60 protein-coding genes and 1 pseudogene (1 of these 61 running past the window's edge) are annotated in these 53,192 nt (G+C 64.4%); 27 read left to right on the forward strand and 34 right to left on the reverse strand.

Annotation, left to right across the window (positions count from 1 at the left end; all coding sequences use genetic code 11):
- Positions 1-260 (reverse strand): annotated as a pseudogene (locus KHP60_RS00005) (porin family protein); the annotation flags it as partial.
- Positions 261-554: 294 nt separating this feature from the next.
- Here KHP60_RS00005 and KHP60_RS00010 point away from each other — a divergent pair.
- On the forward strand, positions 555-1,310 hold the full coding sequence (locus tag KHP60_RS00010) for an SDR family oxidoreductase (protein WP_213561496.1): 756 nt from the start codon (positions 555-557) through the stop codon (positions 1,308-1,310).
- On the opposite strand, the gene pgeF is transcribed toward KHP60_RS00010, so the two are convergent.
- Genes pgeF through lgt form a run of 3 tightly spaced genes read right to left on the reverse strand, consistent with a single transcriptional unit; the run spans position 1,300 to position 4,007 of the window.
- Complete coding sequence (gene pgeF / locus KHP60_RS00015) at positions 1,300-2,067, reverse strand: peptidoglycan editing factor PgeF (RefSeq protein ID WP_213561497.1); 768 nt, start codon at positions 2,065-2,067, stop codon at positions 1,300-1,302. The genes KHP60_RS00010 and pgeF overlap by 11 nt on opposite strands.
- Positions 2,068-2,076: 9 nt before the next feature.
- Positions 2,077-3,153 carry an SAM-dependent methyltransferase gene (locus KHP60_RS00020; RefSeq protein ID WP_311924476.1) on the reverse strand — a complete coding sequence of 359 codons (1,077 nt, stop codon included), beginning with the start codon at positions 3,151-3,153 and terminating at the stop codon, positions 2,077-2,079.
- Positions 3,150-4,007, reverse strand: coding sequence for a prolipoprotein diacylglyceryl transferase (lgt, locus tag KHP60_RS00025; RefSeq protein WP_213561498.1), 858 nt, complete (start codon positions 4,005-4,007; stop codon positions 3,150-3,152). The genes KHP60_RS00020 and lgt overlap by 4 nt, the downstream gene beginning before the upstream one ends.
- Positions 4,008-4,145: 138 nt before the next feature.
- On the opposite strand from lgt, the gene KHP60_RS00030 reads away from it, so the two are divergent.
- From KHP60_RS00030 to KHP60_RS00050, 5 genes are all read left to right on the forward strand, one after another.
- Positions 4,146-4,424, forward strand: coding sequence for an accessory factor UbiK family protein (locus KHP60_RS00030; RefSeq protein ID WP_213561499.1), 279 nt, complete (start codon positions 4,146-4,148; stop codon positions 4,422-4,424).
- A gap of 243 nt (positions 4,425-4,667) precedes the next feature.
- Positions 4,668-5,168 carry a YbjN domain-containing protein gene (locus tag KHP60_RS00035; protein WP_009494597.1) on the forward strand — a complete coding sequence of 167 codons (501 nt, stop codon included), beginning with the start codon at positions 4,668-4,670 and terminating at the stop codon, positions 5,166-5,168.
- Between the two features lie 176 nt (positions 5,169-5,344).
- Positions 5,345-6,172: a pyrroline-5-carboxylate reductase gene (proC, locus tag KHP60_RS00040; RefSeq protein ID WP_213561500.1), complete on the forward strand. Its 828-nt coding sequence runs from the start codon at positions 5,345-5,347 to the stop codon at positions 6,170-6,172.
- Between the two features lie 115 nt (positions 6,173-6,287).
- Positions 6,288-6,944: a TetR/AcrR family transcriptional regulator gene (locus KHP60_RS00045; protein ID WP_249688399.1), complete on the forward strand. Its 657-nt coding sequence runs from the start codon at positions 6,288-6,290 to the stop codon at positions 6,942-6,944.
- 18 nt (positions 6,945-6,962) lie between these two features.
- On the forward strand, positions 6,963-7,322 hold the full coding sequence (locus tag KHP60_RS00050; RefSeq protein WP_213561502.1) for a tRNA-binding protein: 360 nt from the start codon (positions 6,963-6,965) through the stop codon (positions 7,320-7,322).
- 64 nt (positions 7,323-7,386) lie between these two features.
- Here KHP60_RS00050 and KHP60_RS00055 read toward each other — a convergent pair whose 3' ends face one another.
- From KHP60_RS00055 to KHP60_RS00065, 3 genes are read right to left on the reverse strand one after another with little or no spacing between them, the layout of a single operon-like run.
- Complete coding sequence (locus tag KHP60_RS00055) at positions 7,387-8,754, reverse strand: ATP-binding protein (protein ID WP_213561503.1); 1,368 nt, start codon at positions 8,752-8,754, stop codon at positions 7,387-7,389.
- Positions 8,751-9,467 (reverse strand): response regulator, encoded by a 717-nt coding sequence (locus KHP60_RS00060; RefSeq protein WP_213561504.1) that lies wholly within the window; start codon positions 9,465-9,467, stop codon positions 8,751-8,753. Before KHP60_RS00060 ends, KHP60_RS00055 begins: the two co-directional genes overlap by 4 nt.
- 33 nt (positions 9,468-9,500) lie before the next feature.
- The gene (locus KHP60_RS00065) at positions 9,501-10,034 is read right to left on the reverse strand and encodes a MarR family winged helix-turn-helix transcriptional regulator (RefSeq protein WP_213561505.1); all 534 of its coding nucleotides are present in this window, start codon (positions 10,032-10,034) and stop codon (positions 9,501-9,503) included.
- Positions 10,035-10,194: 160 nt separating this feature from the next.
- Here KHP60_RS00065 and KHP60_RS00070 point away from each other — a divergent pair, with 160 nt between their 5' ends.
- Positions 10,195-11,082, forward strand: coding sequence for a branched-chain amino acid aminotransferase (locus KHP60_RS00070; RefSeq protein ID WP_213561506.1), 888 nt, complete (start codon positions 10,195-10,197; stop codon positions 11,080-11,082).
- 121 nt (positions 11,083-11,203) lie between these two features.
- On the opposite strand, the gene KHP60_RS00075 is transcribed toward KHP60_RS00070, so the two are convergent.
- Positions 11,204-12,448, reverse strand: coding sequence for a type VI secretion protein ImpB (locus KHP60_RS00075; protein ID WP_213561507.1), 1,245 nt, complete (start codon positions 12,446-12,448; stop codon positions 11,204-11,206).
- A gap of 182 nt (positions 12,449-12,630) precedes the next feature.
- Between KHP60_RS00075 and KHP60_RS00080 the strand changes: the two genes are divergently transcribed.
- Both KHP60_RS00080 and KHP60_RS00085 read left to right on the forward strand, forming a co-directional pair.
- Positions 12,631-12,906 carry a DUF3072 domain-containing protein gene (locus KHP60_RS00080; protein ID WP_213561508.1) on the forward strand — a complete coding sequence of 92 codons (276 nt, stop codon included), beginning with the start codon at positions 12,631-12,633 and terminating at the stop codon, positions 12,904-12,906.
- A 226-nt stretch (positions 12,907-13,132) separates the two neighbouring features.
- Entirely contained in the window at positions 13,133-14,182 is a 1,050-nt protein-coding gene (locus KHP60_RS00085) for a Tim44 domain-containing protein (protein WP_213561509.1), read from the forward strand.
- A gap of 70 nt (positions 14,183-14,252) precedes the next feature.
- On the opposite strand, the gene KHP60_RS00090 is transcribed toward KHP60_RS00085, so the two are convergent.
- Complete coding sequence (locus tag KHP60_RS00090) at positions 14,253-14,834, reverse strand: type 1 glutamine amidotransferase domain-containing protein (protein WP_213561510.1); 582 nt, start codon at positions 14,832-14,834, stop codon at positions 14,253-14,255.
- Positions 14,835-14,972: 138 nt separating this feature from the next.
- On the opposite strand from KHP60_RS00090, the gene KHP60_RS00095 reads away from it, so the two are divergent.
- Positions 14,973-15,194, forward strand: coding sequence for a hypothetical protein (locus KHP60_RS00095; RefSeq protein ID WP_213561511.1), 222 nt, complete (start codon positions 14,973-14,975; stop codon positions 15,192-15,194).
- A 49-nt stretch (positions 15,195-15,243) separates the two neighbouring features.
- Here KHP60_RS00095 and KHP60_RS00100 read toward each other — a convergent pair whose 3' ends face one another.
- The 4 genes from KHP60_RS00100 to KHP60_RS00115 all read right to left on the reverse strand — a co-directional run bounded on the left by KHP60_RS00100 (position 15,244) and on the right by KHP60_RS00115 (position 18,367).
- Positions 15,244-15,969, reverse strand: coding sequence for a metallophosphoesterase (locus KHP60_RS00100; RefSeq protein ID WP_213561512.1), 726 nt, complete (start codon positions 15,967-15,969; stop codon positions 15,244-15,246).
- Positions 15,962-16,777 carry a nucleotidyltransferase family protein gene (locus KHP60_RS00105; protein WP_249688370.1) on the reverse strand — a complete coding sequence of 272 codons (816 nt, stop codon included), beginning with the start codon at positions 16,775-16,777 and terminating at the stop codon, positions 15,962-15,964. Before KHP60_RS00105 ends, KHP60_RS00100 begins: the two co-directional genes overlap by 8 nt.
- 212 nt (positions 16,778-16,989) lie before the next feature.
- Entirely contained in the window at positions 16,990-17,364 is a 375-nt protein-coding gene (locus KHP60_RS00110) for a hypothetical protein (RefSeq protein ID WP_213561513.1), read from the reverse strand.
- Positions 17,365-17,506: 142 nt separating this feature from the next.
- Positions 17,507-18,367 (reverse strand): BON domain-containing protein, encoded by an 861-nt coding sequence (locus KHP60_RS00115; protein ID WP_249688371.1) that lies wholly within the window; start codon positions 18,365-18,367, stop codon positions 17,507-17,509.
- A 190-nt stretch (positions 18,368-18,557) separates the two neighbouring features.
- On the opposite strand from KHP60_RS00115, the gene KHP60_RS00120 reads away from it, so the two are divergent.
- From KHP60_RS00120 to infA, 3 genes are all read left to right on the forward strand, one after another.
- Complete coding sequence (locus tag KHP60_RS00120; RefSeq protein WP_213561514.1) at positions 18,558-18,818, forward strand: hypothetical protein; 261 nt, start codon at positions 18,558-18,560, stop codon at positions 18,816-18,818.
- A gap of 214 nt (positions 18,819-19,032) precedes the next feature.
- Entirely contained in the window at positions 19,033-19,242 is a 210-nt protein-coding gene (locus KHP60_RS00125; RefSeq protein WP_091138623.1) for a cold-shock protein, read from the forward strand.
- A gap of 90 nt (positions 19,243-19,332) precedes the next feature.
- On the forward strand, positions 19,333-19,614 hold the full coding sequence (gene infA, locus KHP60_RS00130; protein WP_009494617.1) for a translation initiation factor IF-1: 282 nt from the start codon (positions 19,333-19,335) through the stop codon (positions 19,612-19,614).
- A gap of 63 nt (positions 19,615-19,677) precedes the next feature.
- Here the strand turns inward: infA and KHP60_RS00135 are convergent, their stop codons facing one another.
- Together KHP60_RS00135 and KHP60_RS00140 are read right to left on the reverse strand one after the other, a co-directional pair.
- Entirely contained in the window at positions 19,678-20,226 is a 549-nt protein-coding gene (locus tag KHP60_RS00135; protein ID WP_173946169.1) for a sigma-70 family RNA polymerase sigma factor, read from the reverse strand.
- Positions 20,223-20,450 carry a NepR family anti-sigma factor gene (locus tag KHP60_RS00140; RefSeq protein ID WP_213561515.1) on the reverse strand — a complete coding sequence of 76 codons (228 nt, stop codon included), beginning with the start codon at positions 20,448-20,450 and terminating at the stop codon, positions 20,223-20,225. Before KHP60_RS00140 ends, KHP60_RS00135 begins: the two co-directional genes overlap by 4 nt.
- 230 nt (positions 20,451-20,680) lie before the next feature.
- Between KHP60_RS00140 and KHP60_RS00145 the strand changes: the two genes are divergently transcribed.
- Positions 20,681-20,839 (forward strand): DUF3309 family protein, encoded by a 159-nt coding sequence (locus KHP60_RS00145; protein WP_152710527.1) that lies wholly within the window; start codon positions 20,681-20,683, stop codon positions 20,837-20,839.
- A gap of 236 nt (positions 20,840-21,075) precedes the next feature.
- Here KHP60_RS00145 and KHP60_RS00150 read toward each other — a convergent pair whose 3' ends face one another.
- Positions 21,076-21,372 (reverse strand): hypothetical protein, encoded by a 297-nt coding sequence (locus tag KHP60_RS00150; RefSeq protein ID WP_213561516.1) that lies wholly within the window; start codon positions 21,370-21,372, stop codon positions 21,076-21,078.
- A gap of 359 nt (positions 21,373-21,731) precedes the next feature.
- Between KHP60_RS00150 and KHP60_RS00155 the strand changes: the two genes are divergently transcribed.
- A complete protein-coding gene (locus KHP60_RS00155; RefSeq protein ID WP_213561517.1) occupies positions 21,732-21,992 on the forward strand; it encodes a hypothetical protein in 261 nt (86 codons plus the stop codon).
- 94 nt (positions 21,993-22,086) lie between these two features.
- Here the strand turns inward: KHP60_RS00155 and KHP60_RS00160 are convergent, their stop codons facing one another.
- A complete protein-coding gene (locus KHP60_RS00160; protein ID WP_213561518.1) occupies positions 22,087-22,317 on the reverse strand; it encodes a hypothetical protein in 231 nt (76 codons plus the stop codon).
- A gap of 98 nt (positions 22,318-22,415) precedes the next feature.
- Here KHP60_RS00160 and KHP60_RS00165 point away from each other — a divergent pair, with 98 nt between their 5' ends.
- Positions 22,416-22,652: a helix-turn-helix domain-containing protein gene (locus KHP60_RS00165; RefSeq protein WP_213561519.1), complete on the forward strand. Its 237-nt coding sequence runs from the start codon at positions 22,416-22,418 to the stop codon at positions 22,650-22,652.
- A 520-nt stretch (positions 22,653-23,172) separates the two neighbouring features.
- Here KHP60_RS00165 and KHP60_RS00170 read toward each other — a convergent pair.
- Positions 23,173-23,517: a hypothetical protein gene (locus tag KHP60_RS00170; protein WP_213561520.1), complete on the reverse strand. Its 345-nt coding sequence runs from the start codon at positions 23,515-23,517 to the stop codon at positions 23,173-23,175.
- Positions 23,518-23,879: 362 nt separating this feature from the next.
- Positions 23,880-24,038, reverse strand: a complete 159-nt coding sequence (locus KHP60_RS24900; RefSeq protein WP_249688372.1) for a hypothetical protein — start codon at positions 24,036-24,038, stop codon at positions 23,880-23,882.
- A gap of 166 nt (positions 24,039-24,204) precedes the next feature.
- Here KHP60_RS24900 and KHP60_RS00180 point away from each other — a divergent pair, with 166 nt between their 5' ends.
- Positions 24,205-24,459 carry a DUF6894 family protein gene (locus KHP60_RS00180; RefSeq protein ID WP_213561521.1) on the forward strand — a complete coding sequence of 85 codons (255 nt, stop codon included), beginning with the start codon at positions 24,205-24,207 and terminating at the stop codon, positions 24,457-24,459.
- Positions 24,460-24,553: 94 nt separating this feature from the next.
- Entirely contained in the window at positions 24,554-24,781 is a 228-nt protein-coding gene (locus KHP60_RS00185) for a DUF3147 family protein (protein ID WP_249688373.1), read from the forward strand.
- A gap of 321 nt (positions 24,782-25,102) precedes the next feature.
- On the opposite strand, the gene KHP60_RS00190 is transcribed toward KHP60_RS00185, so the two are convergent.
- Both KHP60_RS00190 and KHP60_RS00195 read right to left on the reverse strand, forming a co-directional pair.
- Entirely contained in the window at positions 25,103-25,672 is a 570-nt protein-coding gene (locus KHP60_RS00190) for an SRPBCC family protein (RefSeq protein ID WP_213561522.1), read from the reverse strand.
- Positions 25,669-26,034, reverse strand: coding sequence for a helix-turn-helix transcriptional regulator (locus tag KHP60_RS00195; RefSeq protein ID WP_213561523.1), 366 nt, complete (start codon positions 26,032-26,034; stop codon positions 25,669-25,671). The genes KHP60_RS00190 and KHP60_RS00195 overlap by 4 nt, the downstream gene beginning before the upstream one ends.
- Positions 26,035-26,370: 336 nt before the next feature.
- Between KHP60_RS00195 and KHP60_RS00200 the strand changes: the two genes are divergently transcribed.
- Complete coding sequence (locus tag KHP60_RS00200; RefSeq protein ID WP_213561524.1) at positions 26,371-27,183, forward strand: nickel-binding protein; 813 nt, start codon at positions 26,371-26,373, stop codon at positions 27,181-27,183.
- A 125-nt stretch (positions 27,184-27,308) separates the two neighbouring features.
- Here KHP60_RS00200 and uvrB read toward each other — a convergent pair whose 3' ends face one another.
- From uvrB to KHP60_RS00225, 5 genes are all read right to left on the reverse strand, one after another.
- Complete coding sequence (uvrB, locus tag KHP60_RS00205; RefSeq protein WP_213561525.1) at positions 27,309-30,014, reverse strand: excinuclease ABC subunit UvrB; 2,706 nt, start codon at positions 30,012-30,014, stop codon at positions 27,309-27,311.
- A 47-nt stretch (positions 30,015-30,061) separates the two neighbouring features.
- A complete protein-coding gene (locus KHP60_RS00210; protein ID WP_213561526.1) occupies positions 30,062-31,120 on the reverse strand; it encodes a DUF808 domain-containing protein in 1,059 nt (352 codons plus the stop codon).
- Positions 31,121-31,558: 438 nt separating this feature from the next.
- The gene (locus KHP60_RS00215; RefSeq protein ID WP_213561880.1) at positions 31,559-35,134 is read right to left on the reverse strand and encodes a DNA methyltransferase; all 3,576 of its coding nucleotides are present in this window, start codon (positions 35,132-35,134) and stop codon (positions 31,559-31,561) included.
- Between the two features lie 247 nt (positions 35,135-35,381).
- Positions 35,382-35,612: a hypothetical protein gene (locus KHP60_RS00220; RefSeq protein WP_213561527.1), complete on the reverse strand. Its 231-nt coding sequence runs from the start codon at positions 35,610-35,612 to the stop codon at positions 35,382-35,384.
- Positions 35,613-35,954: 342 nt separating this feature from the next.
- Positions 35,955-36,344 carry a DUF3775 domain-containing protein gene (locus KHP60_RS00225; protein ID WP_213561528.1) on the reverse strand — a complete coding sequence of 130 codons (390 nt, stop codon included), beginning with the start codon at positions 36,342-36,344 and terminating at the stop codon, positions 35,955-35,957.
- Positions 36,345-36,592: 248 nt separating this feature from the next.
- Here KHP60_RS00225 and KHP60_RS00230 point away from each other — a divergent pair, with 248 nt between their 5' ends.
- The 3 genes from KHP60_RS00230 (at position 36,593) to KHP60_RS00240 (ending at position 38,240) form a co-directional block, all read left to right on the forward strand.
- Positions 36,593-37,360 (forward strand): C13 family peptidase, encoded by a 768-nt coding sequence (locus tag KHP60_RS00230; protein ID WP_213561529.1) that lies wholly within the window; start codon positions 36,593-36,595, stop codon positions 37,358-37,360.
- A gap of 207 nt (positions 37,361-37,567) precedes the next feature.
- Positions 37,568-37,909: a DMT family protein gene (locus KHP60_RS00235; RefSeq protein WP_213561530.1), complete on the forward strand. Its 342-nt coding sequence runs from the start codon at positions 37,568-37,570 to the stop codon at positions 37,907-37,909.
- A 10-nt stretch (positions 37,910-37,919) separates the two neighbouring features.
- Positions 37,920-38,240, forward strand: coding sequence for a YnfA family protein (locus KHP60_RS00240; protein WP_213561531.1), 321 nt, complete (start codon positions 37,920-37,922; stop codon positions 38,238-38,240).
- A gap of 126 nt (positions 38,241-38,366) precedes the next feature.
- Here the strand turns inward: KHP60_RS00240 and KHP60_RS00245 are convergent, their stop codons facing one another.
- The 4 genes from KHP60_RS00245 to KHP60_RS00260 form a co-directional block, all read right to left on the reverse strand.
- The gene (locus KHP60_RS00245) at positions 38,367-39,506 is read right to left on the reverse strand and encodes a PQQ-dependent sugar dehydrogenase (RefSeq protein WP_213561532.1); all 1,140 of its coding nucleotides are present in this window, start codon (positions 39,504-39,506) and stop codon (positions 38,367-38,369) included.
- Between the two features lie 82 nt (positions 39,507-39,588).
- On the reverse strand, positions 39,589-39,780 hold the full coding sequence (locus tag KHP60_RS00250) for a hypothetical protein (RefSeq protein WP_213561533.1): 192 nt from the start codon (positions 39,778-39,780) through the stop codon (positions 39,589-39,591).
- Between the two features lie 147 nt (positions 39,781-39,927).
- Complete coding sequence (locus tag KHP60_RS00255; RefSeq protein WP_213561534.1) at positions 39,928-40,335, reverse strand: VOC family protein; 408 nt, start codon at positions 40,333-40,335, stop codon at positions 39,928-39,930.
- Between the two features lie 173 nt (positions 40,336-40,508).
- On the reverse strand, positions 40,509-41,489 hold the full coding sequence (locus tag KHP60_RS00260; protein WP_213561535.1) for a tripartite tricarboxylate transporter substrate binding protein: 981 nt from the start codon (positions 41,487-41,489) through the stop codon (positions 40,509-40,511).
- Positions 41,490-41,613: 124 nt separating this feature from the next.
- On the opposite strand from KHP60_RS00260, the gene KHP60_RS00265 reads away from it, so the two are divergent.
- Positions 41,614-42,816, forward strand: coding sequence for a pyridoxal phosphate-dependent aminotransferase (locus KHP60_RS00265; protein WP_213561536.1), 1,203 nt, complete (start codon positions 41,614-41,616; stop codon positions 42,814-42,816).
- Positions 42,816-43,091, forward strand: coding sequence for a hypothetical protein (locus KHP60_RS00270; RefSeq protein ID WP_213561537.1), 276 nt, complete (start codon positions 42,816-42,818; stop codon positions 43,089-43,091). The genes KHP60_RS00265 and KHP60_RS00270 overlap by 1 nt, the downstream gene beginning before the upstream one ends.
- A 211-nt stretch (positions 43,092-43,302) precedes the next feature.
- On the opposite strand, the gene KHP60_RS25405 is transcribed toward KHP60_RS00270, so the two are convergent.
- A complete protein-coding gene (locus KHP60_RS25405; RefSeq protein ID WP_213561538.1) occupies positions 43,303-45,144 on the reverse strand; it encodes a PD40 domain-containing protein in 1,842 nt (613 codons plus the stop codon).
- Positions 45,144-45,800 carry a PD40 domain-containing protein gene (locus tag KHP60_RS00280; protein ID WP_213561539.1) on the reverse strand — a complete coding sequence of 219 codons (657 nt, stop codon included), beginning with the start codon at positions 45,798-45,800 and terminating at the stop codon, positions 45,144-45,146. The genes KHP60_RS25405 and KHP60_RS00280 overlap by 1 nt, the downstream gene beginning before the upstream one ends.
- Before the next feature lie 739 nt (positions 45,801-46,539).
- On the opposite strand from KHP60_RS00280, the gene KHP60_RS00285 reads away from it, so the two are divergent.
- From KHP60_RS00285 to KHP60_RS00295, 3 genes are all read left to right on the forward strand, one after another.
- Positions 46,540-47,013: a DUF992 domain-containing protein gene (locus tag KHP60_RS00285; RefSeq protein WP_213561540.1), complete on the forward strand. Its 474-nt coding sequence runs from the start codon at positions 46,540-46,542 to the stop codon at positions 47,011-47,013.
- 328 nt (positions 47,014-47,341) lie between these two features.
- Complete coding sequence (locus KHP60_RS00290) at positions 47,342-49,381, forward strand: elongation factor G (RefSeq protein ID WP_213561541.1); 2,040 nt, start codon at positions 47,342-47,344, stop codon at positions 49,379-49,381.
- A gap of 545 nt (positions 49,382-49,926) precedes the next feature.
- Complete coding sequence (locus KHP60_RS00295) at positions 49,927-51,657, forward strand: AMP-binding protein (RefSeq protein ID WP_213561542.1); 1,731 nt, start codon at positions 49,927-49,929, stop codon at positions 51,655-51,657.
- A gap of 335 nt (positions 51,658-51,992) precedes the next feature.
- Here KHP60_RS00295 and KHP60_RS00300 read toward each other — a convergent pair whose 3' ends face one another.
- Together KHP60_RS00300 and trxB are read right to left on the reverse strand one after the other, a co-directional pair.
- Positions 51,993-52,883, reverse strand: a complete 891-nt coding sequence (locus KHP60_RS00300; protein ID WP_213561543.1) for a LysR family transcriptional regulator — start codon at positions 52,881-52,883, stop codon at positions 51,993-51,995.
- A 229-nt stretch (positions 52,884-53,112) separates the two neighbouring features.
- Positions 53,113-53,192: the 3' end of a thioredoxin-disulfide reductase gene (trxB, locus tag KHP60_RS00305; protein WP_213561544.1), read on the reverse strand. 883 nt of this gene lie beyond the right edge of the window; the window shows 80 of its 963 coding nt (coding positions 884-963); its start codon lies beyond the right edge, outside the window; it ends in the stop codon at positions 53,113-53,115.

Here is a 53,192-nt window from a genome sequence, read left to right on the forward strand (position 1 = left end):
TAGTTGTAGCCGATCTGGCCACCACCGACGAAGCCGCCTTCGTCATCACCGCCGGTGAAGCCGAAAACCGGATCGACGATGCGGTCATCCGAAACCCAGCCGTAGCCGGCGTTCACACCGACGTAGAAGCCCGTCCAGGTGAAGACCGGAACAGCAGCAACGATCGGAGCCGGAGGAGCGGAGCGGATCGGGAGGTCCGCAGCGGAAGCAGCTCCGGCAAAGCCGAAGAGAGCGACGCTGGCGAGAAGAATTTTCTTCATGGTTTCTCTTTCCTAATCGATGTCATGCGAACTCGACCCGGTTTCCCGTTGGGTCAAGCCAAGCACTGTCCGTTTATAGAGCGACAACCGGCCGAGGGCTGTGACCTGACAACCACAGCGCGGAAGACCACCGTGGCAGGATTGTGGCGGCAATGTGCGAGTTTTCCCCTTAAGCATTGCTGGACTCCTAAACGCACAGCTTGGCCGTTGGTTCGACGTCAGAGCGAAAAAATGTCATTTTCTTGTCCGACACGCTGAATTGCTGTGATGTGCTTACATTTCAAGGGGTTGATCATGAACAAAGGTGCCCTCGTGACCGGCGGCGCGCAGCGCATCGGGCGGCGAATCGTCGAGCGGCTCGCGACCGAGGGTTATGCGGTGGCGATTCACTGTCGCCGCTCGACCGACGAGGCGGAGACTATCGCAACCCGCATCAGGGAACAGGGCGGCCAAGCCTCCGTCGTCCAGGCCGATCTCGCGGACGGGAGGGCCGTCGAGCGTTTGGTGCCGGAGGCCGTCCGGGCGCTCGGCCCCCTGACCCTCCTCGTCAACAACGCGTCCGAGTTCGAGCCCGATGAGATCGAGACGCTCGCGCAGGATCGATGGGATCGGCATTTCGCCGTCAACCTGCGCGCCCCGGCCTTCCTCGCCCGCGACTTCGCGCATCAGCTGCCCGCCGACAGGCTGGGAAGCATCGTGAACATCGTCGATCAGCGCGTGTGGAAACTGACGCCGCAGTTCTTCTCCTACACGCTCACAAAAGCGGCCCTGTTCTCCGCCACGCAGACGATGGCGCAGGCGCTGGCCCCGCGAATCCGCGTCAACGCCATAGGGCCGGGGCCGACATTGTCGAACGTCCGGCAGGGCGATGAGGATTTCGCTAAGCAGAGCAGCGCGGTGCTGCTCGGCCATGGCGGCACGCCCGACGAGATCGCCGACGCGGTGCTCTACCTTGCACAGGCGCGCAGCGTCACCGGCCAGATGATCGCCGTCGATGGCGGTCAGCATCTCGCCTGGGAGACGCCGGATGTGGCCGGCATCAAGGAGTGAGCGCGATTGCCGAGATCAGCCGGCCGTAATCCGGCTCCTTGCGATGAGTGGTGCGGCGGTAGCTGAAGAACCGCTTCTCATCGGAATAGGTGCAGAGGTCGAGATTGGTGAACTCGCCGACACCCGCGGCCTCGAGCCGCGCGCCGATGAAGCCTGGAAGGTCGAACATGGCATAGTCCGCCTTCTCGGCTTGCCGGAAGAAGCGCTCGTGCCTGGGCGCCTCGTCAGTGAAGCGCTTGATGAAGTCGGGGCCGACCTCATAGGCCTTCTGGCTGATCGTCGGGCCGAGCACCGCGACGATCCTTTCCCGACGGGCGCCGAGCCGCTCCATGGCCGTCAGGGTGGATTCGAGCACGCCGGTCACGGCGCCGCGCCAGCCTGCATGGGCGGCTCCAATCACGCGCGCATCTAAATCCGTAAACAGCACCGGCCCGCAATCCGCCGTGGTGATGGCAAGGGCGAGGCCGGGCGTCGCCGTGGCCATGGCGTCCGCCTTGGGCCGCTCGCCCCGCCAGGGGCCTTCCACGATCACCGCATCGGGTGAATGGACCTGATAGACGCTGATCAGGGCATCGGGCTTGACACCCAGCGCCTCCGCCATGCGGCGGCGGTTCTCCTGCACCTTCGCGGGTTCGTCCGACGACCCGATGCCGCCGTTGAGGGAGGCGTAGATCCCGTCCGACACGCCGCCCTGGCGGGTGAAGAACGCATGGCGGATGCCGGAATGGGAGGAGAGGGCGGGCGCTTGAATGAACATGGCTCGATCTCAGGGAGAGAGGGAGAGGGCGGGCAATCCGGGGACGGCTGCAATCGCCTCATGTGTAACGGCCAAAACCTTAAACAGATCGCCCATGCCCGTCGGGCCGCGCTCCGTCAGTCGCGCCAGCGCCCGGTCGATATCGGCGGCCTGTGCAGGTGTGGCGCGCGCCTTTAGGGCGGAAGCACGGGCCTCGAGGCCGAGCGCCAGGAGAAAATCGCCCTGAGTGGCGATGCCGTGAGCCCTGGCGCCTTGCGCTGCTGCGGCCTGGGCGAGGCGATGGAAGTCGACGTGGGTCGTGAGATCCGCTTCCCCCGGCTCCTCCAGGGGATCGACCGGTTTGTGCGCTTTGAGCGCCTGCAGCGTGTCTCCGAAGGCGGGGCCCCGATAGCCGTAATCGAGGATCAGGGCCGCGCCCATATCAACTGCCAATCGCCGGGCGAGTTCGCTGATCACGTCGATGGAGGCCGCCGGCCATTCCAGGATGTCGCCGAGGCGCAGGGGCGTGCCGAGAGCGGGCTCGGGCTCCGGGCGCAGGCCGAAGATCAGGCGCTCGCCCTCGAGACCTACCAGGCGCTCGCACCAGCCGCGCTCCGTTCCAACGAACTGGCGCACCGGCAGGGCGTCGAAAAACTCATTGGCGACGAGAAGGGTCGGGCCCGGAGGCACATCCTCGATCCGGTCGTGCCAGTGGAGGGAGAAGTCCGAGGAGGCGAGGGCGGCCTGCTGCTTCGGCCGCAAGGACCGGCTCGTCTCGACGAGATGCACGGTGGCGGCCGCTTTGAAGTCGGGCAGGAGCCGTGTCGTCCGCAGCAGATCGGCCATGAGAGTGCCGCGGCCCGGCCCCAGCTCGACGAGCCGGCAATCGGAGGGGCGCCCCATCCCGTTCCAGACCTCCAGCAGCCACAGGCCGATCAGCTCGCCGAACATCTGGCTGATCTCGGGAGCCGTGGTGAAGTCGCCGGCCAGACCCAGCGGATCGCGGGTCGCGTAGTAGTGCCGAAGGCACAGGCCCATATAGCGCTCGACCGTGACCGGCCCTTCGAGCGCGATCAACTCGCGCAAGCTGTCCTTCAGAGCGCTCACGCGGCCTCAACCGTTCTCGAGGGCCGCGTATAGCCGCGCACCGCCATGACGATAAAGCCGATGCCGACCAGAGCCATGGGGACCGACAGAAGCATCCCCATGGTGATGCCGCCGCTGAACGCCTGCACCGAGGATCCGAACAGGAAGCCCAGTTGTGCGTCCGGTTCGCGGAAGAATTCGCACACGATGCGGGCCACCGCATAACCCAGCACGAAGATGCCGCCGAGGAGGCCGGGACGGCGGAAGCCGAACCGGCGTGCGGCAAACGCCATGACGATGAACAGGATCAAGCCCTCGCCCAGGGCCTCATAGAGCTGGCTCGGATGCCGGGGCTCAGGACCCGCATGGGGAAAGACCACCGCATAGGGAAAATCGGCGGCAGGGCGGCCCCAGAGCTCGCCATTGATGAAATTGGCGATGCGCCCGAAGAACAACCCGATGGGCGTGACCACCGCGGCCATGTCGAGCATGGCCAGCGGGTTGAGCCCGCGCGAGCGGGCAAAGAGCACGATGGCGAGCACGGCTCCGAGGAAGCCGCCATGGAACGACATGCCGCCGCGCCAGATGGCGAAAATCTCCAGCGGATGGGCGAGATACGAGGCCAGGTTGTAGAACAGCACGTAGCCGGCCCGCCCGCCGAGCACGACACCGAGGGCCACCCACACGATGAGATCGTCCACGTCCAGGGGCTTGGGCTGTCTCAAGCCGCTCCAGAGATCGGCCCTTGCCGCGAGGCGCTTGGCATAGAACCAGCCGCCCAGGAGGCCGGCCACATAGGCGAGGGCATACCAGCGGATCGCGAAGGGCCCGATGGCGATGGCCACGGGATCGATGATGGGAAAGGAGAGCGGCATGAGCGGGCCTTGTTCGAATGGGTTGCCATTGGACCCGCCGGAACCCGATCGTCAACCCTGTTGCAGTTTGCGGCGAATGCGCCCATGTGTGACGTTCCAGGGCCTCGAAAGCCCGTCGAACGCTGCGGATTTGAACCCATGACTCAATCGTCCAACCGGATCTTCGATGAACTCGCCCGCTTCGCCACCGATGCCGCGGGAGCCGCACAGGGCGTCCGGAAAGAGGTCGAGAGCGTGGTCCGCAGTCAATTCGAGCGCCTGATCAAGGATATGGACGTCGCCACCCGCGAGGAGGTCGAGGTCCTGCGCGAGATGGTCGTGGCAGCCCGTGAGGAGAACGACCGGCTCGAAGCCCGGGTGAAGGACCTCGAAGCGAAGCTGGCCTCCACCGCCGGCGTGAACCCGGCGACGCCTTGATCCGGGCGGGAATCCGACCTGCGCCCGGCGCGGGCCTCCTGTTGTGGACAGGTGAATCCGGCGCATTGTGACAAAGGCCGAAATCTAAGACTGTCGATTCATAAGCTGATTCGAGGTGGCGACAGCGGGATCTCGGAATATCGAAGGTATTCTGAGTACTTCTTTCGAATGTCGCCCGGATCAACGCAATGGTGTTGCCGGATATGTTTACCATATTCAGGCAATTGAGCGTCCAGGATCGACATGTCGCAGATTCATCTTGAAATCGATCGCTCGGAACATCCTCTCGATGTGGTTGAGCGCCTCGCTTCCCTGCGGCACTGGATCTTCGACCGGGCCGAAGCGGATGAGATGTCCATCTCAGTGGCAGGTCGCTGGGCGGATTACGATGTCGCCTTCACCTGGATCGAGGACGTGGAGGCCATGCATATGGCCTGCGCCTTCGACCTCAAGGTTCCCGAGCGGCGGCGGCAGGAAGTGCTCCAGCTCATCTCCTCCGTCAACGAGCAGCTCTGGGTCGGGCATTTCGACTTGTGGAGCACGGAAAACGTGGTGATGTTCCGCCATGCGCTGCTGCTGGCGGGCGGAGCCGATCCGACCGATGGGCAATGCGAAACCATGCTGCGGGTCGCGGTCGAAGCGTGCGAACGGTACTTCCAGGCTTTCCAGTTCGTGATCTGGGCCGGCAAGTCGGCCCGCGAGGCTCTCGACTCCGTCCTGTTCGAAACCGAGGGCGAGGCCTAGAGCATCGGACCCAAAGGTGGTTTTGCACTTTTGGGTCCGATGCTCGGTTTTTAACTGGTGCATCGTGCGGAAAACCGGAACCACTTTTCCGCACGATGCGCGGGACCTGCCTCGACAGGGCAGGGTGGTGGTGAATAGAGTGCGGCCTCCCGCATCCCTTCCGTCAGGGTAAATTCATGTCGTCGAACACCCCGCATCTGCCGTCATCTCTCATCCTCGTCGGTGCCGGCAAGATGGGCGGTTCCATGCTGGAGGGCTGGCTCAAGGTCGGCATGAAGCCTGAGGACGTGACCGTTCTCGATCCCAAGCCATCCGAGGAGATGACGATGTTCTGCCGGACGAAGGGCATCTCCTTGAATCCTGCCGATCCTGCCGCCGCGGACGTGCTGATACTGGCCATCAAGCCGCAGATGCTCGACGAGGCTGCCCCCGCGCTGAATGGCATTCTCGGGCCGCAGACCCTCATCATTTCGATCCTCGCCGGCAAGACCATCGGTGATCTTCGCTCCAGGCTTCCCGCTTCCAGCGCCATCGTGCGGGCCATGCCCAACCTTCCCGCCAGCATCGGGCGAGGGGCGACCGGGGCGGCCGTCAACGAGAAGGTGAGCGAGACCCAGCGCCTGACGGCCGATGCGCTTTTGAGCAGCAACGGCATCGTCGAATGGCTGCCCTCGGAGGATCTGATCGATGCGGTCACGGCCCTGTCGGGCTCGGGCCCGGCCTATGTGTTCCACCTCGTGGAATGCCTCGCTGACGCCGGCACGGCTGCCGGCCTTCCGCCGGATCTGGCGCAGCGCCTCGCGCGGGCCACGGTCACCGGCGCCGGGGAACTCCTGTTCCAGAGCGAGCTGCCGCCCGCCACGCTCCGGCAGAACGTCACCTCGCCCGGCGGCACCACGGCAGCCGCGCTCGAAGTCCTCATGCGCGAACCCAACGGTCTGAAGGCGCTCATGCGCGAGGCCGTGGCGGCCGCCAAGCGGCGCGCGGAGGAACTTGCAGGCTGATGTTGGGAATGTGGCTCTCGGTTCCTAGATTAAACTGCAATGGACAGTACTCAGGAGATCGATCGTGACCGCTGATGTTCCCACGGATAAGCGCAAGGCCATCGTCGAGGCACTCATGGATCTCGCTTCGCGGCGGTCCTGGAGCGAGATCGAGATCGGCGATATCGCGAAGGCCGCCAATGTGTCGCTTGCCGAGTTCCGCGATCTCTTTCCCTCGAAGGGCGCCGTGCTCGGCGCGCTCTCGCGCCAGATCGACCGGCAGGTGCTGGAGGGAACGACCGACGACCTTGCCGGGGAGCCCGCGCGCGAACGCATCTTCGACGTGCTGATGCGCCGCTTCGATGCCTTGCAGCCCCATAAGCAAGCTCTGCGGCGCATCTCGCAGGATCTGCAGTACGATCCCGTCTCGCTTGCCGCTCTCAATCAGGTGTCGCTCAATTCCCAGCGCTTCATGCTCGCCGCTGCCGGCATCAACACGGAAGGGCCGCTCGGGAAGCTGAAGCTCCAGGGAGCGGTTCTGGTCTATGCCAACACCATGCGCACCTGGCTCGACGACGACGATCCGACGCTCGCCAAGACCATGGCGCGGCTCGACCGGGAACTGCGCCGCGCCGAGCGCATCCTGGAGGGCGCCGAGGACCTGCGTCGCCTGAGCGCGCCTCTGCGCGCGGTCGGACGGGCCCTGATGCAGGGCCGCAGATCGACACGCTCCGAGACGCGCCGCTCCAGCGAAGGCAACGGCGACACGCAGAACCCGGCAGCGGCGATCTAAGAGAGATCAAGAGGCACAATGGATCAGGTGAGCTCGATAACAGCGCCGATCACGTTCGACGATTTCCTGAAGGTCGACATTCGCGTCGGCCGGGTCGTTGCCGTGGAGCCGTTTCCGCAGGCGCGCAAGCCGGCGTTCAAGCTCACTGTCGATTTCGGCCCCGAGATCGGCATCAAGCGATCCTCGGCGCAGATCACGGTCAATCATTCGCCGGAGGATCTCGTCGGATCGCTGGTGATGGCGGTGGTGAACTTTCCGCCGCGCCAGATCGGACCGTTCATGTCGGAGGTCCTGACGCTCGGCGTGCCGGATGCCAATGGCGATGTCATGCTGATCCGTCCGGATCGCGACGTGCCGGTGGGCGGGCGGCTGTATTAGTGCGGCGCAGATGTTGTCACGGGGCTGCGGAGCAGAGCCGGGATGACGTCATGAGTGAAGGTGCCTACGCCGGCAGCCGCACCGTTGCGCGCAGGCCCCCGAGCGGGCTTTCGCCCAGCATGATGTCGCCGCCGTGGGAGCGCGCGACGTCGCGGGCGATGGCAAGGCCGAGGCCCGATCCGCCCTCGTCCTGATTGCGTGCTTCGTCCAGGCGCACGAACGGCTTGAAGACTTCCTCGCGCATGTCCGCCGGGATGCCCGGCCCGTCGTCGTCCACATGCAGAACGAGCCAGCGCGTTTCGTGATTGGCGGTGATCTCGATGCGGTCGCCATGTCGCGCCGCGTTGGACACGAGATTGAACAGGAGGCGTCGGAAGGCGTCGGGGCGGACCGTGATGATCGGGTCGCCGATGATGTCGAGTTCCGTCACATGGCCCTGGCGCTCGGCATCGGACTGCACTTCCTCGAGAAGCTGCCGCAGATCGGTGGCGACCGCCTGTTCGCCCGCGTCGCCGCCGTCACCGCGCGCGAAGGCGAGATAACCTTCGAGCATGCGGCTCATCTCGTCCACGTCGCGCTTGAGGTCCTCCACCTCCGGTGTCTGGCCCAGGAAGACGAGCGAGAGCTTGAAGCGGGTGAGGATGGTGCGCAGGTCGTGGCTGACGCCGTTCAGCATGGTCGTGCGCTGCTCGATGTTGCGCTCGATGCGCCGCTTCATTTCCATGAAGGCGTGGCCGGCCTGACGCACCTCGCGGGCGCCACGGGGACGAAACTCGATCTCGCGGCCCTTGCCCAATGCTTCTGCGGCTTCGGCAAGCCGCAGGATCGGCCTGATCTGGTTGCGCAGGAACAGGATCGCGATGCCAAGCAGCACGAAGGATGAGCCTCCCATCCAAACGAGGAAGATGTGCGAATTGGAGGCGTAGGCCTGGCTGCGCCGCGCAAGGATGCGCATGACGTTGTTCTGATCGAGCTTGATGCGCACTTCCACATAGCTCGAACGTCCGACCGTATCGATCCAGTATGAGCGGTCGATCTGTCGCCGCAGCTCGTCCGTCAGGGTCTCGTCGAGAATGTCGAAGAAGGGCTTTGGGCCGGGCGGAGGCAGATCGGTGTTGCGCAGGATGTCCACGTCGAGCTGCAGGCGTTCCGAAGCGATGCGCGCGAGCGTGCTCGCATCCTTGTCCTGTGGATAGCTCTCATAGATGTCGATGAGCGCCGCGATATCCGCCGTGACCGCCGAGGACAGACGCCGCGTGACAAGCTGATAGTGCCGCTCCATGAACACGTAGGCGACGACGGATTGCAGCAGGATCACGGGCGCGATGATGATGATGAGCGCGCGGGCGTAAAGCCCTTTCGGCAGGAAGCGGCCGAACCAGCGCGCAGCATGGTCGAGGGGCGAATAGCGGAGGGTCGCTCCAATCTTCATCGATCGATCACGAGGCGGTAGCCGATGCCGCGCACGGTCTGGAGAAGCATAGGGTTGGCGGGGTCGATCTCGATCTTGCGGCGCAGCCGGTTGATCTGAACGTCGACCGTGCGCTCGTTGGCGGCAATGCCGTTGCCGGCGAGCGCCTCACGCGGAACATTGTCGCCGGCATGGCTGCCGAGGATCGTCAGGATCTCGCGTTCCCGCTCCGTGATGCGCACCACCTCATCCCCACGCCGCAGCTCCCCGCGGTCGAAGCGATACGAGAAGGGGCCGAAATGGATGACGTCCGGCACGTCGGCGCCCGGCGCGCCCGGCACGGGCAGGGCACGCTTGAGGATGTTGCCGAGGCGCAGCAGCAGCTCGCGCGGCTCGAAGGGCTTGGGCAGGTAGTCGTCCGCGCCGATTTCCAGGCCCATGACCCGGTCGGACGCATCGGCCCGGGCCGTGAGCATCAGGATCGGCACCTGCGAGTGCTCACGCAGGCTGCGGGCATATTCGAACCCGGTCTCCCCGGGCATCATCACGTCGAGCACGAGGGCATCGAAGACGAAATTTCCTGCCTTTGCCCGCGCTTCAGCTGCACTGGCCGCAGCCGTCACCCGATAACCGTTCTCGGTGAGAAAGCGGGCCAGCAGGTCGCGCAGGCGGCGGTCGTCGTCGACCACGAGGACGTGCGGGGCATGGTCGGGAATGTCGATGCGTGCATCCATCGGGGTTCAAGCTGCTTTGTCGGGCCCTGCTTATCAGGTTTTCTTGAGACCGAATACGAGCTGCTTCACATGGGCGCTGTCGTCCGGATCGATGAGGCGCAGCAGGTAGCGGCTGACCGTATCCTTCGCCTCCGGATCCATCTCGGACAGGGCCCGCATGATGCGGCGGGTCTGCAGCTTGGCGAGCTTCAAGGCCAGATCGTGGCCCTTGGCGGTGGCGAAAAGCAGCCGCTGGCGCCGGTCGGAGGTGCCCATCCGGCTCTCGATGAAATCCTTCTCGATGAGTTCCTTCAGGACCCGGTTGAGGCTCTGCTTCGTGATCCTCAGGATATCCAGAAGTTCAGCAATCGTCAGGCCCGGCTGGCGGCTGACGAAATGCAGGACCCGGTGATGGGCCCGCCCGAAGCCGTATTCGTCCAGAATCCTGTCGGGATCGCTGACGAAGTCGCGATAGGCGAAGAAGAACAATTCGATGAGGTCGTAGGCCGGCTGCTCGGCCAAGATGTCCTTGCCTGCATCCTTGCCGGGTTGCTGAGGTTTCAAAGCCGGAATTGCGTCTGGCACCATCCTGTTCCCAATTTTTATGTCAGCCTTGTTGACATATCTCAGGACGATTGTTACTCGTCAAGCCGCTTAGGCGAAATGAATGAAATTGAAATCGGCTGCAAGCAAACCGGAAATTACACGGCCCCGGTTGCCACATAGGTCGGCAAGCAAGGAGAAAACGATGTCCGCGCCCCCCTTCGATCAACGTGATGGATGGATCTGGTATGACGGGCAGATCGTACCCTGGGCAGATGCCAAGCTCCACGTCCTCTCGCACGGGCTGCATTACGGATCCTCCGTGTTCGAAGGCGAGCGCGCCTATGGCGGCGAGATCTTCAAGTCGACCGAGCACTCGGAGCGCCTCAAGAAATCGGCCCAGATCCTCGATTTCGAAATCCCCTACACGGTGGCCGAGATCGACGCGGCCAAGCGCCTCGTGCTGGAGAAGAACGGCATGATCGATGCCTATCTGCGCCCGGTCGCTTGGCGCGGATCGGAAATGATGGGCGTCGCCGCGCAGGACAACAAGATCCACCTCGCCATCGCGGCTTGGGAATGGCCGAGCTATTTCGACCCGGCCCAGAAGATGAAGGGCATCCGCATCGACATGGCGGAATACCGCCGTCCGGATCCGGCCACGGCCCCGTCCACGGCCAAGGCGGCGGGCCTCTACATGATCTGCACCATCTCCAAGCATAAGGCTGAGCGGAAGGGCTATGCCGACGCGCTCATGCTCGACTGGCAGGGCCGCGTGGCCGAATGCACCGGCGCCAACGTGTTCTTCATCCGCGACGGCGTCGTGCACACGCCGATCGCCGATTGCTTCCTCGACGGCATCACCCGCCGCACGGTGATCGACCTTGCCAAGCGCCGCGGCTTCGAGGTGGCGGAGCGCCGGATCATGCCGGAGGAGCTGTCATCCTTCAACGAGTGCTTCATCACCGGGACGGCGGCGGAAGTGACCCCCGTGTCGGAGATCGGCCCCTACACCTTCCAGCCCGGCAACATGACCAAGGTTCTGATGGAAGACTACTCGGCCGAGGTGCAGCCCAAGAGCAAGGCGGCCTAAGGCTTCTCGCTTTCTCTACGCGTCCGCGTCATGCCCGGTCCCGTGCCGGGCATGATCGTTTTAGGCCCTTGGAGAAGGCGTGGATGACCGTGACGGGCACGGCCATGACGATGAAGGAGATCTAAAAGTCCTCCACGTCCGGAATGCGGTTGAAGGCGATCTTCGCGCCCGCATAGCCTCCGGGGATCGTGACCCAGGGACCCCAATGCAGGAGCGCCTTCCGGTGGCTGGTGTTGAACCGGTCGGCAATGACGGACAGGGACTCCATCCGGCGCTTGAACTGCGCCTCCGGCGTATGATCGAACAGATCCTCCTCGATCTCGGCCAACGGCACCAGATCGTGCAGGGCGACATGCACGCTGCGACTGCCATGCATCTCTTCCCGCTCAGCATGGAAGAAGAGGCGGCTTAAGGATGCCAGCAGGGACGGATCGTCCCAGGTCGGCTGGAAATGCTCTCCCCCGTGCCACCCTGCGCTGTGCCTGTCGGTGAGCCAGAGGGCGAGCGCCCGGGCCGAGAATCCGGCTCGGCGCATCCGGGCCGAGGCCTTCGCCAGGAGGACACGGGCGGCCGCGTAGGCGCCGCCGATGGAGCGCCAGTCGGCGGGTAGGACACGCCCATGGCCGAACATCCGCCGCCGGGTTTCGGGGCGCTCCACCGTATAGCCGTGCAGCCCCATCCAGAGCCGCTCCCCCTCGACGCTGCCCCAGAGCCGGCGCAGTTCCTTCGGCTGGAGCCGCCAGAGCGCGGCCATGTCAGTAACGCCTGCCCGAGCAAGGCGCGCCGCATTGCCCCGGGCGATGCCCGGAACCTCCGTCAGGTCCAGGGCAAGCAGGCGGCCGGGCAGGTCGTCCGGATGAAGGGCCACGAGGCCGTCGGGCTTCTCCATTTCGGCGGCGATCTTGGCCAGGAGATCGTTGGGACCGAGGCCGACCGAGCAGGTGAGGGTGGGGCCGATGTCGCGGGCGATGACCTCCTTGACGCGCTGTCCCATGCTGAGCGCCTGCGGCCACTCGGCGGGCAGGAGGGCGCAGAGCATCTCGTCGATGGAGCAGACTGCCTTGACCGGAACCACCGTCTCGATCGCTTCGACGATGGCGTGGTGCAGTCCCACATAGACTTCGTGCCGCGCCGTCACGAGAACGAGACCAGGACATTGCTTGCGGGCCTCGCGTACGAAGGTGCCGCGCCTGAGCCCCAGAGCCTTCGCCTCCCGGCTGACGGCGATGAGCCCCGTATGCTCGGAATCGACCGGAATCACCCCGACGGGTTTGCCACGCAGGTGCGGTTGGAGATGCTGTTCGGCACTGGCGAAGAAGGAATCGAAGTCGACATAGAGCCGTTCGAGGCTCGTCGGTTTGCGCATCGCCGTCCACCCGCATCGTGTCGATGGAACAGATCAAGAACACAGGCTTGGCGGCGAGTCGAGGGCGTGATCTGTGGATAACGGGGAATAATCGGCGGGAGTAATCCGCCTTTCCTTGAGGAACCAATGCTCTGCGGGAGTGTTCCTGTTCCAGAACGAAACAGGAACAATAGGAGTCCTACATGTCATCGCATGGTAAAGCGACGAGCCGTTCTGCCGTTAACCATAAAGCTTCCGCAGAGGCAGGTAATCCGAAGGCCAATCCTGACCTCTCCGACAACCAGATCAAGGATCCGGACGAGTGGGTCTCCGGCGACGAGCCGATGACCGGTGCCCAGGCTTCCTATCTGAAGACCCTGTCCGAGCAGGCCCATGATCCGAAGGCCTTCGATCCCAACCTCGGCAAGGCCGAGGCCTCGAAGCGGATCGATCAGTTGAAGCACAAGCAGAAGCATTGAAAGCTTAACATTTCGATGAGATGGCCGGGCATGCCCCGGCCATCCCGCCTTGTGAGGCTGCCGCTTTCGGACCGGGATCACCGGCACAGGCCGATGATGACGGGAAGGGCAGGGTGCGCCTAAAGGCTTGGCCAAAATCGGATTGCGTGACCCTTCCGCAACCCTCAGGGCATCACCACATTGTCCCCATGGGAGCATCGTGCTCCAAAGGGATGAAACGAAGACGATGATGAAATTTGCTTCTCGCCGCAGTCGGGTGATGGTTGCCCTGGCGGCCGCCTTGGTCCTCGCCGGTAGCGCGGCAGAGGCTCGCGTCGGGCGCGGAAGCGGCAGCTTCGGATCGCGCGGCGCCCGCACCTATACGGCTCCGCCGGCGACCCGGACGGCTCCTGAAGCGGCTGCCCCGATCCAGCGTTCGCAGATTCCGAACCAGGGTCCGAATGTCGCCCGTCCCGGCACCCCGGCCCCGAACGTGGCGCAGCCGCGCCGCTTCGGCTTCGGCACGGGCCTGATGGCCGGTCTCTTCGGCGCAGGCCTGCTCGGCATGCTGTTCGGCCAGGGCTTCTTCGGCGGCCTCGGCGGTCTCGCCTCGATCTTCGGGCTCCTGCTCCAGATCGGCCTCGTGGTCCTGGTGGTCTCCTTCGCCATGAAATGGTTCCGCAACAGGCGCCAGCAGCCCGCTTATGCAGGCGCTGGCCAGGGCTATGCCCGCTCCATGGGCGGCAGCGTGCCCCCGACGGGCGGACGGCCCATGAGCGGCGGCCTCGGCGGCGGCTTAGGGTCCGGCCTGGGCGGTGGTCTCGGGGGAGCCTTGGGTGGCGCCCTCGGCGGCAGGCCGCAGCAGGCGCAGGCCCGTCCGGGCGTGCGTGACGAGATCGGCATCGGCGAGAAGGATTACGCGGCTTTCGAGCGTGGTCTCGTCGAGATGCAGGATGCCTATTCGCGGGAGGACGTCGCCAAGCTCTGGACGCTGGCGACTCCCGAAATGGCCGGCTACATCCAGGAAGAGCTCAACGACAACGCGGCCCGCGGCGTCGTGAACAAGCTCTCCAACGTGCGCCTCAACCAGGGCGACCTGTCGGAGGCTTGGCGTGAGGGCACCACGGATTACGCCACCGTCGCCATGCGCTTCGCCATCACCGATGTCATGACCGACAGGGCCACAGGCCGCGTGGTGGAAGGCGACCCGCAGAAGATCGACGAGGCGACGGAGCTCTGGACGTTCCGCCGCGATCAGGGCGGTCCCTGGAAGATCTCCGCGATCCAGCATGCTTAAAAGCGCCCGATGCCAATAGGAAAGCGGCCGGTGAGAACCGGCCGCTTTTTCATGTCCGGGGCAACAGAGATTATTCGGCGGCCTGGCGGCGGCCCGCATGAGAGCCCTCGCGGACCTCTTCGATGATCTTGCTTACGAAGGCATCGAGATCGCCGGGGTTGCGGCTGGTGATGAGGCCCTGGTCGGTCACCACCGTCTCGTCGCGCCATTCGCCGCCGGCATTGATCACATCCGTCTTGATCGAATGATAGGACGTGCATTTCCTGCCCTTGATCACGCCTGCTTCGATGAGAAGCCAGGGCGCGTGACAGATGGCGGCGACGGTCTTGCCGGAGGAATAGAAGGCGCGAATGATCTCGATGGCCTTCGCCTCGGTGCGCAGCTTGTCGGGATTGATCTGGCCGCCGGGCAGAACGAGCGCATCGTAATCCGCCGGATCCACATCGTCGATGTCCTTGTCGACCGATACGGTCTTGCCCCAATCCGTCTTGTCCCAGCCGTAGATCTTGCCGGACTTCATGCGCGATTTCGGAGCAGCGACTTCCACCGTCGCGCCGGCATCCGCGAGCTTTTCTTGCGGCACCATCAGCTCGGACTGTTCGAAGCCGTCGGTGGCCATGATGAGGATCTTGGCCTGTTTGATGTCAGGCATTGGCGTTCTCCATTGTTTGCGGGGAATCTGCTTGAGAACGGATCTTGCGGGCGGGGGTTCCGCACATGCCCCTGTCGGAACCCTGGCGGCGCGGTCCTGTTGACCCAATCACGGATTTCGAGAAACGAGGAAGAAACGATGGTCAATCCAGGAATGCCGACCAACGATCCTGTGCCCGGCGGCAACATCCCGAGCGAGGTGCCGCCAGGCTCCGTACCCGATGAGGAGCCGGATATCGGCCCGACGGGACCTCGCACGCCGTATCCCGTCAACGATCCCGGGATCACCGATCCGAAGGGGCCGGGTTCCGAGCCCGATTACCTGCCGGGCAATCCGACCGATCCCGGTACGCGCTATTGAGCCGAAAGCCGGCTATGTATCATGAGCCGACGGCGCTTTGCGGGCCGGCTCATACTTCGATGATGGCGTAGGGTTTGCCGGTCGGCTTCTCGATATGCTTGGCGACATTGTAGACCGGCTGCCCACCGGGCGTACGGCCCTCGAAGCGGCCGCGATGCGCGTGGCCGTGAACGATGGCGTTCACCTTGAAGCGGTCGATGGTTTCGGCGAGGCGCGACGAGCCCAAGAAGGGATAGATCTCCAGGGGTTCGCTTTCGATCGTCTCGACGATCGGCGCATAATGAAGAATGACCACGGAGCGCTTGGCGCGAACGTGGCGCATGGCATTTTCGAGCCGCAGCGTCTCGTTCATCGTCTCATTGACGAACTGCTTCATCGCCGGCTCGCCGAAATAGCCCAGCATGCGCCGCCCGAAGCCGCCGGCGAATCCCTTGACGCCCACGAAGCCGACACCGTCGATTTCGACCGATTGCCCGTCGAGCAGCTTCAGGCCGGCATCGCGCAGGATATGGGCGACCTCTTCATGCGCGCCGCACTCGTAATCGTGATTGCCGAGCACGCCCACGACCGGGATTGAGCAGGCTTTCAGATCCTGGGCGAGAAGCTCCGCCTCCTTCGGCTTGCCGAGATCCGTGAGGTCGCCGGCCAGGACGAGAACGTCCGCTTCCCGGGAGATCTCTCCGAAGAGCTCACGGTAGGATTCCGCATTGTCTTCACGAACGTGAAGGTCGCCGATGGCGGCAACCCTCATCGTTTGCCGTGGTTCGTCACTCATTCCGCCATTCACCTTCGCCGCCCACATCGGCGAAGCCCCATTGCTTCACATCGATCTCGTAATCGATGCGGGAGAACATCCGCCCGCGGCAGACCTTCATCTGCGGTGGCGGAAGATCGAGCTGCTTGGCGAGCCTGTCGAGAAGCTCGTCCATCACCCAGCGCGGGACCTTGTCGCGCTCGGATGGGTAGATCCAGCGGAAGTTGAGCAGGTGCATGAGAAGCACCTCCCAATGAACTTCCATGTAGGCGAGCAGCGCGTGCCAGTCGATCTGGTCGTGCGCCTTGAGGATCGTGTGCGCCACGTCCGCGCCGTCATAGCGGTGGCGCAGCTGGATGAAGCATTTCGACCAGACGAGCTCGGTCGGACCGACGATGCGCACGGGAGAGCCGAAGACCTCGATCTGGCGCGCGCGCTCGAACCATGGGTCGCCGATCGGCATGGTGCCGTTGGACGAGGCGAAGATCACGTCGAAGAAGTACTGGCCCTTAAAAACCTTGCCGAGCCAACGGTCGTCCTCGATCTCGACGGAATAGCCGATGCTCTTGAAATGCGACAGGACGCGCGTGTAGTCCCCGGCCTTGCAGAAGATGTCGAGATCCTTGGTCGGGCGCGTGATGCCCGTATAGGCTGACAATGCGTAGGTGCCGGCGAGCAGGAAGGGCAGTCCGAGATGATTCAGCTCCCGAAGCGCCTCCGCATAGAACGCTTCGGATTCCGGATATTTGAGGGTCGGTTCCGCCTTGGCGTCCATCATCGGAACGCCCGGATGAGCACCGGAAACGAGATCTGGATCGTGAACTGCCATGGCCTTGTCCAAGCGCGGCCGAGAATGCCCCGCGTTCGACAACAGAATGGCCGTAGTGAAGTTCCGTACCGGCCAAGCTTATTGCCGGAAACTGCTGTCAGTCGGCAAAGGGGGCAGGGATCGATGATCGAACACCCCGCAGCAGAACCAGGAATCCGAAGCGGCTCTTTAGTCTGCTGCCGGAGAAAGAATTCGATGAGGCTTGGTTGGGCCTAGTGATCTCCGTGTGAGACGCGGGCATCCCGCGGGCTGTTGAGGATCTCGAGCAGGCTCTGGGCGATGTGGCGGGCTTCGTCGTCTTTCAGGCGCAGCAGGAAGGGCGGCATCATGCCGGCCTGAAGAGCCACCACGGCCATGCCGTGCTCGTCCATGCCGACATCGATCGTCTGGGAGGTCACGTCGACCATTTCTTCGGGCATGTCGTCACCTTCCTCGCCGCTTTCGCCGATGGCGGAGAGCAACTGGCTGACGGCCCTGACCAGCGAGCGGGCGGCATGGGGGTCCATGACCACGGCGGTCGATTGCTCGCCCTTCTGAAATGCCAGCTGGATGTTGTCGCCTTCGAGCGTGACGGAAATTCCTGCCATGAGCGTCCTCGTCTTTCCCGTCCCCCCATATGGGGAGCGCCTTCGTCAAGGGAAAGGCAAAGGCCTTGGTACGACAGATGCGCCTCGTCCCCAAGGGGAGAAGCGCATCCTGGTAAACCGACGACGTGCAGACCGTGATCGGTCAGATCCCGCTGCCCGAGGATCCGCCGGTTCGCCTCCGGGTCGCCCCGACCGTGCCGGTGCCCGTGGTCTCCGGCACGCCGGTGCTGCCGGCTCCCGCAGCGCCTGGACCGGACATCATGGTGCCTGCGATGCCTGCATCCGCCTGTTGCTGGATACGAAGATTGTTCTGCACATGGGTGACGCCTGAGACGGATTCGGCCAGATCCTCAGCGTGCCTCTTCTCGAAGCGGCTGTTCACGGTGCCGGTGAGCGTGACCTCGCGCCCTTCCACCCGCACCTCGATCTCGGAGGCATCGATATGGGGATCTTCCGTGAGGCGGTCGTTCACGTCCTCCATGATGCGGGCATCGGAGCGCTGATAGCCTTTCGGCCCGCGTCCGCGATGCTGGCCGGCCTCGCGCATGTCCCTGTCGCGACGCCGTTCCGCGTCATCGTCGCCGAACCAGGACCGGACCTCGTCGCCCGCCCGCTCGAAGAAGCCGCGATCCTCGTTGTAGTCGCGCGAGCCGCGTCCGAAGCTCTCCGATCCGGAGCGATCCCGGCCGTAGCGGTCCTGCCCGAACTGATCCGGGTCGCGGCGGCGGTCGGTGCCGAAGAAGGGCCGCTCGTAGCCGCCCCGGTCGTCGCCGACCACGTCGTGCCAGTCGAGGGCCGATCCGCCGGTGCCGTAGCCGGCCGAATCCCCGAAATCCCGTTCCGGGACATCGCGGTTCCGGCGCCGGCCGTAATCCTCGTCCGAGCGGGATCCGCTGTCGTAGCCGGCGCTGCGATTGCCGAAGCCGCGGCGAGCGATGTAGCCGTCGTCCTCGCGGTCGCGCCAGTCCATATCCTGGTTGCCGTAGCGGCGTTCGTTGGCCATGAGAGCGCTCCTCGTTGTTGAGAGTTCGGGCCACTCGAGGGTGGCATTTGCGCAACCAACGTGAAGACGCGGAGGTCTGTTCCTGCCCGGGCGGCCGGGCCGCGGCCATGGTTTTTAACGCTCCGCTTGAACGCCTGTCCCGCCTTCGCATTGACCGGGACAGGATTTTCAGACGAACCGAGGTTGAGCGATGGCGGATCTGTCCGGGTTGAGCGACGAGGCGCTGGCGGTCTTCGCCTTTGCCGCCTATCATGAGTTGTCGAGCGGACAGCGGGTCCGCAGCGTGGTCCAGAAGGACGGTGCCGGCCACAGGGCGAGCGCCGCCGCCGTGGACGAACTCGACGGGCGGGGCCTGATCAAGGCCGATGGCCGCGAGATCGTCTTCACGCCGGCCGGCGAGGAAGCGCTCCAAGGCATCGTGTCGGCGATCCGGGACCTCCGAAAACCCTGACTTTCAAAGAAATTCCCTCGTCGGCACGGAACCGACCTTTGCCTTGTAATTGCCCCATCTGTGCCTTAGGTAAATTCCATCGACATTTGGCCGGACGACTGGGCTTCCCGCTTTGGCACTGCCGAGCGCACGTTCCTTCTCTACCATCTATCGACTAGCGGATGACTGGCCCTTGGCCCACATCCACGTGCAAACGACAGTGAAAGGAATTCCCATGGAAACGGGAACCGTGAAGTGGTACAATGAAACCAAGGGTTATGGTTTCATCCAGCCCGATAACGGCGGCAAGGACGTGTTCGTTCACGCCACGGCGCTCGAGCGTGCCGGCATGCGCGGCCTGCGCGAAGGTCAGAAGATCTCCTACGAGCTTCAGACCGATCAGCGCACCGGTCGCGCTTCTGCAGTGAACCTGCAGAACGCATAAGGTTTGATGCCGGAGGACGTGCCTGCACGTCCTCTTGCATATGGCCGTTCCGATTCAGGGGCGGCTTTTTTGTTATGAGGAAGGCTTTGCATGGCAAAGGAAGAACTGATCACCTTTGAAGGACTTGTGACCGAAATTCTGCCCGATGCGCGCTATCGCGTGCAACTCGATAACGGGCACGAGGTCATCGCTTACACAGCCGGCAAGATGAAGAAGAACCGCATCAAGACGCTCGCCGGCGACCGCGTGACCGTCGAGATGTCGCCCTACGATCTGGAGAAGGGCCGGCTCATCTTCCGTCATAAGGATTCGGGTGCCTCTTCCGGTCCGCGTCCGCCGCAGCGCGGCAACCAGCAGTTCCGGCGCCGCTAAAACGATAGGCGCACCTTTCGGGCGCGCCTATCGGTTGCAGATCCTTGGTTGCCTCGAGGCCTGTCACGCGACCGCGTGCATCACCGAGAGAGTGACGCGGTCCGGGCCGAGATCCTCCTCCATGTCGGTGAAGTGCATCAGCTCGGCCAGCCGGTTACGGGCGCGGTTGACGCGGCTCTTGATCGTGCCGACCGCGCAGCCGCAGATCTCCGCCGCCTGTTCGTAGGAGAAACCCGAGGCGCCCACCAGCAGCAGCGCCTCGCGCTGGTCGTGGGGCAGACGGGCAAGCGCCTTCTGCAGATCCTCGAAATCGAGATGGGGCAGCTGGTCCGGCTGCACCGAGAGCGCCGCCGCATATTTGCCGTCCGCATCCTCCACCTCGCGGCGGCGCTTGCGGTATTCGGAATGAAACAGATTGCGCAGGATGGTGAAGAGCCAGGCCTGCATGTTCGTGCCGGGCTGGAAGCGGTCGATATTGGCGATCGCCCGCATCAGGGTCTCCTGCACGAGGTCGTCGGCGCGATCCACATTGTTCGTCAGCGAAATGGCAAAGGCGCGCAGATTCGGCGTCGCCTTGAGCATGGAGTCGCGCAAATCGATGTCGATACTCATGATTGCTGCTTCTCTCCCTTCACTCCGTCGAGCCGGTTGATGATCTCGATGAACCGGTCCGGCACGGGCTGCTCGCCCAGCGCCAGGGCATCGTAGAACTGGCGCAGTCGCTGGCCGATCTGGGCCTGGACCGAGCGGCTGAGGGCAGGGGATGCGGATGTGCTGAGGCCAGGAATCGGCTCTGGATCGTCGTGGGGAATGTAGGATGGCTTTTTCTTTTGCATTGGATTGTCCTGGTCCATCGAAGGTAGCGACCTCCCGCAGGGGTCGCACTGACGGCGGCACCCAATCGCCGTGGAGCTAACGTCAAGCCAGGGTGATCGTTCCGCCGCGGGCGCTGCCCTTTCGGCACTCATCCACAGGGAAAGGGCGCGGGAACTTTTTCCCTTACGGCCAAGTTTCCCTCGATGAATGCCGCCCCCATCGAGGCGGCGCAATGGAGGGAGATTTCTCTATGGCACTCAGCACCATCCTGCTCATTCTCGTCATTCTGCTGCTCATCGGCGCCGTGCCCGCCTGGCCCCACAGCCGCGGCTGGGGCTACGGCCCGAGCGGCCTCCTGGGCGTGGTCCTGCTCATCCTCATCATCCTGCTGCTGATGGGACGGCTCTAAGGCCTTCGGCCCAGAAAACGCCAAGGGCGGCCGTCGGGCCGCCCTTCCTTTTTCGGGAAGAGATCAGTTGCTGCGAATGGGGGGCGATATGGGATGGCGTGGATCCGACGACGTCGCCAGGCAACGAAAAGGCCGCGCTCCCGAGCGTTCGGGAGGGCGGGAAACAGGAGCGGGTCGGGGAGGGAGGAGGAGTGGAGCGCCACGGCTTGCGGCTATGGCGCTCCGGGAGGCAAAGGTTAGAAGTACAGCCCGAACATGTCGTGGCCGGTATCGACGAGCGTGTCGCCATCCGAGATCGAAGCCACCTGGGCCGAGGTGGCGTTGCCGCCGATGGCCGTGTTGACCGCGAACTGATCGATGTCGTTGAAGGATTCCTGCACGTTGGAGCCGCCGCCAAACCAGCTGCTGCCGGCATCGAGCAGGGCATCGGGATCGGCGATGCTGGCCACCTGGGCCGAGGTCGCGTTGCCGCCTAGGGCCGTGTTGTAGACGTCCTGGAAGATGTCGTTGTCGGAGAACTGGTAATTTTCCATGGTCGTGCCTCTTCAAGTTGGCGTTACTCTCAAGACCGCCTGAGATGCTCTCTCTGTTGGCGATGAATGGACTTTGAACCACTTCGGCCGCCGCCGCTGTGAAGTGCGTCACACATCCAGAATTCTTGCGAAATTCTTGCGAAATTCTTCGGTGTCTCCGATTTGCCCATGACGGGAGGGGCCTGTCGCCGGCCCGTGCGGGCCCGAAGCCGCGAAGCACGGATGCCCGTGATGCCGTCGATCGAAGCGCCCTGGAGCTGTGCTCCGGAAGGGCCTACAATGGCCTGCCGCCGGCAAGGTCGCCCAGGCGCCGGCGGCCGAGGGAGCCGTGAGGTCCCGCCGGAAACCAGGGGAACGCCATGCCCCTCGACATCTCTTTCCAGCCGGTCAGCGTCCTGATCGACGGCCACGACAGCGAGGGCCGGCTTATCTTCGCCGACACCCAGCTGACGGCCGTGATCGTCCGCCTCGACGGCGAGGCTCATGCCCCCGACCAGATGGGACAATGGCACCTGGAGGCCGGGTTCGGCCGATGCGACGTGAGCAATGCGCCCTTGTTCGCGACGCCCGAGGAGGCCGGCGCCTGGGTGACACAGGTCCTGACCGGCACGGCCCCGTGATGCATGGAAGCTGATCCATGGAAGCTGATGCATGGAAGAAGCGGCCCGGGTGAAGCGCCGGCCGCCCTGTTCCATGCAAGATGCTGACGCTGCGTCAGACCGGCGGCGAGGCCCCGTCCTCGGAGCCCCGGGACAGGATGGCATAGACCCGCAGCCAGAACCGCACCGCGGCGGGGTTCAGGTCCCGCTCCTCCAGGAAGGCCCGCAGCAGCACCTCGGCCCCGGCCCCCTGGCCATAGCAGCCGACCATGACCCGGCTCGCCTGCGCCGGGTCGAGCCGGCGCCAGAGGGAGGCTTCGCGGGAGCGTTTGCAGGAGGTGGGCATAACCTGAGCGTGTAACGAAATTAGCGAAAATAGGAAATAGCTATTTTGGCTAATTTGCTGAAACAGCATACTTCGCCTGCCCGACACTTGGGCTGGGTATGCAGAAATCCATCCATACGAAACGCCAGGAGCGCCTTCGCGCCCTGCTGAAGGCTGCGCGCAAGAAGGCCGGCCTGACACAGGACGAGCTTGCCGAGAGGATGGGAGCCTACAAGACCTTTGTCAGCAAATACGAGCGCGGCGAACGGCAGCTCGACGTCGTCGAGTTCATTGCTGTGGCCGAGGCGTTGAAGCTGGATCCGAGAGCGCTGATTGATCAGGTGATGTGGGATTAGGGCTCTTCTCAGCCGCTGTGCTCCGCATCGCGCCGTCTGACGTAGCCTGTTCTTATTCCCGCTGTTGATGAGACGGCTCGAAGCGTCTCGGCGACGCGAGACTCAACGTCGGCCCAGAGCTGTCTTTCGTGTTTCAGGAAAGGCCGATGAGGCTGTTTAGGGAGCTCGGTGGAATCGTGCTATCGTGTAACGTAGAGTCACTTTGGATGAGAGGAGGTTGCCATGGGCGCACCGATCCAGAGGCTCCGGCACCATATTTCACACTGGCCGCTTTTGGGGTTCCTCAGTCGTCGCGAACCTAGCCCCGGATCAGACGATCCAGACAGGTTTGCCTTGGACGATGTCGTAGTCACGTTCAAGGAGTGTGAGGGCGTCTGTACGCCAACGGCTGAACAGATCGAGGCGAAGGAACGCGAGCGCGCAGACCAGTTCAAGGGCGATCAGCTTTTGCCGATCCTGGGATTGGGGGGCGGATCACCGAGCCCACCGTCATGAGCGGCGAACGCCAAGCCTCGGCCGATCAGGAAAGGAAGAAGCCGGTGATGCCTAAGACGAGGAAGGCGCTGCCTGCCGCCTGCGCAATTCGGGCGCCTCTCATGTTGACGGCAATATCCGCTCGCACCGCGGCCCGCTCAGATGCCGACATGCTGTCCCGCCCCTGCAAGCTTGCAGCGTGGACACCCGTGCTCTGGGGGTGACCTACAGGCCCCTCGCTTTCAAGCTCGACCCGGAGGGCGAGGCAGGTGATCAGGAGGCCGAGAATCGCGACCCCTGGCCACTCAGCGACCTGATAGGCGAAGTAGGCCGGGAAAGCCGCCGCTGCCAGACAGGCGGTTCCAATCATGAAATTGCTGCGTCTCATCATGCGCCCCATGCCACTCCTGAGGGAATGCGAGGCGCTACGAGGAGCGTTTGAGACGGGCGCAGCGCCCAGAGCGCTCAATCTTACGCCTCACCCTCGATGGATACAAATTTTGAACGAAAGCGGAGACGAGGTGATCGAGTAGGCCTCGCACGGACGGTACGGTATCGTTTCAGCCCATTCTGAAAGAATTCCGCGGCAGATCTGGCAAGAATTAGTACGGAGAAGTTTAAGTGGCTTCGGGGGAGCCGAAGAAGCCATCATCACATTTGCTCCAGCGCTCTTGCGAGGCCATTGAAGCGCCCGCCCGGTCCACCCAGGCGGAGCACCTCCCTAAAATCCCATCACGCTGGAATCCGCCGCGCCTATTCCTCCTTCAACCGGCCCCAGTTCTCCCAGAACGGCTCCGGCCCCGGCGTCTCGCTGGCCGCGCGGGCGGCCAGGACGTCGAGTTCATCGCTGTGGCCAAGGCGATGAGGTTGGACCCGAAAACGCTGTTTGACCAGCTTCTGCGGGAAGGCCATTTAGGAATGGGTGATGCAGCGGGCTCTCGGGGTCTTCCGTCGCATGTTAAACCAGGTTAACGCATTGAAATAACACAGGTTAAGAGTGCAGGAATTCCAGAAATCTCCGTGAACAATGGAGTTCTTCCGTGGTATGTAAGGACCTCACCAAACAGGGGAGATTGCGGTGCCTCGGTACTATTTCGACGTGTCCGTGGGTGATGATTTCACCCGCGATGATGTGGGCTTCGAATACGAGAACCTGGCCGTCGCTGAAGCCGAGGCCGCCCGCGCTGCGGCTGAGATCAGCCAGGATGCTTTGCCGAAGCGCCGCACGTCTGATGTCTGCGTCGTGGTCCGGGTCCGGGACGGAGACGGCCTCCTGCTGTTCACTGTGGAAGTCTCGATGAACGTGCGCCGGACGGTGCGCGCGCTCGCGTAAGACGATCGTCCGTGAATTTCCTAGAGCCCATTTATGGAATGCTCCGCCTGCCGAGCTAGTTGTGGTCGCAGTGCTCAGGTCAGAGTGTGGAGCCATGACCTACTTGATCATCAAAGCGGCCGTTTCAGGCGTTCTTGTTATGGTCATCTCCGAGGTCGCACGGCGCAGTCCTGGGTTGGGCGGGCTTATTGCCTCGCTGCCGCTGGTATCCCTGCTCGGCATCATCTGGCTATGGCGCGATACCTCTGACCTGGAGCGTATCGCCAGCCATGCGGAGGCAACTTTCTGGTTCGTCCTTCCGTCTTTGCCGATGTCCCGATGACGCTTCGGCACGGTATCGGGTTCTGGCTCGCTTTAGCCCTGTCGTGCGTCCTGACGATGTTGCTCTATCTCGGCACCGTCTGGGTTCTGCCGAAGATCGGCATCGACATCTAGCTCGATCGCAAGAGAGCTGCGAATCTCCGATAAGCGTGTTGATGGGACCAGATCAGGTGTCGTTTCAGCCTCTTCGGTAGAATTCCGCGGCAGTTCTGGCGGGGAATGAGCAATGGAGCAGTTTATGTGGCTTTGGGGGAGCCGAAGGCGCCGTCGTTAAGGTAGCCCCGCCCGGTCCACCCGGGCGGAGCCCCTTCCTAAAACCCCATCATTCCGGAATCCGCCGCGCGTACTCGTCCTTCAACCGGCTCCAGTTGTCCCAGAACGGCGCCGGCCCCGGCACCTTGCCGGCCGCGCGGGCGGCCAGGACGTCGAGATGGGCGTGCCAGCCGGCGCTGACGTTGAGCAGGGTCGAGCGGTCGGGCACACGGCGGTGGACCAGGGTGAGGAGCACCTCGGTGCCCTTCCGTTCCAGCTCGAAGGAGACGCCGCCGGTCGAGCCCCAGGTGATGGCGAGCTTGTGCGGCGGGTCGAGCTCGGTGATCCGGCTCTCCATCTTGTGCTCCTCGCCGAAGCCGGGCGGGCGCTCGCCGGGCGGGTTGGTGAGTTCGCTGTTGCGCCAGACGAATTCGACCGGCGCTCCAAGCGTCAGCTCCATCTCGCCCGCCGCGAGCCATTGGCGGCGCAGGTCGCTCTCCGTGAGATAGGCCCAGATGCGCTCGATGGGGCCGGGCAGCAGGCGCTGGATCGTCAGCGTGGCGGGGTCGGTCAGCACGCCGTAGGGGCTGCGGGCCGCCAAGTCCGTGGTGGTATGATCATTGGTCGTAAGGTCGGTCATTCGTCGTCTCCTTTCGAGGGTGGGGACTTTTGGGCGTCCTCCTCGCGGAGGAGCCGTTCCAGCACGTCCAGACGGTCGGTCCAGAAGCGTTCGTAGACGCTCAGCCACTGGTGGGCGCTCGCGAGCGGCCCAGGGTCGAGGCGGCAGACATGGGTGCGGCCGCGGATCTCGCGCCGGAGCAGACCGGCCTGTTCCAACGCCTTGATGTGCTTCGAGGCGGCCGCCAGCGAGATCGCGAAGGGTTCGGCCAGTTGGCTCACCGTGCGCTCGCCCTCCGCGAGATCGCGCAGCATCCGCCGCCGGGTGGAATCGCCGAGGGCGTGAAAGACGGTGTCGAGCCGGGATGTCTGTAATTCAACCATGTGGTTGAATATAGACGCAGACGTTCCGATAGTCAACTGATTGGTTGAATGAATTGCCGCGCCGCTTCCGCCGCGTCATCCCGGGCGGTCCCTGGACTTGATCCGGGGACCGCCATCTCGATTGTCTGGAGCACCGCGCTTCTCATCATCGGGATCACCGGCACGAGGCCGGTGATGACGGGAGGAGGTCTCCAGAGCTTTACGAACCGCAGACCGACGTCGGTTCCCAGGATGAGGGCCTGTTTCCGGTTCAGGGATGGCCATGACCGGGCGTTCGAGAGCATTCCGGCTTCCCGCCAAACCATGTAGATTACGTAAGGGAAGATGGAGGACGCGATGCCGATATTCCTGGACCGTCACGACCTGAAGGGCCTGACCGCCACCGACATCGCGGAGGCGCATCGCAAGGACCTGGAGGTGCAGGGGCGCTACGGGGTACGGTTCCTGACCTACTGGTTCGACGACACTCGCGGCACCGCGTTCTGCCTCATCGATGCTCCCGACATCGAGACCGCCATGCGGGTGCACGACGAGGCCCACGGGGAGGTCGCCCGCGACGTGATCGAGGTCGATCTTTCCGCCGTCGAGGCCTTTCTCGGCCGCATCTCCGACCCGGAGGCGGCGGGGTGCTGTTCCGGGACCAAAGTCGATCCGGCCCTGCGCACCATCATGTTCACCGACATCGTCGATTCCACCGCGATGACCGAGCGCCTCGGCGACACGCGCGCCGTCGAGATGGTGCGGGCGCACGACGCCATGGTCCGCCGCGTCCTGCACGACAAGGGCGGGCGCGAGGTCAAGCACACGGGCGACGGGATCATGGCCTCCTTCGACGACGCAATCGCCGCCGTCGATGCCGCCCGCGCCATCCAGCGGGCCTTCGAGGCCTTCAACCTAGCAAGCCGCGAAAAGCTGCGGGTGCGCATCGGCCTCGACGCCGGCGAGCCGGTGGCCGACCACAACGATCTGTTCGGCGCGACCGTGCAGATGGCGGCACGCCTGTGCCAGAGCGCAGACCCCGACACCATCGTGGTGTCCGGGGCGGTATCAGGATCCCTTCCCGGCCGCTTCTCGCTCGTGGATCTCGGGTCACGAAGCCTGAAGGGGTTCGCCCAGCCGGTCGAGGCGTTCGCGGTGAGCTGGCGGTGAGGAGCACATCGTGTCATCCCCGGCGCACGAAGTGCGGGAGGGGGATCCATGGCGCTGAGCGTGTGAGTGGATTCCCTCCGCTGACGCTCCGGCCGGCAATGACATGCGTGGCAAACGAAAACCGCCTACCGCCCCTTGCGTCCCTTGAATTTCGGCTTCTGTCCGGCCAGCCCCTGCGTCGAGCGCGCGGCGGGGCGCTCGCGGTAGTTCAGCGGGACCTCCCGGTCCGTGCCGGGGCCCATCTCGTCGAGGCCGGGCTTGCGGATGCGGGTGCCTTCGTCCGAGCGGCCCTTGCCGGCCGGGCCGTAGGCATCCGAATCCTCGTCGCCCGCGGTCGCGCCGTCACCCGAGGGCGGCAGGCCCTTCGGCGGCAGGTTGGCGCTGCGGCCGTATTTGCGTGAGCCGCCATACCGGCCCGCTTCCTTCTCCACGTCGCTTTGGCGCGCCATCGGATCGTCGCTGATCGCAAGCTCGGTCGCCTGCAGGCGCTTGAGCTCGTCGCGCAGGCGGGCGGCCTCCTCGAACTCCAGGTTCGCGGCGGCTTCGCGCATGCGCTTTTCCATGTCGGCGATGACGGCCTTGAGGTTGTGGCCGACCGTCCTGTCGGCGAGACCGGTGTCGACCGACACGTGATCGCGCTCATAGACGCTCTCGAGAATGTCGGCGATGTTCTTCTTCACGGATTGCGGCGTGATGCCGTGCTCGGCGTTGTAGGCGAGCTGCTTCTCGCGGCGCCGGTTGGTCTCGGCGATGGCGCGCTCCATGGAGCCGGTGATCTTGTCGGCATAGAGGATCGCCTTGCCTTCCACGTTACGCGCCGCGCGGCCGATGGTCTGCACCAGCGAAGTCTCGGAGCGCAGGAAGCCTTCCTTGTCCGCATCGAGAATGGCCACGAGCGCGCATTCGGGAATGTCGAGGCCCTCGCGCAGGAGGTTGATGCCGATGAGCACGTCGAAGGCGCCGAGCCGCAGGTCGCGGATGATCTCGATGCGCTCCAGCGTGTCGATGTCCGAGTGCATGTAGCGCACGCGGATGCCGTTCTCATGCATGTATTCGGTGAGGTCTTCCGCCATGCGCTTGGTGAGCGTGGTCACCAGGGTGCGGAACCCTTGCGCTGCAAGCTCCTTCACCTCGTGCACCAGATCGTCGACCTGGGAGCGCGCAGGCCTGATCTCCACGATGGGATCGACGAGGCCCGTCGGGCGGATGACCTGCTCGACGAAGATGCCGCCTGTCTGCTCCATCTCCCACTTGGCGGGCGTCGCCGACACGTGGACCGATTGCGGCCGCATGGCGTCCCATTCCTCGAACCTGAGAGGACGATTGTCGAGGCAGGACGGCAGGCGGAATCCGTATTCGGCAAGCGTCGCCTTGCGGCGGAAGTCGCCGCGATACATGCCGCCGATCTGCGGCACGGTCACGTGGCTCTCGTCGGTGAACACGAGGGCATTGTCGGGCAGGTATTCGAACAGGGTCGGCGGCGGCTCGCCCGGCTTGCGGCCGGTGAGATAGCGCGAATAGTTCTCGATGCCGTTGCACACGCCGGTGGCCTCGATCATCTCGAGGTCGAACTGCGTCCGCTGCTCAAGCCTTTGCGCCTCGAGCAGGCGGCCCATGCGGGCGAGCTCCTGCAGGCGGTGCTGCAGCTCGTCCTGGATTCCCTTGACGGCCTGCTGCAGCGTGGGACGCGGCGTCACATAGTGCGAGTTCGCATAGACCTTCACGAATTGGAGGTCGTTGGTCTTCTTGCCCGTGAGCGGATCGAACTCGACGATGCTCTCGATCTCGTCGCCGAAGAGGCCGATGCGCCAGGCGCGGTCCTCCAAGTGGGCCGGGAACAGCTCGATGGAATCGCCCCGCACGCGGAACGTGCCGCGGGCGAAGTCGCTCTGGATGCGCTTGTACTGCAGGGCTACGAGATCCGCGATGAGCTGGCGCTGCTCGATCTTCTCGCCCACCTTCACCGAGAAGGTCATGGCCGTATAGGTCTCGACCGACCCGATACCGTAGATGCACGACACGGACGCCACGATGATCACGTCGTCGCGCTCCAGGAGCGCGCGCGTCGCCGAGTGGCGCATCCGGTCGATCTGCTCGTTGATGGAGCTTTCCTTCTCGATGAAGGTGTCCGAGCGCGGCACGTAGGCCTCGGGCTGGTAGTAGTCGTAATACGAGACGAAGTACTCGACCGCGTTGTCGGGGAAGAACGACTTGAACTCGCCGTAGAGCTGCGCGGCGAGCGTCTTGTTCGGGGCCAGGATCAGGGCAGGGCGCTGGGTCTCCTCGATCACCTTGGCCATGGTGAAGGTCTTGCCCGAGCCGGTGACGCCGAGCAGCACCTGATCGCGCTCCTGCCGGCGCACCCCATCCACCAGTTCGCGGATCGCCGTCGGCTGGTCGCCGGCGGGCTGGAAGTCCGACTTGATCCTGAACGGAATACCGCCTTCCGACTTCTCGGGCCGGGGCGGGCGGTGCGGCACCCAGAGCGTGCCGTTCTTGAAGCGCGGATCGCCTTCGGTGAGCAGCCGCGAGAGCGCATCGACCGTGGCGGAATAGCCGGACCCGGAGGAGAGATCGCCCAGCTCCTCGGTCACGTCCGGCCCGTCATCCGGCCCCTTCAGGCCAAGCTTCTTGGCCAATGCCGGGTCGACATCCGTGATGTCGCCATGGATGAAGGTTTCCTGCGCCCGCTCGGCGAAACCCTCGGCCGCTTCCCGCTCCCGGTTGACCGCGGGATTCAGGAGGTCGGCCAGATGAGGGGCCAGGGGCTTGAGATCAGGTTTGGACGCCTTCCCGGTGGAAAGCTTGGGCTTCTTGGGTGATTTGGCCATAGAACGAATATGGTACGAACGGCCCGGGAATGGAAGAGTGAAGGCGGTTATACCGTATGCTTCTCCGCCTTCCGGCTCCCGCCCCTCAGGGCCTTCAGCAGCGGCACGGCAATGAAATGGATGAGTGGGATCAGCACCGCCCCCAGGATGAGCCCGACAAGGCCCGACGCCGCCGCCGAGACGAGCCATTCGACAATGCCGGCCATGGCCGGAACCGCATGGCCGGCTGCGGCCGCCACATCGTGGATGGCATGGCCCAGCCAGGCGAAGCCGTAGCCTTCGAGCCCGTGGACGATGATGCCGCCACCGACCCACACCATGGCGGCGGTGCCGACGATGGCGAGCATTTTGAGCAGGATTGGCATCCCCTTCACCAAGCCTCGTCCGAATACCTTCGTGAGGGGCGCCAGAGCCCGATCCGCGCCCGTGGGTGGCCTGCTGGGCACGGCGCGGCCGAGCATGCGGGAGACAGGCCGGTTGCTGGCCGCCATGGCCACGCCGGCATCGTCTGCCTTCACGATCAGGGCGACGCCGCCATAGACCAGGGCCGTGATGCCGATGCCGACGACGGCGAGCACCATCGCCTGCATCCAGGTGGATCCCGCCGGGATGCTCGCCAGCGTGATGGCCATGATCTCGGCCGAGAGGATGAAGTCGGTCTTGATGGCCCCGCTCACCTTCTCGTCCTCGACGTTCTGGGCCGTCTGGGTCGCGGCGCCGACGGCGGCCTCGTGCTCGTGGGCCCCATGCGGAAACAGCGCCTCGAACACCTTTTCCGAGCCCTCGTAGCAGAGATAGGCGCCGCCGATCATGAGCAGCGGCGTGATCGCCCAGGGGGCGAACAGGCTGAGGAGCAGGGCCGCCGGCAGCAGATAGATGAGCTTGTTCTTGAGGGACCCCAGGGCGATCCTGCCGACGATCGGCAGTTCCCGTGCGGCGGAAAAGCCCGTCACGTAGCGCGGCGTCACCGCGGCATCGTCGATCACCACGCCGGCCGCCTTGGCGCCGGCCTTCGCCGCCTGGGCGGTCACATCGTCGAGCGAGGCGGCGGCGACCTTGGCGAGGCCGGCAATGTCGTCCAGCAAGGCGATCAGGCCGATGCTCATGAAGGCTCCTGTCGAGAACGTTTAAACGTGACTGCTGACCTGGGGAGCTACACGGCTCCTCAAGACCTGACAACGTCCTGAGGCAGGAATTGGGTGCAGGACGGGGCGTCATCCCGGCCGAAGCGCAACGGAAATCCCGGAGCGCTGGCAGAATGCAGTACATGCTCCTCTCCCTTGCGGGGAAGGATGAAGGGTGGAGGCGCAAGGTTGGAGCGGGCGCTCGATGAGGTCGGGCCAAGCCCGTTCTACCCCTGTCATCACCGGCCTTGTGCCGGTGATCCCGACGGGTTGCGGCGCAGCGGTTTACGGATCGGTCCTGACGGGAAGGTTGCTCTCCGTCGCACCACCTGCCCCTTCCCGCATGGGGAAAAGCGCTCCATCGTGCACGCGATCCCGGATCGACGCTCCGCCCCGGTTGATGCCTCAACCGTTCCCGCCTCACGCCGCCTTGCGCGCGAGATAGCGGCCATCGGCCGTCATGGTGATGCGGCCGTAGCGGACAAGCGTCATGAGCGCCTGCTCGATGCGCGGCTCTATGCGCTTTCCGCCGCGCTTGAAGCCGCGCGCCAGCTCCGCCGCGTCCATGGGCCTGCCCGCCGACAGGAGGGCATGTTCGACCGCGAGAGAATCCTCGTGCCGGTCCTTCGGGAAGTCGGGCAGGGCGCGGTCGATGGCGACCACGTTCGCGCCGAGGTCGAGTTCCCCGGTCTTCGCGGCGGCCGCGCCCTTGGCGAAACGCGGGATCTGGTAATCGGGACGGAGCCAGCGCACGAGGCCCGCCGCTTCCTCCTTCGCCCGCTCGGCATTGAGCGCCACCAGACGTTCGAGGATTTCCTCGTCGGTCAGATCGGCGGGCCAGCCATAGGCCTGGAACACGAGAGCGTCGAGGCGCTCGTGCAGTTCCTTTAGGATGAGGATCAAACCCTCATCCTTGATCCGCTCCTCGTCAGGCGTGAGAGCAACCGTTCCGCCCCGTGTCATCCCCGGCGAGCCGAAGGCGAGGGGAGGGGATCCACTCACAGATGCGCCGCTATGGATTCCCTTCCCCTCCGCTGCGCTCCGGCCGGGAACGGCCCTGGAGGCTCGATGCGCCGCCTCCATCGCCTTCAGCTTCTCCAGCACGTTGTACATCTGCGTCAGCGTGAGCTTCGGATGCTCGGCCTGACGGCTTTTGCGGAACGCATCGAGTTCCTCCGCGACGGCGCGGATTTGAGCTTTCAGGGACTCGGATGGATCGGGGAATGGGAAGGGGTCGAAGCAGCGGGATTTATTGTAGACTGGTCGATCCTCGAGTGTACCTCCTGCGGCTAAAGACCAAACACGGTGACACTTAGAGGAGAGAACAGCTAGTATGAATGCATCATCGCAAACAATGCAAACAATGCGGTGCTCGGGTAGTTTATGTGTCTCAATGAATTGAAACTCGCGGTGTTTCGCAGTTTCCGGTAGACCAATAAAGCGCTTCATCCCTGACAGAGCTTGACGCAGCTCGGGTCTGTTCCGCCCAAAGAGCCACCAATCACGCTTAAATTGACTATCTCTGCTTTCATCCCTTTCAAGCTTCACCGACTCTAAGAGCATCTGGTACAGATTTGGAAAATTCTTGCGGAGATCTGCTTCGGTCCTTCCAAATGTATCGATAACGTACCGAACACGGTGTTCTTGGACCAAATCTCTGCCACTTATAAATGGTCTTAGAATTTCCGACTCTTGTGGGAACCTAGAGAATAAATACTCGGCAGTGATACTTTCAAGAACGAAGCCGCGTCCGGCGAGCATAACCCCGTTCCAAGAGAGACCCTCTGCGGCCTTTAGCGACTTTGCTTTGCTAATGTCATCGCCGATACTCAAGTCAGGATTTATACACCCATATCTAGCCGCCAAAGCGATCTCTGGTTCATCGGTGTCTAAGGATGCCTCTGATACTACTTTCCACAGAGCGCCTTGCTGAGGTTTGATCGCTGCAACGGTCATTGCAATCCTAACCGCTGCTGCGTCTTTAGTAGCTTTGGTCCAAGGATAGTCAGGTATGGCAAACGCTAAGCCAATCGGCGACTTTCCACTCAGATGTCTTTCGATAACGCGTCGATTGAATGTCTGGCCAATGGAGTTTGTTGTGACTAACCCAAAACGACGGAGCGATGCATTCTTTTGCGCCAACATCTCCGCAGCTCTATCCCACCAATATAGAACAAAATCCGCACTTTCATTCATCTGCGGGTGAGCCGCCCATAGCGCGTCGACATAGCCGTCTCCTAGCGGCCCACGCATCGCAGCGCCCTTCCCAAGGAACGGCGGATTGCCCACGATGAACTCCGCTTCGGGCCAATCAGGCCGGCGCGCATTCGGATAGGTCTCGACGCGGCGGCCGTCCTTCTCCGCCACCTGCGGCACGGGATAGCCGTCCCAGGTGAGCACGGCGTCGTAGCCCTGGCGTTGTCCGAAATTGATGTTCGCGAAGGCGCGCAGGATCGGCTCGGAGGGGTGGCCGGTGCGGTTGCGGTAATGCTGCTGCAGATAGCCGATCCACACGACGAGTTCGGCGATGGCCGCGGCGCGCGGGTTGAGTTCGAGGCCGAGGAACCCGTGAGGGTCCACGGTCTCGCGGTCGAGGCCCATGCTCTCCGGTTCGCCGAGCTGCGCCAGCGTCTCCAGCACCTCGCCTTCGAGCTTCTTCATCAGCTCCAGCGACACGTAGAGGAAGTTTCCCGTGCCGCAGGCGGGATCGAGGACGCGGGTGGCGCAGAGCTGCCGGTGGAACGTGCGCACGATGGCGATGGCGGCTTTCTCGTCGCCCGTCTCCTTGGCGTGCTCGGCCTTGCGCAAGGCATTCTGCCAATCCTCGCGCAGGGGCTCCATGACGGTCGCCTCCACGAGGCGCTGCACATAGGCGCGCGGCGTGTAATGGGCGCCGAGCTTCCGGCACTCCGTCCTGTCGAGGGCCTGTTCCAGAAGGGTGCCGAAGATCGCGGGATCGACCTCGGTCCAGGAATACTTCGCGGCTTCCAGAAGCTCGCCGATCTCCTCGCGGCCGAGCGGAAACACGGTGGTGTCCTTGAACAGGCCGCCGTTGAAATGGCGCACGCGGGTCTCGACCACGTGGCTGAACTCGTCGCCCTTTTCCATCTGCTGCCAGAGGGCTTTGAGCCGATGCGGGAAATGCGCCGGATCCGCGACGCTCTTCTCCAGCAGGTTCGTGAAACTGTCGGCCGGCAGAAGCTCCACATCCTCGGCGAACATGGTGAAGAGGCAGCGCATGAGGAAATGCGCCACGTCCTCCGCGTTGCATCCGCGCTCCTCCAATGCCTTGCTCACCTGCGCGAGGCGCTTGGCGATGGCGCGCGTAACCCGAGCCGCCTCCTTCGACGGGTCGAGGGCATGCGGCTCCTGCCAGATGCGCTTCAGCAGCGTGCGGGTCTTCTCCTCGCGCAGGTCGTGAAGATAGATGCGAAAGTCGTTGCGGTCCGGGAAGTGGCTGTAGGCGCGTCCGGTGCCGGTGAAGTCCGCGTAAAGCTCCAGGCAATGGCCGACATCGCAGACGATGATGAAGGGCGGGGCCGGATGATCCGCGTCGAGCAGGAAGACGTAGGATTCCGCCTGCTGTCGCGCATTCTTCATCATCACGTCCCAGCCGCGTGAGATGCTGCGCTTTCCGAGGTTCGCAGGCTCGTCAGTGAGTGGCGCGAGTTTGCCTCTTTCAACCTTTCTTCCGTCAGGCAGGCGCGACTGCTTGGCCTCGAGGATGAAGGCGTTCTTCTTGTAGAGATCGATGCGCTTGGGCGCCGTCACCGCATCGCCGTCGCGCGGGTGGACAGCGCGCTCGAACACGTAGTCGTTCAGCTCACGGTCCGCTCCCGCAGGATCAGGGCGATGCACGCCGAGAACGTCGCAGAGTTCCGACAGGAACATCTGGTAATTGGCGCGCTCCGCACCACCCTCCCGGGCGGTCCATCGGCTGATGAAGATCTCGACGGCGTCGGAGGGAGGAACGGCAGGACGCTTAGAGCTGAACAGGAATGATCAGCCGCAGCGTTATCATGTTATAATGATTCGTAAACCAGTGGTCGCAGCCGATGCCCCCCTTGCCATTGCGGAGGGGCGGACTTCAGGCACAACAGCCTCGATCACGGTGGCGATGCCGATGGTGAGTTTTGCTGCTTTGCTTTTCGGTGCTGGCGAGGGTCTGTCGGTGAGCGGACGCTCAACCCTCGATGCCGGTGCCCTGCGTGACGGCGTCGGTAAGCAGGGCAGGCGTATGGGGTCAGGCGGTGAACGCCGTCGGACCCCTCAGGTAAGCTTCGAAGCGGTCGATCTCGACGTCGGTGTCATCCGGAGACTGGGACGGCTTCACGTCCTGCTGCGTCTCGGTGACGGGGTGTTCTTCCACCGGGTCGTTGATCGGGGCGAGGTCGTTCAAGGCCGTGTGAACGGCCTGGAGCAACTCGCTCTGCACGTCGTCATCCGGGTTCTCCGGGGGCAGGCGCGGAGTCATAGCATCCTCCTTTGGGAGTAGACTGAATTATTGCCTTGAATCCGTGTCACAAATAGGGCGCCGTCGCCGTGCCGACGATGTCGATCCACAGGAGGAATCGGTCGAGGGCGGCCCTGTGGGGAGGGCCCAACCTTCGGCTTCCCTCGCCGTCGGGGCCGCCCCCGGATGTGATTCAGGGATCAGTGCCGATGGTCCCAAGCCCGTGAAGCGCGGCGCTTCTCGGCATCGGGATCACCGGCACGAGGCCGGTGATGACGGGAAGAGGTTGCGGGCGGGCCAGCTTCTCGGGACATCGCTCCGACTGGCGGGGAGAGATCGCGGGATGGTGAGCGGAAGACCGCCTCAGGCGCAGCTGCGGCCCATGGCGTTGAGGCCTTCGTCCAGGAGATCGGCCAGGTTCGGGATGCCTATGAGCCAATCGGCGGTCGAGAGCGAGCTCGCTTCCTCGCGCTCCCGGGCGAGGCGCACGGCGGCGCCCCATTCCTCCGGCTCCATGTCGCCGCGGCCGATATAGACCAGGGCGATCAGGTCGGCGCGCTCGTCGTCGTTGAGGCCCGCGATCACGTCGCGAAGCTCGTCTTCCGTTGCGTCGTCCGGCGAGGAGGTGAGGGAATCGATGCTGCCGTCGTCGATAGGGTTCGAGCCCGAGGCCGGATCGGTAATGCCTTCCTTCACATCGATGGCCCTGACCCGCAGAATGAGTTCGCAAACCTTATCGAGCGCGATATCCATAAAACCCTCTTGGGATGAATCTTGACGGAACTGACAGGGAAACACTGAAGAGGGGATTCGGTTCAGCCCACGCATCCCACGGAGGAGTGGTCGCGACATTCATCGCCGAACGATGCGTCAGCCAAGAGAACAAGAGAAGACGCATCGGACCCAAAAGTGCGAATCCGCTTTTGGGTCCGATGCTTCAAGGCTGATCCTTGGCTTTCGACGGGCGCTGAGCGTAAGGTGGACAGAGGTTGGGGTGTAACATGCGCCGGTTGATCGCTTTCTGCCTGATCGGGCTCTCGCTGGCCCTCGGGCCTTCCCATGAGGCTTACGGGCAGCCCCGCAGGGCCGAGGCGCTCAAACTGGCGCCGCAGCGTCCGGGGCAGACCGACGTCTACATCCTGTCCTTCGGGCTGTGGGGGCCGCAGAGTGTGTTCGAAAGCGAGGCCAAGGGGGCGGCGCGCATTCTCGAGGCGCAGATCGGCTCCAAGGGGCGCTCCATCGTCCAGTTCAACACCAAGCGCCGGGCCGGCGCGACGCCGCAATCCCTGCAGGCCGCCGCCGCCGCCGCTGGTCGGACCCTCGATCCGGCCGAGGATATCGTGGTGCTCGTCCTCACCTCCCACGGGGCGCCGGAAGGGATCGGGCTCGTGGCCGGGCGCGATGCCCTTCTCGTCACGCCGGGCGACGTCAAGCGGCTGCTCGACCAGACCAGGGCGCAGCACCGGGTCGTGATCGTCTCGGCCTGCTATTCGGGCGTCTTCGCCCGGGAGCTGGCCGATCCGAGCACCCTCGTCATCACGGCGGCTGCCGCCGACAAGCCGTCCTTCGGCTGCCGGGACGGGGCGACCTGGACCTATTTCGGAGACGCCTTCTTCAACAAGGCCCTGCGCGGCGAGCGCCGCCTGGACGTCGCTTTTGAGCGAGCCAGGGGCCTGGTCACGCAGCGCGAGCGGCGCGAGGGCTTCGATCCGTCCAATCCGCAGATCGCCGGCGGCGCCCAGGTGCTGGAGCGTCTCGGCGCGAGGTAGCATCGGATATCGGATCGTCTCTCCTCCGGCCGTCATCACCGGCCGTGTGCCGGCCATGTCGGGAGAGGCTCACCGTGAGGCGAGAGTTCGATGAGCCATCCTCCGAGGAACGCGCTCATCGCGCCGCTTGACAGTTCTCCTGGAAGGAATAGGGCAGGGCGCGAACTTCCTCCCCGTCGTCTCTCCCCGTCCTTCCCGGTCCTTTCCATGAATCCCCACACCGCGCCCGTCGTGATGCTGATCGCATCGAACGTCTTCATGACCTTTGCCTGGTACGGGCATCTGAAGTTCAAGACATCGCCCCTCTGGATCGCCGTCATGGCCAGCTGGGCCATCGCCTTCGTCGAATACTGGTTCGCCGTGCCGGCCAACCGGATCGGCTCGGCCGTCTATTCGGCGGCCGAGCTCAAGACCATGCAGGAGGTCATCACCCTCGTGGTCTTCGCGATCTTCTCGGTGCTCTACCTGAAGGAGCCGCTCGGCTGGAACCACCTGATCGGCTTCGGCCTCATCGCCGCGGGCGCCGCCTTCATCTTCCAGGGGCGCTGACCGGCCGGCCATGACGTTCCTCGTCTATGCGGCTGCGGCTCTCGCCGAGATCGCCGGTTGCTTTTCCTTCTGGGCCTGGCTGAGGCTCGGAAAGTCACCATGGTGGCTCGTGCCCGGCATGGGCGCGCTCGCCGTGTTCGCGTATCTCCTGACGCTGATCCCCACCGACGCTGCCGGACGGGCCTATGCGGCCTATGGCGGCGTCTACATCGCCGCCTCGCTCCTGTGGCTCTGGGGCGCCGAAGGAGCGCGGCCCGACCGGTGGGACATGGCCGGCGCCGGCCTCTGCCTGGCCGGAGCGGCGCTCATCCTGTTCGGGCCGCGTGGTTGAGCCTGAGGGGCTGGCTCATGCTGGTTTCGGGCTGACGAAGACCCTCACGTCATCCCCGGCACGAGGCCGGCCATGACGGGGGGCGGTGGTTGAGAGTGCGGCAATCATCCCCTCACGTGCATCCCCTCACGTGGCGGGCTTCATGCGCAGGATGCGGCCGTTGCGGGAATCCGTCAGAAGATAGACGAGCCCGTCCGGCCCCTGCCGCACGTCACGGATGCGCTCGCCGAGCTGCTGCAGCATGCGCTCCTCGCCGGTCACCCGGTTGCCGTCGGTTTCGAGCCGCGAGACGAGCTTTCCTGCGAGCGCCCCGACGAGAATGCTGCCTCGCCAGGCCGGGAACTTGTCGCCCGTGTAGAAGGCCATGCCGGAGGGCGCGATGGAGGGGTCCCAGTAATAGACCGGCTGCTCCAGGCCCGCCTTCTTGGTGCCTTCGCCGATCTTCGCGCCGGAATAATCGACCCCATAGGAGATGACGGGCCAGCCGTAGTTCCTGCCCTTCTGCGGGATGTTCACCTCGTCGCCGCCGCGCGCGCCGTGTTCCACGGTCCAGAGCTCGCCGGTCGTCGGATGGAGGGCGGCCGATTGCAGATTGCGGTGGCCGAGGGACCAGATTTCCGGCTTGGCATCCTCCCGGTTCAGGAACGGATTGCCGGGGGCCGCGCCCCCGTCCGGCTTGATGTGGACGATCTTGCCGAGATGGTTGGCCGGATTCTGCGCCTGGGCACGCAGGTCGAACCGGTCGCCGAGGGTCACGAAAAGATTGCCGTCGCGGTCGAAGACCAGGCGCGATCCCCAATGGTTGGGACCCGTATGGGCCGGCTCCTGGCGGAAGATGATCTGCACCGCCTCGAGCGCGGTCCCGTCCGCGTTGAGCCGCCCGCGTGCGACGCTGGTGCCGGCGCGGCCTTCGCCCCGATCCTCGGCGAAGCTCAGGTAGACGAGGCGGTTCTGCGCGAAGTTCGGATCGATGGCGACGTCCAGCAGACCGCCCTGTCCGCGTGCCGCAACGCGCGGGACGCCCTGGAGCGGCTCGGAGAGATTGCCGTTGGCGTCCGTGATGCGCAGGCGGCCGGGTCGCTCCGTGACCAGAATGCGATTGTCGGGCAGGAAGGCGAGCCCCCAGGGATTTTCGAGATTGCGTGCGACCGTCTCGACGATCACCTCCACCTTGTCGGTGCGAAAACGCTGGGTGTCCTGGGCCAGGGCGGACGGGGCGGCGCCGAGAGCAAGGGCGCAGGCCAGGGCAATACGGGGGCTCAGCATCTGGGAATCTCTCCGTCGTTCCGATGCCGGAGAGCTAGACGCCCGCGACAGGCCGTCAACCATGCCGCCGTTCACTCACGCGTTATCGCGCCGAATAGACGTGGATAGTCTTCGTGTCCTGAGCCGAAAGGGTCTGGGTCGTGGCCATGACGGAAAGGGTCGCAAGGCCCAGCAGCATGACCAGGGCCAGCGAGCGGCGGCTTTCCTGGCGTGGATCGAGGCGATGGACGCGGGACGAAACGTGATAGGCGTTTCTTGGTCGGAGCGGTTTCATGGGCTCATCCCCTGCAACCGGAGGGTGGCTGCGGAAGAAAAACTTGTGTGATTCAAGAAAGTTCCCGCCTCATCCGAAAGTGCTGCTTCCGGTTTCTTGGCTAAGTATCGGCATTAACTAATTATTAACCATTAAGGCAGGTTACGCTCAAGGTTTCGCGCTGACGATGACGGATTCCGCCGAGCGCTCCGCCGGTCCGTGGTAGACCGCCTCGATATTGTGCCCGTCCGGATCGAGCGCAAAGGCGGCATAATAGCCCAGGTGATAGGACCGTTCTCCCGGCGCGCCGTTGTCGCGCCCGCCGGCCCCCAGGGCGGCCGCATGGAAGGCGTGGACCGCCTCCCTGTCCCGCGCCTGGAAGGCGAGGTGGACGCGTGAGACCGGCCCGTCCGCCCGATCGACCCACAGCTCGTCGCAGGCGAAATGGTCAGGGCTTTCCGACGTGAACTCGCGCCCGACAGCCTTCAGGACGGCGCGGTAGAAGCGCCGGCTCGCCTCGAGGTCGGAGACGCGCAGGTGAACGTGGTCGATCAGCCGGCCCTGGTGGAACTGCATGGGCTACCCTCCGACGGGTTCGTTGTCCTCCTCACGTCGTCACCGGCCCTGTGCCGGTGATCTCGATGAAGAAAAGCGCGGCGCTTCACATCATCGGGATGGCCTGGACCGATCCCCGGATCAAGTCCGGGGACGGCCATGACGGTGTGGTGAGGTAAAACTACTCGGCAAAACTACTCGGCCTTGATGCCGGCCGCCTTGATGATCTCGGCCCAGGTCTGGATCTCCTTGGCGAGATAGGGCTTGAACGTCTCGGGGGCGCGCACGTTCAGGGTGAAGCCGATCTTGGTGATGCGCTCCTTCACGTCGGGCCGGTTCAGGATCGCGATGATCGTGCCCGACAGCTTGTCGAGGACGGGCTTGGGCACATTCGCCGGCGCGAAGAAGGCGGCCCAGGATTCCGCGTCCGCATTGGTGACGCCCTGCTCGCGCAGGGTCGGCACGTCCGGAGCCTGCGGGTTGCGCTGCGGGCTCGCGATGCCGATGGCGCGCATCTGGCCGGCCTGGAACTGGCTGAGCACGCTCGGCAGGGTCGAGTTCGACACGTCGATGCGGCCTCCCATGATCTCCGTCACCAGGGGAGCGGCGCCCCGGAACGGCACATGGGTCATCTTGATGCCCGTGCGGGCCATGAACAGCTCGGTCGCCAGATGGGAGCCCGAGCCGACGCCCGTCGAGCCGTAATTCAGCTTGCCGGGGTCCTTCCTGGCGATCTCGATGAGTTCGGGGATCGTCTTGGCGGGCAGGTCGTTCTTGACCACGAACACGTGCTCGAAGGCGCCGGCTCCCGCGAGCGGCGCGAAGTCCTTCACCGCGTCGTAGCCCGGCTCCTTGAGCAGGAACATGTTGTTCCCGTGGGTCTGGTTGTTGCCGAACACGATGGTGTAGCCGTCGGGCTCCGCCTTGGCGACGGTCCGGGTGCCGACCGCGCCGGAGGCGCCGCCCAGGTTCTCGACGATCACGTTCTGGCCGAGGGACTTGCCCATCTCCTCCGCGACGATGCGGGCGATCACGTCGGTCGGCCCGCCGGCCGGGTAGGGGACCACCATCTTGATGACGCGGTTCGGGAAGTCCTGGGCGGAGGCTGCGGTGGCGAAGAGGGCCGCGCCGGCGACGAGGCCGAGCGCGAGGCGGCGGGTGACGGATGTGGTCATCGGAAAAGGCGTCTCCTGAAAAACCCCGTTCTGGAGGGGCTGTTTTGCTTGCTTGGGCGGCTTGGCCGCATTAGGGTCCGCCGCCGTCACGATCCCTTCTTAACGCCCCGATCGGAGGATTCCCATGGGCTTTTTGTCTGACGCCCTTTCCCGCATCAAGCCGTCTGCAACCATCGTCATCACGCAGAAAGCGCGGGATCTGAAAGCCCAAGGGCGGGACGTGATCAGCTTGTCCGTCGGCGAGCCGGATTTCGACACGCCCGACAACATCAAGGAAGCGGCCATCGCCGCGATCCGCCGCGGTGAGACCAAGTACACGCCGGTCTCCGGCATCGTGCCCCTGCGCGAGGCCATCGCCCGCAAGTTCAAGCGCGAGAACGGCCTCGACTACAAGCCCTCGCAGACCATCGTGTCCACCGGCGGCAAGCACGTGATCTACAACGCGCTGCTCGCGACGCTCAACCCGGGCGACGAGGTCATCATCCCGGCGCCGTACTGGGTCTCCTACCCCGAGATGGTGGTGCTGTGCGGCGGCAAGCCCGTGTTCGTCGACTGCACCATGGAGCACGACTTCAAGCTCCAGCCGGAGCCGCTCGAGCGCGCCATCACGCCGAAGACCAAGTGGATCATCCTCAACTCGCCGTCGAACCCGACGGGCGCCGCTTATTCCCGCGCCGAGATGAAGGCCATCACCGACGTGCTGATGCGCCATCCGCACGTGTGGGTGCTCACCGACGACATGTACGAGCACCTGACCTACGGCGATTTCGAATTCGTGACGCCGGCGCAGGTTGAGCCGAACCTCTACGAGCGCACGCTCACCATGAACGGCGTGTCGAAGGCCTATGCCATGACCGGCTGGCGCATCGGCTACGCGGGTGGGCCCGAGCATCTCATCAAGGCCATGGACTTCGTGCAGGGCCAGCAGACATCGGGCACGAGCGCGATCTCGCAATGGGCCGCCGTCGAGGCCCTCGACGGTCCGCAGGATCACCTGAAGGTCTTCAAGAAGGCTTTCGAGGAGCGCCGCGATCTCGTGGTCTCGATGCTCAACCAGTCGAAGTACCTGAAGTGCCCGATGCCGGAAGGCGCGTTCTACGTCTATCCGTCCTGCGCGGAGGCCATCGGCAAGACGGCTCCCTCGGGCAAGGTGCTGGCGACCGACGAGGACTTCGTGTCCGAGCTGCTGGAAGCGGAAGGCGTCGCCGCCGTGCACGGCTCGTCCTTCGGCCTCGGCCCGAACTTCCGCATCTCCTACGCCACGTCCAACGCGGCGCTGGAAGACGCCTGCAACCGCATCCAGCGCTTCTGCGGAAGCTTGCGCTGATGAATCTGCCGCGGACCTTCCATCCGGATCCTGCGGCAGAGCCCTACCGGGCCGATCCCGCCTCCACGCACCGCGTGAAGTTCGACGCCCGCGTCGACTTCACCAATGGCGGCTACGTGGAGGCGAAGGACTTCCTCCTCGACATCGCGGGCGACCATGTCAGCCCGGAACGTCTGGCCGAGATGATCGTCTCGGCCATGAACCTCCTGCGCGCCGGCCCCGTGACTATCACGGCCATGCGCATCGTCCGGCGCGGCGAGCATCAGGACGGGTGACCGGCTTCTCTCCAGGACGGGAGAGGGGAAGGATTGCGGTCCCTTGCTCGTGAAGGACCGACCGTCAGTTCAACTCCACCGTCATCACCGGCCTTGTGCCGGTGATCCCCATGAGGAAAAGCACCGCGCGTCACAGGATCGGGATGGCCGGCACAAGGCCGGCCATGACGGGAGGGTGTGAGCTGGGACGAACTCGTTCCCGGCCGATTTCTTACAGCACGAACCAGCCCTTCTGCAGGTCGAGGGCGCCCTTGATCTTGATCACCGCCTCGGCGGACCGGTCGTTGTCGGTGTTGAGGTACACGTAAGTGGCGCTCTTCGTCTTCTCGAAGCGCACTTCGCCCGCCTTGCTGAAGCTCTTCTCGCCGATGAACGAAAACTTCTGATCGCCGCGCTTGCGCGTGTTGGCATCGATGGCCTTCAGGTCGATCCGGTCGCTCTGCCGGCGCGAGAAGTCGAGGATGTAATCGGCCTTGCTCTTCGACGCACTTGTATCCCGGTCGTCGAAGACGAACACGTCCTTTCCCGAGCCGCCGGTGAGGCTGTCCTGGCCGTGCCCGCCGACGAGCCGGTCGTTGCCGGCTCCGCCCGAGAGCTTGTTGATGCCGGCATTGCCGGTGAGAATGTTGGCAAGTCCGTTGCCGGTGAGCGTCAGGCGCGCGGTGCCGTCCGCCGCCGTGAGGTTCTCCACCTGGGCGGCGGCTGCCAGCGAGAAGCTGCCGCTTGCGAAAACAGTGTCGATGCCGCCGCCGAAGGCTTCGACGATCGTGTCCGCGCCGTCGGTGACATAGATGTCGTTGCCGATGCCGCCGTTCATCACGTCGGCACCGCCGCCGCCGTCCAGCCTGTTGGCTCCGGCATTTCCCATCAGCGTGTTGGCGAGCGCGTTGCCCGTGAGCATCACGCCGGCAGCGCCGTCTGCGGCCGTCAGGTTTTCCACCACGCTCAGCGAGGCGAGCGAGAAGCTGAGGCCGGTGATGATCGTGTCCGTGCCGCCGCCGAGGGCCTCGACGATGGTGTCGGCCCCGTCGGTGACGTAGGTGTCGTCGCCGGCGCCGCCATTCAGCACGTCCGCGCCGGTCCCGCCGTCCAGACGATCGTTGCCGCCGGCGCCGTTGAGGATGTTGGCGAAGGCATCGCCCGTAAGAATGTCGCTGCCCGCGCTGCCCGTCAGCGTGTCGGCGATGCCTGTGTTGCGCACCATCGTGCCGCTGCCGAGATCGACATTGTGCGCCACGTTCCAGGTCAGCGCGCCTTCGACCAGGGTGACGATGGCGGCCTTGGCGCCCGCGCTGGCATAGGCGTGATGCAGGCTCACCTTTCCGGCGACGGGCGCCTGGGTGGTGCTGGTGCCGTCGCCCCAGGCGACGCTGACGCTCGACGCGTTGCCGACGCCAAGCGTCGTCTCGATGAAGCGACCCTCGACGATCGCGGCCGCATTGGCCTTGTAGAACAGGTTGACGAGGAAGAGGTCGCGTTGATTGTTGGTGTCGCCGGCAACCAGGTTGGTGGCGTCGCTTTCGAACATCGCATAGCGCCCGTCCGGGCTGAGCTGCGGCGTATCGCTGTCGAAGTCTGTCTCGGCTCCGCTGGCTGCGCTGGAGATGAGGGTAATCGTGCCGGTGCTCAGGTCCTTGAGGAAGATGTCGGCTTTGTGATTGTCGGGATCGTTCGCGACTAGGTTGGAGGCATCGCTCGTGAAAATCACATAGCGCCCGTCCTGGCTGAACCGGGCATCATAGCTGCCGTCGTTTCCCTGATCTCCGTTGGCTGCGGTGGAGAGTCGTGTGATGGCTCCGCTGCTCAACTCCTTGAGGAAGACGTCGATTTCACCGTTGTCGTCGCCGGCGACCAGGTTGTTGGCGTTGCTTTCGAACATCACGAAGAGCCCGTCGGAACTGAACTGAGCGGCATAGCTGCTGCCGTTTCCCTTTGTTCCGTCTGCCCTGGTGGAGAGGAGTGTAACGGCGCCGGTGCTCAGCTCCTTGAGGAAGACGTCGTATAAATTGTCGGTGTCGCCGGCAACCAGGTTGGTGGCGCTGTTGGTGAACATCACGAAGCGCCCGTCCGGACTGAAACAGATGTCTGAGCCATAGCCGTTTGCCTGTGTTTCGTTTGGGGGGCTGAGGCGGAAAGCCGGATGATGGTCCCGTCGGACAGGTCCTTGAGGTAGATTTGGCTTAAACTGGGATTGCCGGCAACCAGGTTGAAGGCGTGGCTGATGAACACCACGAAGCGCCCATCCGGACTGAAACAAGCTTCGTAGCTGTCGCCGTTTGCCTGTGTTTTATTTGCGGCGACGGAGAGCCGGGTGATGGTCCCGTCAGTCAGATCCTTGCGGAAGATGTCTTCTTTGCCGTTGGTGTTGCCGATAACCAGATTGTTGGCGGCGCTGCTGAACACCACATAGCGCCCGTCCGGGCTAAACTGAGCGTTAAGGCTGCGGCCGTTGGCTTCCTCACCGTTCAATCCGCCGGAGAGGTGCGTGATGGCGCCAGTGGTCAGGTCCTTGAGGTAGATGTCGTCTACATAGTCGACGTCACCGGCAACCAAGTCACTTTTGCTTTCGAACACCACGAAGCGCCCATCCGGGCTGAACTGAGCGTTGCGGCTTTCACCCAGCCCCTCCGTGCGATCGACCGCGGTCGAGATCCGGGTCTGGATATCGGCGCTCGTCGGCTTGAAGACGGACAGCACAGACAGGAACATGGTCGGCCTCACAATCGATAAAAACACGCAGCCCCCCAGCCGCGCGCGAATGTTGTTGCTTAACAGGCAGATCTTCCCTTGGGCTACTCTCTGAACAGAGGGGTTCGCGTGTGTCATGGCGTGCCGGGCGGGTGTCGGAGACTGGCACATCAATCTCCTCTCGTGAGAAGCCTTGCGCGTCGAAGCATTGCGCCTGCGTCCCTCCTTGTGAGGAGGGGCAGGGTAGAAGCGTCAGCGAAAGCCTTTGAAGGCGTGGCGCCCACACACTCTCCCGTCATCACCGGGCTTGTCCCGGTGATCCCGATGAAGAGAAGCGCTGTGCCTCACAGGGTCGGGATGGCCGGGACAAGCCCGGCCATGACGGGGGACGACCGTGACAGGGGAGGGGCAGAGCCAGTGATCCCGATGGATTGAAGCGACGTGCCCAGACCTCCGACCTCATCACCGGCCTTGTGCCGGTGATCCCGATCGGAAAGGCGCCGCGTTCCACCGGGTCGGGATGGCCGGGTCAAGCCCGGCCATGACGGCAGAGGGTGTGACCAAGGACGGTCGACCAAGGCGGGTGTGACCAAGGCGGGTGCAGGACGAAGGCCGGTGCGGGACAGGCCGAGGGGCAGAGCCGGATGACGGTCGGATAGTCAGGATGCCGCTTCCCTGATTCAGGAACCCTGTCCCCGTATGGAACGGCCCCGCCGCTGCGCCGTTGATCGCTAAGCTTGACCACGCCCAGGAGATCCCCATGCGTCGCGCCGCTCTCGCCGTTGCCGCCTTTTCCCTGCTCGCTTCCCTCGGTGCCACCGAGGCCCAGGCTCAGAACCGGGGGCGGGTCGGCGTCCTGTCCTGCAGCGTGTCGGGCGGGATCGGTCTCATCGTCACGTCGCAGAAGACCACCCTGTGCACGTTCAATCCCAGGCGCGGCCCGAACGAGCGCTATGTGGGCTCGATCCGCCGGTTCGGGCTCGATATCGGGGCGACCCGCGGGGGCATCCTGACCTGGGCGGTGTTTTCCAGGGGCAGCGTGGCGCCCGGCTCCCTCGCCGGCAGCTATGTGGGCGGCGGCGCCGAGGCGACGGCCGGGGCCGGTGTCGGGGCCAACGTCCTGGTCGGCGGCTCGAACCGGAGCATCTCGCTCCAGCCCGTCTCCGTGGGCGGTCAGACCGGGCTGAACTTCGCCCTCGGCGTCGCCGACTTCGAACTGCGCCGGGCGCGGTAAAGAGGGGCTGTAGGTTTCACCCTAGTCTCCACGTCATGACCGGCCGTCTGTGGACACATTTCGGCCGTCATGGCCGGGCTTGTCCCGGCCATCCCGATCCTGTGAAGCGCAGTGCTTTTCGGATCGGGATCACCGGCACAAGGCCGGTGATGACGTCGAGTGTACCCTTCGCGGTCGTGCAGCACAGCCAAGCGCAAGCGCGGCCATTCCTGCTCGTGCAGGCACGCGCAAAAGACCCCTTGCCAACTCACCATCAGAGGCAGAGCATTTGCGATAACGCGTCCGTGAAGAGCGCACTGGAAAATGGGGGCAGGGAGGATGACGTCCTATGGCACCCAACGGCAGACTAGGGTCGGGCCCGCGATGCATCGCAATCGTCGGCCCGTTTCAGAGCGGCAAGACCACGCTCCTCGAAGCAATCCTGGAGCGCACCGGAGCGATCTCGCGGGCAGGTCGCGTGTCCAATGGGGACAGCGTCGGCGATGCGAGCGCGGAAGCCCGCGCCCACGCCATGAGCATCGAGCCCAACGTGGCGACGGTCGAGTTCCTCGGCGAGAGCATGACCTTCGTGGACTGCCCCGGCTCGACGGAATTCCTGCACGAGATGCGCAACGTCACGCCGGTCTGCGACGCGGCGATCGTCGTCTGCGAGGCGGACGAGCGCAAGATCCCGGCCCTCGAGATCATCCTCCGTGACCTGGAGGAGGCCGACATTCCGCGCTTCCTCTTCATCAACAAGATCGACACCGCCAGTCAGCGCGTTCGCGAGACGCTGGCGCTGCTGCAGCAGGCTTCGCGCACGCCGCTGCTCCTGCGCCAGATTCCGCTCTGGAAGGACGGCATCGCGGTCGGCTTCATCGATCTCGCCCTGGAGCGCGCCTTCATCTATCGCGAGCATGCGCCGAGCGAGATCGTCGACCTGCCCGAGGGCGAGTTGCCGCGGGAGAAGGAAGCGCGCTTCGCCATGCTCGAGCGCCTGGCGGATTACGACGACTCGCTCATGGAGGAGCTGATCTCGGAGATCGAGCCGCCCCGCGACCAGATCTTCGACGATCTCTCGAAGGAGCTGAGGGAGCGGCATGTGGTGCCGGCCCTCATCGGCTCGGCCGAGCGCGGCAACGGCATCACGCGGCTTCTCAAGGCGCTGCGCCACGAGGCGCCGGGTCTGGCCAACACGCGCGCCCGTCTCGGCATTGCCGAGGAAGGCGCGCCGCTGGCCCAGGCCATGAAGACCCTGCACATGGGCCAGGGCGGCAAGCTCACCGTCGCCCGCGTCATGCGCGGCACGTTCCATGAAGGCGACACGGTGGTCGGCTCGCGCGGAGCGGAGGCCCGGATCGGCAGCCTCGCCGCGCTCGTTGGCAGCACCATGAACCGCAAGGCGGAGGTGATGGCCGGCGATACGGTCGGCTTCGGCCGGCTGGAGGGGATTGCGACGGGAGATGCCTTCGCGGCCGGCAAGGCCAGGCCCGAGGCCATCGTGTCGCCGACGCCGCCCGAGCCGGTCTACGTGATGGCGCTCAAGGTGAAGGACCGCAAGGACGACGTGCGCCTCTCGAGCGCTCTCGCCAAGATCACCGAGGAGGACCCGTCCCTCGCGGTGGAGACCCGGCCCGAGATGGGCGAGATCCGGCTCCATGGCCAGGGCGAGATGCATCTGCGGGTGGCCGTGGAGAAGCTCGCCTCCCGCTTCCAGGTCGGCGTCGAGACGGCCAAGCCCAAGGTGGCCTATTGCGAGACGATCAAGCTGCCCGCCTCGGCCCGTGGGCGGCACCGCAAGCAGACCGGCGGCCATGGGCAGTTCGGCGACGTGATGATCGAGATCAAGCCGCTGCCGCGCGGGGAGGGATTCGCGTTCCAGGACCACATCACCGGCGGCGTGGTGCCGCGCCAGTACATCCCGTCCGTCGAGACCGGCGTCCGGGATGCGCTCAAATGCGGGCCCCTCGGCTTCCCGGTCGTCGATCTCGCGGTGGCGCTGACCGACGGCTCCTACCACACGGTGGATTCCTCGGATGCCGCCTTCCAGGCCGCCGCCAGGCTCGCCCTGGCCGAGGCGCTTCCCAAAGCGAAGCCCGTCCTGCTGGAGCCGGTGCTGTCGGTCGAGATCACGATCCCGTCCGAAGCCCTGTCCAAGGCGACCGCCCTCGTCACCGGACGGCGCGGGCAGATCCTGGGCTATGACGAACGGCCCGGCTGGAGCGGCTGGCAGGTTCTCAGCGCCACCATTCCGGAATCGGAGATCGGAGACCTCATCGTCGAACTGCGATCGGCGACGGCCGGCGTCGGGACCTTCTCGACCCGTTTCGACCACATGGCGGAGCTGAGCGGCCGCCCGGCCGAGATGGTCCTGCAGAAGGCTCACTAGGGCCCGGGGAGGACGCCCGCCCCTTAATGGCCGGGCCTGTCCCGGCCATCCCGATCGTTCGAAGCGTCGCGCCTCACCGAATCGGGATCACCGGGACGAACCCGGTGATGACGTGGAGGTGGTGGTGACGCCGGAGGGTGCTAGGGCCGGTGATGACCGGGCGGGAACGATGATGACGCGGTGGAGCATGCCACTGTCCTGGGTCACACTTGCCTTCGCCCTGCACTGGCCTTCGTCACACCCTCTCCCGTCATGGCCGGGCTTGACCCGGCCATCCCGATGGTGAGAGGCGCTGTGTCTTTCCGATCGGGATCACCGGCACAAAGCCGGTGATGACGTTGGAGGAGGTGACGACGTGGAGGGAGGAGTGGAAGGCCGCGGCTCATCCGACGCCAGGCATTGCTGAGCCAGATCTTGAGAAATGATCGGACGATCGTTCAGACCTAAACTATTTCCATCGACAAACGCGCTCGCCCGCGCCAAGTTATGCTCTTATGGGGACGCCATCTCCCATGAAGCATAATGGCCGCGAAGCGGAGACAATGATGAACGCCACGACCCCGGCGCCTGCCACGGCAGACAGTTCGGATCCTACTGCAGACCGCCCTTGGCTCAGGTCCTACCCCGCTCAGGTTCCCAGGACGATCGACGAGGCCAGTGCCGGCACCCTCAACGACATCTTCCGCAAGGCCGTCGCAGATTATCCGAACCGGCCCGCCGTCGAGAGCTTCGGCAAGCGGATGACCTATGCCGTCCTGGGCCGCGAGGCCGATGCGGTGGCCTCATGGCTTCAGGGGCAGGGGCTGAAGAAGGGCGATCGGGTGGCGATCATGCTCCCGAACGTGATGGCCTTCCCGGCCATCCTGTTCGGGGTGCTTCTGGCCGGCGGGACGGTGGTCAACGTCAACCCGCTCTACACCCCGCGGGAGCTCACCTACCAGCTCCAGGATTCCGGCGCCCGCTTCCTGTTCGTGCTCGAAAACTTCGCCGCGACGGTCCAGGAATCCCTGCCGGATCTCACATTGGACCGCGTGGTTCTCGTCACGCCCGGCGATCTCCTCGGCCTCAGGGGAGCCGTCGTCAATCTGGTCTCGCGCCACGTGAAGAAGGCGGTCAAGCCCTTCAGCCTGCCGCGGGCGGTTGCCTTCAAGGCCGTCATGTCCGAGGGCGCCACGCGCAAGCCGCAGGCGATGGCCATCTCGCCCGACGATATCGCGTTCCTGCAATATACGGGCGGCACGACGGGCGTCGCCAAGGGCGCGACCCTGCTCCACCGCAACGTGGTGGCCAACGTGCTCCAGTGCGAGGCCTGGATGCTGCCGTTCTTCGGGGATCGCGAGGACCATGTGATGGTCACGGCCCTGCCGCTCTATCACATCTTCGCTCTCACCGTCTGCGCCATGCTGATGACGAGGATCGGCGGGTGTCAGCTCCTCATCGCCAATCCGCGGGACATCCCGGGCTTCGTCAAGACGCTGCAGAAGAGCCGGATCACGCTGATGTCCGGCCTCAACACGCTCTACAACGCGCTGGCCAACGCTCCCGGCATCGAGAAGGTCGATTTCTCGCAGATGGTCTTCGCCGTGTCAGGCGGCATGGCGACCCAGGAGGCCGTGGCGAAAAAATGGAAGGAAGTGACCGGGCAGCCCATCGTCGAGGGCTACGGCCTGTCCGAGACGTCCCCCGTGGTCTGCGCCAACCGGCTCGACATCGAGGAGTTCACCGGCACCATCGGCTATCCGCTGCCCTCGACGGACGTCTCCGTGCGCGCCGGCGACGGCACGGTCCTGCCTCCCGGCGAGCGGGGAGAGCTCTGCGTGAAGGGACCGCAGGTCATGGCCGGCTACTGGCGGCGGCCCGACGAGACCGCGAAGGTGATGACGGCGGACGGCTGGTTCCGCACCGGCGACGTTGCGGTGATCCTGCCCGACGGTCAGGTCAAGATCGTGGACCGGATGAAGGACATGGTTCTCGTCTCCGGCTTCAACGTCTACCCGAACGAAGTGGAAGACGTGATCGTCAAGCATCCAGGTGTGATGGAAGCCGCTGTCATCGGCCTACCGGACGAGCATTCGGGGGAGGTGGTGGTCGCCTATGTGGTCCGGAAGGATAAGGCGCTCACCATTGAGGAACTGCGCCAGTTCTGCAGGGAGAACCTGACCGGCTACAAGGTGCCGCGCCGGATCGAGTTCAGGGAGACCCTGCCGAAGACCAATGTGGGCAAGGTTTTGCGCCGCGCGCTCAAGGAAGAGGTGGAGAAGGGGCAGCCTCGTTAGAGGCCCTGAAAAGAAAAAAGCCGGGCGCGAAGCCCGGCTAAAGTAGAGGTCCGACAAAAGTCAAAACCTTCCAGAGGGAACGGCCGACACGGCATCGCCGGGAGGAAGAAAAGCGTTGCCGCGTTGAAATCAGCCACTGGTGATATCGGCCGCATGGCGCTTATTTGCAATGCAGCATGCCTCATAAAAGGGCTGCGCCGAACGCATGGCTCTTGCCATCGCAGGGACAAATTCTCAGGTGCAATCGAGCGTGGGAGGAGATTCGAACGCGTGCCCACGAACCGGAAGGATCCTGCTCGTGACAAGCTGTTCCGGCTTTTTCGCCCTGTGACCTTCTAGAAGGTCCAGCGCTGGGCCTTGGAGATGAGGAAGTCCCGGAAAGCCTGGACGCGGGCGACGGAGCGCATTTCCTCGGCATAGACGAGATAACTGTCGAGAGACGGCATTTCCACGTCGCGCAGGATCTGAATCAGGTCGGGATTGCCGACCACCGCATAATCCGGCAGCACGGCAATGCCTGCTCCCGTCTCGACTGCCAGTTTCAGCGCCGTGATGTTGTTGACGACATAATGGTACTGGCGCGGCTCGCTTCCCTCGCGTCCGGCCGTCGAAAGCCAATGCACAGCCATGAGATAGGACGGCTGGTCGCCACCGAAGGAGACGATCCGGTGCTCGTCCAGATCCTCCAGGGTCTTGGGTTCGCCGAACCGCTTCAGATAATCCGCCGAGGCATAGACGTGAAAATGCACGGTGAAGAGGCGACGCTGAATCAGGTCCGGCTGGGCGGGGCGGCGCAGGCGGATGGCCACGTCGGCCTCCCGCATGGCCAGGTCCAGTTCCTCGTTGGACAGGATCAGTTCGACCCGCACGTCCGGATACAGATCCAGGAACTCGGCGATGCGCTGAGCGAGCCAGATCGAGCCGAGGCCGACGGTTGTCGTGACCTTCAGCTCGCCTGAGGGCCGCTCGCTTGTCTCGACCAGCCGCGCTTTGGTGGTTTCCAGCCGCATGCGCATGTCGCGGGCGGCCCGGAACAGCAGGTCGCCCTGCTCGGTGAGGATCAGGCCTCGGGCATGCCGGTGGAAGAGGGGAGCCTTCAATTCGCGCTCGAGAGCGCTGATCTGGCGGCTGACGGCGGACTGGCTCAAGCCCAGATCGTCCCCGGCCCGCGTGAAGCTACCCGCTTCGGCGACCGTATAGAAAATCCGGATTTTATCCCAGTCCACGGCGTTTCCCTCATGCCTAGCGCATCGTGCGGAAAAGTGGATCCGGTTTCCCGCTCGAACGATGCGCCGGCCAAGAGAAGGAGCATCGGAATTGATCCCAAAAATGGGGTCCACTTTTGGGTCCGAGGCTCTAGCATGCTCCTGACGCAAGGCAACCCTTATCTCTTATGAGCCGAGGGTCCGACGCAACAGGAAATCGGCCCGAGACCTAACCAGTTGTTAATAAACTTTATTCGGCGGCTTCCTGGCTGGCTTCCAGAGCCGCCAGATAGCGCTCCGCATCCAGAGCCGCCATGCAACCCATGCCTG

The sequence above is a fragment of the Microvirga sp. 3-52 genome (assembly GCF_018383585.1).
Taxonomy (GTDB): Bacteria; Pseudomonadota; Alphaproteobacteria; order Rhizobiales; family Beijerinckiaceae; genus Microvirga.

Coding starts and splice junctions, on each gene's coding strand:
- KHP60_RS00195 (WP_213561523.1), bottom strand. CDS start 26,034: ATGGTTGAATTACAGACATCCCGGCTCGACACCGTCTTTCACGCCCTC.
- pgeF (WP_213561497.1), bottom strand. CDS start 2,067: ATGTTCATTCAAGCGCCCGCCCTCTCCTCCCATTCCGGCATCCGCCAT.
- KHP60_RS00085 (WP_213561509.1), top strand. CDS start 13,133: ATGATGAAATTTGCTTCTCGCCGCAGTCGGGTGATGGTTGCCCTGGCG.
- KHP60_RS00245 (WP_213561532.1), bottom strand. CDS start 39,506: ATGCTGAGCCCCCGTATTGCCCTGGCCTGCGCCCTTGCTCTCGGCGCC.
- KHP60_RS00190 (WP_213561522.1), bottom strand. CDS start 25,672: ATGACCGACCTTACGACCAATGATCATACCACCACGGACTTGGCGGCC.
- KHP60_RS00125 (WP_091138623.1), top strand. CDS start 19,033: ATGGAAACGGGAACCGTGAAGTGGTACAATGAAACCAAGGGTTATGGT.
- KHP60_RS00170 (WP_213561520.1), bottom strand. CDS start 23,517: ATGATGAGACGCAGCAATTTCATGATTGGAACCGCCTGTCTGGCAGCG.
- KHP60_RS00135 (WP_173946169.1), bottom strand. CDS start 20,226: ATGAGTATCGACATCGATTTGCGCGACTCCATGCTCAAGGCGACGCCG.
- KHP60_RS00230 (WP_213561529.1), top strand. CDS start 36,593: ATGCGCCGGTTGATCGCTTTCTGCCTGATCGGGCTCTCGCTGGCCCTC.
- KHP60_RS00145 (WP_152710527.1), top strand. CDS start 20,681: ATGGCACTCAGCACCATCCTGCTCATTCTCGTCATTCTGCTGCTCATC.
- KHP60_RS00090 (WP_213561510.1), bottom strand. CDS start 14,834: ATGCCTGACATCAAACAGGCCAAGATCCTCATCATGGCCACCGACGGC.
- KHP60_RS00050 (WP_213561502.1), top strand. CDS start 6,963: ATGGATCAGGTGAGCTCGATAACAGCGCCGATCACGTTCGACGATTTC.
- KHP60_RS00075 (WP_213561507.1), bottom strand. CDS start 12,448: ATGCGCAAACCGACGAGCCTCGAACGGCTCTATGTCGACTTCGATTCC.
- KHP60_RS00260 (WP_213561535.1), bottom strand. CDS start 41,489: ATGACCACATCCGTCACCCGCCGCCTCGCGCTCGGCCTCGTCGCCGGC.
- KHP60_RS00070 (WP_213561506.1), top strand. CDS start 10,195: ATGTCCGCGCCCCCCTTCGATCAACGTGATGGATGGATCTGGTATGAC.
- KHP60_RS00060 (WP_213561504.1), bottom strand. CDS start 9,467: ATGGATGCACGCATCGACATTCCCGACCATGCCCCGCACGTCCTCGTG.
- KHP60_RS00165 (WP_213561519.1), top strand. CDS start 22,416: ATGCAGAAATCCATCCATACGAAACGCCAGGAGCGCCTTCGCGCCCTG.
- KHP60_RS00265 (WP_213561536.1), top strand. CDS start 41,614: ATGGGCTTTTTGTCTGACGCCCTTTCCCGCATCAAGCCGTCTGCAACC.
- KHP60_RS00080 (WP_213561508.1), top strand. CDS start 12,631: ATGTCATCGCATGGTAAAGCGACGAGCCGTTCTGCCGTTAACCATAAA.
- KHP60_RS00045 (WP_249688399.1), top strand. CDS start 6,288: ATGGATCTCGCTTCGCGGCGGTCCTGGAGCGAGATCGAGATCGGCGAT.
- KHP60_RS00290 (WP_213561541.1), top strand. CDS start 47,342: ATGGCACCCAACGGCAGACTAGGGTCGGGCCCGCGATGCATCGCAATC.
- KHP60_RS00155 (WP_213561517.1), top strand. CDS start 21,732: ATGCCCCTCGACATCTCTTTCCAGCCGGTCAGCGTCCTGATCGACGGC.
- KHP60_RS25405 (WP_213561538.1), bottom strand. CDS start 45,144: ATGTTCACCAACAGCGCCACCAACCTGGTTGCCGGCGACACCGACAAT.
- KHP60_RS00235 (WP_213561530.1), top strand. CDS start 37,568: ATGAATCCCCACACCGCGCCCGTCGTGATGCTGATCGCATCGAACGTC.
- KHP60_RS00220 (WP_213561527.1), bottom strand. CDS start 35,612: ATGACTCCGCGCCTGCCCCCGGAGAACCCGGATGACGACGTGCAGAGC.
- KHP60_RS00010 (WP_213561496.1), top strand. CDS start 555: ATGAACAAAGGTGCCCTCGTGACCGGCGGCGCGCAGCGCATCGGGCGG.
- KHP60_RS00095 (WP_213561511.1), top strand. CDS start 14,973: ATGGTCAATCCAGGAATGCCGACCAACGATCCTGTGCCCGGCGGCAAC.
- KHP60_RS00100 (WP_213561512.1), bottom strand. CDS start 15,969: ATGAGTGACGAACCACGGCAAACGATGAGGGTTGCCGCCATCGGCGAC.
- KHP60_RS00280 (WP_213561539.1), bottom strand. CDS start 45,800: ATGTTCCTGTCTGTGCTGTCCGTCTTCAAGCCGACGAGCGCCGATATC.
- KHP60_RS00065 (WP_213561505.1), bottom strand. CDS start 10,034: ATGGTGCCAGACGCAATTCCGGCTTTGAAACCTCAGCAACCCGGCAAG.
- KHP60_RS24900 (WP_249688372.1), bottom strand. CDS start 24,038: ATGGCCTTCCCGCAGAAGCTGGTCAAACAGCGTTTTCGGGTCCAACCT.
- KHP60_RS00295 (WP_213561542.1), top strand. CDS start 49,927: ATGAACGCCACGACCCCGGCGCCTGCCACGGCAGACAGTTCGGATCCT.
- KHP60_RS00285 (WP_213561540.1), top strand. CDS start 46,540: ATGCGTCGCGCCGCTCTCGCCGTTGCCGCCTTTTCCCTGCTCGCTTCC.
- KHP60_RS00255 (WP_213561534.1), bottom strand. CDS start 40,335: ATGCAGTTCCACCAGGGCCGGCTGATCGACCACGTTCACCTGCGCGTC.
- KHP60_RS00150 (WP_213561516.1), bottom strand. CDS start 21,372: ATGGAAAATTACCAGTTCTCCGACAACGACATCTTCCAGGACGTCTAC.
- KHP60_RS00140 (WP_213561515.1), bottom strand. CDS start 20,450: ATGCAAAAGAAAAAGCCATCCTACATTCCCCACGACGATCCAGAGCCG.
- lgt (WP_213561498.1), bottom strand. CDS start 4,007: ATGCCGCTCTCCTTTCCCATCATCGATCCCGTGGCCATCGCCATCGGG.
- KHP60_RS00035 (WP_009494597.1), top strand. CDS start 4,668: ATGTCGCAGATTCATCTTGAAATCGATCGCTCGGAACATCCTCTCGAT.
- KHP60_RS00225 (WP_213561528.1), bottom strand. CDS start 36,344: ATGGATATCGCGCTCGATAAGGTTTGCGAACTCATTCTGCGGGTCAGG.
- KHP60_RS00105 (WP_249688370.1), bottom strand. CDS start 16,777: ATGGCAGTTCACGATCCAGATCTCGTTTCCGGTGCTCATCCGGGCGTT.
- infA (WP_009494617.1), top strand. CDS start 19,333: ATGGCAAAGGAAGAACTGATCACCTTTGAAGGACTTGTGACCGAAATT.
- KHP60_RS00055 (WP_213561503.1), bottom strand. CDS start 8,754: ATGAAGATTGGAGCGACCCTCCGCTATTCGCCCCTCGACCATGCTGCG.
- KHP60_RS00185 (WP_249688373.1), top strand. CDS start 24,554: ATGACCTACTTGATCATCAAAGCGGCCGTTTCAGGCGTTCTTGTTATG.
- KHP60_RS00120 (WP_213561514.1), top strand. CDS start 18,558: ATGGCGGATCTGTCCGGGTTGAGCGACGAGGCGCTGGCGGTCTTCGCC.
- proC (WP_213561500.1), top strand. CDS start 5,345: ATGTCGTCGAACACCCCGCATCTGCCGTCATCTCTCATCCTCGTCGGT.
- KHP60_RS00270 (WP_213561537.1), top strand. CDS start 42,816: ATGAATCTGCCGCGGACCTTCCATCCGGATCCTGCGGCAGAGCCCTAC.
- uvrB (WP_213561525.1), bottom strand. CDS start 30,014: ATGGCCAAATCACCCAAGAAGCCCAAGCTTTCCACCGGGAAGGCGTCC.
- KHP60_RS00115 (WP_249688371.1), bottom strand. CDS start 18,367: ATGGCCAACGAACGCCGCTACGGCAACCAGGATATGGACTGGCGCGAC.
- KHP60_RS00210 (WP_213561526.1), bottom strand. CDS start 31,120: ATGAGCATCGGCCTGATCGCCTTGCTGGACGACATTGCCGGCCTCGCC.
- KHP60_RS00250 (WP_213561533.1), bottom strand. CDS start 39,780: ATGAAACCGCTCCGACCAAGAAACGCCTATCACGTTTCGTCCCGCGTC.
- KHP60_RS00160 (WP_213561518.1), bottom strand. CDS start 22,317: ATGCCCACCTCCTGCAAACGCTCCCGCGAAGCCTCCCTCTGGCGCCGG.
- KHP60_RS00110 (WP_213561513.1), bottom strand. CDS start 17,364: ATGGCAGGAATTTCCGTCACGCTCGAAGGCGACAACATCCAGCTGGCA.
- KHP60_RS00030 (WP_213561499.1), top strand. CDS start 4,146: ATGACTCAATCGTCCAACCGGATCTTCGATGAACTCGCCCGCTTCGCC.
- KHP60_RS00240 (WP_213561531.1), top strand. CDS start 37,920: ATGACGTTCCTCGTCTATGCGGCTGCGGCTCTCGCCGAGATCGCCGGT.
- KHP60_RS00200 (WP_213561524.1), top strand. CDS start 26,371: ATGCCGATATTCCTGGACCGTCACGACCTGAAGGGCCTGACCGCCACC.